This window comes from Myceligenerans pegani (genome assembly GCF_014892515.1).
Taxonomy (GTDB): Bacteria; Actinomycetota; Actinomycetes; order Actinomycetales; family Cellulomonadaceae; genus Myceligenerans; species Myceligenerans pegani.
Window position 1 is genome coordinate 1 of sequence record NZ_JADBGR010000104.1, and the last position, 47,775, is coordinate 47,775.

Annotated in this window: 44 protein-coding genes and 1 pseudogene; 33 read left to right on the top strand and 12 right to left on the bottom strand. The window is 72.2% G+C overall.

Annotation, left to right across the window (positions count from 1 at the left end; translation table 11 throughout):
• A partial coding sequence (locus tag IIE03_RS17950) for an Rne/Rng family ribonuclease (protein WP_408632857.1) occupies positions 1-2,887 on the top strand: 2,887 nt, incomplete at its 5' end.
• Positions 2,888-3,094: 207 nt separating this feature from the next.
• Here the strand turns inward: IIE03_RS17950 and IIE03_RS17955 are convergent.
• Positions 3,095-3,667 carry a protein-L-isoaspartate O-methyltransferase family protein gene (locus IIE03_RS17955; protein WP_192864139.1) on the bottom strand — a complete coding sequence of 191 codons (573 nt, stop codon included), beginning with the start codon at positions 3,665-3,667 and terminating at the stop codon, positions 3,095-3,097.
• A gap of 255 nt (positions 3,668-3,922) precedes the next feature.
• Between IIE03_RS17955 and rplU the strand changes: the two genes are divergently transcribed.
• The 12 genes from rplU (at position 3,923) to IIE03_RS18015 (ending at position 13,518) form a co-directional block, all read left to right on the top strand.
• On the top strand, positions 3,923-4,231 hold the full coding sequence (gene rplU / locus IIE03_RS17960) for a 50S ribosomal protein L21 (RefSeq protein WP_192864140.1): 309 nt from the start codon (positions 3,923-3,925) through the stop codon (positions 4,229-4,231).
• Positions 4,232-4,286: 55 nt separating this feature from the next.
• On the top strand, positions 4,287-4,547 hold the full coding sequence (gene rpmA / locus IIE03_RS17965) for a 50S ribosomal protein L27 (RefSeq protein WP_192864141.1): 261 nt from the start codon (positions 4,287-4,289) through the stop codon (positions 4,545-4,547).
• A 159-nt stretch (positions 4,548-4,706) separates the two neighbouring features.
• Positions 4,707-6,224 (top strand): GTPase ObgE, encoded by a 1,518-nt coding sequence (obgE, locus tag IIE03_RS17970; RefSeq protein ID WP_192864142.1) that lies wholly within the window; start codon positions 4,707-4,709, stop codon positions 6,222-6,224.
• 129 nt (positions 6,225-6,353) lie between these two features.
• Positions 6,354-7,541 carry a glutamate 5-kinase gene (gene proB, locus IIE03_RS17975; RefSeq protein ID WP_192864143.1) on the top strand — a complete coding sequence of 396 codons (1,188 nt, stop codon included), beginning with the start codon at positions 6,354-6,356 and terminating at the stop codon, positions 7,539-7,541.
• A 91-nt stretch (positions 7,542-7,632) separates the two neighbouring features.
• Positions 7,633-8,994, top strand: a complete 1,362-nt coding sequence (locus IIE03_RS17980; protein ID WP_192864144.1) for a glutamate-5-semialdehyde dehydrogenase — start codon at positions 7,633-7,635, stop codon at positions 8,992-8,994.
• Positions 8,995-9,096: 102 nt separating this feature from the next.
• Positions 9,097-9,288, top strand: coding sequence for a hypothetical protein (locus IIE03_RS17985; protein ID WP_192864145.1), 192 nt, complete (start codon positions 9,097-9,099; stop codon positions 9,286-9,288).
• A 22-nt stretch (positions 9,289-9,310) separates the two neighbouring features.
• Entirely contained in the window at positions 9,311-9,916 is a 606-nt protein-coding gene (gene nadD / locus IIE03_RS17990) for a nicotinate-nucleotide adenylyltransferase (protein ID WP_192864146.1), read from the top strand.
• Positions 9,909-11,183: a hypothetical protein gene (locus IIE03_RS17995; RefSeq protein WP_192864147.1), complete on the top strand. Its 1,275-nt coding sequence runs from the start codon at positions 9,909-9,911 to the stop codon at positions 11,181-11,183. Before nadD ends, IIE03_RS17995 begins: the two co-directional genes overlap by 8 nt.
• On the top strand, positions 11,180-11,620 hold the full coding sequence (rsfS, locus tag IIE03_RS18000; RefSeq protein ID WP_192864148.1) for a ribosome silencing factor: 441 nt from the start codon (positions 11,180-11,182) through the stop codon (positions 11,618-11,620). Before IIE03_RS17995 ends, rsfS begins: the two co-directional genes overlap by 4 nt.
• Positions 11,617-12,303, top strand: coding sequence for a histidine phosphatase family protein (locus IIE03_RS18005; RefSeq protein ID WP_192864149.1), 687 nt, complete (start codon positions 11,617-11,619; stop codon positions 12,301-12,303). The genes rsfS and IIE03_RS18005 overlap by 4 nt, the downstream gene beginning before the upstream one ends.
• A gap of 7 nt (positions 12,304-12,310) precedes the next feature.
• Positions 12,311-12,739: a hypothetical protein gene (locus tag IIE03_RS18010; RefSeq protein WP_192864150.1), complete on the top strand. Its 429-nt coding sequence runs from the start codon at positions 12,311-12,313 to the stop codon at positions 12,737-12,739.
• 32 nt (positions 12,740-12,771) lie between these two features.
• Positions 12,772-13,518 (top strand): alpha/beta fold hydrolase, encoded by a 747-nt coding sequence (locus IIE03_RS18015; protein WP_192864151.1) that lies wholly within the window; start codon positions 12,772-12,774, stop codon positions 13,516-13,518.
• Here IIE03_RS18015 and IIE03_RS18020 read toward each other — a convergent pair.
• Together IIE03_RS18020 and IIE03_RS18025 are read right to left on the bottom strand one after the other, a co-directional pair.
• Entirely contained in the window at positions 13,515-14,147 is a 633-nt protein-coding gene (locus IIE03_RS18020) for a transcriptional regulator (RefSeq protein ID WP_192864152.1), read from the bottom strand. The genes IIE03_RS18015 and IIE03_RS18020 overlap by 4 nt on opposite strands.
• Before the next feature lie 6 nt (positions 14,148-14,153).
• The gene (locus IIE03_RS18025; RefSeq protein ID WP_192864153.1) at positions 14,154-14,540 is read right to left on the bottom strand and encodes an SANT/Myb-like DNA-binding domain-containing protein; all 387 of its coding nucleotides are present in this window, start codon (positions 14,538-14,540) and stop codon (positions 14,154-14,156) included.
• Positions 14,541-14,657: 117 nt separating this feature from the next.
• On the opposite strand from IIE03_RS18025, the gene IIE03_RS18030 reads away from it, so the two are divergent.
• The 5 genes and pseudogenes from IIE03_RS18030 to IIE03_RS18050 all read left to right on the top strand — a co-directional run bounded on the left by IIE03_RS18030 (position 14,658) and on the right by IIE03_RS18050 (position 21,562).
• Positions 14,658-15,905, top strand: a complete 1,248-nt coding sequence (locus IIE03_RS18030) for a PEP/pyruvate-binding domain-containing protein (protein ID WP_192864154.1) — start codon at positions 14,658-14,660, stop codon at positions 15,903-15,905.
• Between the two features lie 11 nt (positions 15,906-15,916).
• Positions 15,917-16,519, top strand: a complete 603-nt coding sequence (locus IIE03_RS18035) for a histidine phosphatase family protein (RefSeq protein WP_192864155.1) — start codon at positions 15,917-15,919, stop codon at positions 16,517-16,519.
• Positions 16,520-16,585: 66 nt separating this feature from the next.
• A complete protein-coding gene (gene cmtR / locus IIE03_RS18040; protein ID WP_192864156.1) occupies positions 16,586-16,951 on the top strand; it encodes a Cd(II)/Pb(II)-sensing metalloregulatory transcriptional regulator CmtR in 366 nt (121 codons plus the stop codon).
• A gap of 212 nt (positions 16,952-17,163) precedes the next feature.
• Positions 17,164-19,155 carry a heavy metal translocating P-type ATPase gene (locus IIE03_RS18045; RefSeq protein WP_192864377.1) on the top strand — a complete coding sequence of 664 codons (1,992 nt, stop codon included), beginning with the start codon at positions 17,164-17,166 and terminating at the stop codon, positions 19,153-19,155.
• Between the two features lie 41 nt (positions 19,156-19,196).
• Positions 19,197-21,562 (top strand): annotated as a pseudogene (locus IIE03_RS18050) (arylsulfatase).
• On the opposite strand, the gene IIE03_RS18055 reads toward IIE03_RS18050, so the two are convergent.
• A complete protein-coding gene (locus IIE03_RS18055) occupies positions 21,519-22,199 on the bottom strand; it encodes a TetR/AcrR family transcriptional regulator (RefSeq protein ID WP_318843059.1) in 681 nt (226 codons plus the stop codon). The pseudogene IIE03_RS18050 and the gene IIE03_RS18055 overlap by 44 nt on opposite strands.
• Positions 22,200-22,425: 226 nt before the next feature.
• Here IIE03_RS18055 and IIE03_RS18060 point away from each other — a divergent pair, with 226 nt between their 5' ends.
• Genes IIE03_RS18060 through IIE03_RS18070 form a run of 3 tightly spaced genes read left to right on the top strand, consistent with a single transcriptional unit; the run spans position 22,426 to position 26,474 of the window.
• A complete protein-coding gene (locus IIE03_RS18060) occupies positions 22,426-24,240 on the top strand; it encodes an ABC transporter ATP-binding protein (protein WP_192864158.1) in 1,815 nt (604 codons plus the stop codon).
• Positions 24,237-25,916, top strand: coding sequence for an ABC transporter ATP-binding protein (locus tag IIE03_RS18065; RefSeq protein ID WP_192864159.1), 1,680 nt, complete (start codon positions 24,237-24,239; stop codon positions 25,914-25,916). Before IIE03_RS18060 ends, IIE03_RS18065 begins: the two co-directional genes overlap by 4 nt.
• A gap of 51 nt (positions 25,917-25,967) precedes the next feature.
• Positions 25,968-26,474 (top strand): RDD family protein, encoded by a 507-nt coding sequence (locus IIE03_RS18070; protein ID WP_192864160.1) that lies wholly within the window; start codon positions 25,968-25,970, stop codon positions 26,472-26,474.
• 78 nt (positions 26,475-26,552) lie between these two features.
• On the opposite strand, the gene IIE03_RS18075 is transcribed toward IIE03_RS18070, so the two are convergent.
• On the bottom strand, positions 26,553-27,089 hold the full coding sequence (locus IIE03_RS18075; RefSeq protein WP_192864161.1) for a helix-turn-helix domain-containing protein: 537 nt from the start codon (positions 27,087-27,089) through the stop codon (positions 26,553-26,555).
• Positions 27,090-27,168: 79 nt separating this feature from the next.
• Here IIE03_RS18075 and IIE03_RS18080 point away from each other — a divergent pair, with 79 nt between their 5' ends.
• Complete coding sequence (locus IIE03_RS18080; protein ID WP_192864162.1) at positions 27,169-28,341, top strand: benzoate/H(+) symporter BenE family transporter; 1,173 nt, start codon at positions 27,169-27,171, stop codon at positions 28,339-28,341.
• Here the strand turns inward: IIE03_RS18080 and IIE03_RS18085 are convergent.
• Entirely contained in the window at positions 28,323-28,733 is a 411-nt protein-coding gene (locus IIE03_RS18085) for a VOC family protein (protein WP_192864163.1), read from the bottom strand. The genes IIE03_RS18080 and IIE03_RS18085 overlap by 19 nt on opposite strands.
• Before the next feature lie 74 nt (positions 28,734-28,807).
• On the opposite strand from IIE03_RS18085, the gene IIE03_RS18090 reads away from it, so the two are divergent.
• Positions 28,808-29,383 carry a TetR family transcriptional regulator gene (locus IIE03_RS18090; RefSeq protein ID WP_192864164.1) on the top strand — a complete coding sequence of 192 codons (576 nt, stop codon included), beginning with the start codon at positions 28,808-28,810 and terminating at the stop codon, positions 29,381-29,383.
• A gap of 94 nt (positions 29,384-29,477) precedes the next feature.
• Here IIE03_RS18090 and IIE03_RS18095 read toward each other — a convergent pair whose 3' ends face one another.
• From IIE03_RS18095 to IIE03_RS18105, 3 genes are all read right to left on the bottom strand, one after another.
• Positions 29,478-30,044, bottom strand: coding sequence for a VOC family protein (locus IIE03_RS18095; protein ID WP_192864165.1), 567 nt, complete (start codon positions 30,042-30,044; stop codon positions 29,478-29,480).
• A gap of 79 nt (positions 30,045-30,123) precedes the next feature.
• Complete coding sequence (locus IIE03_RS18100; protein ID WP_192864166.1) at positions 30,124-30,795, bottom strand: helix-turn-helix domain-containing protein; 672 nt, start codon at positions 30,793-30,795, stop codon at positions 30,124-30,126.
• 62 nt (positions 30,796-30,857) lie between these two features.
• Positions 30,858-31,430 (bottom strand): TetR/AcrR family transcriptional regulator, encoded by a 573-nt coding sequence (locus tag IIE03_RS18105; protein WP_192864167.1) that lies wholly within the window; start codon positions 31,428-31,430, stop codon positions 30,858-30,860.
• 105 nt (positions 31,431-31,535) lie between these two features.
• Between IIE03_RS18105 and IIE03_RS18110 the strand changes: the two genes are divergently transcribed.
• Entirely contained in the window at positions 31,536-31,910 is a 375-nt protein-coding gene (locus IIE03_RS18110; protein WP_192864168.1) for a DUF4267 domain-containing protein, read from the top strand.
• 135 nt (positions 31,911-32,045) lie between these two features.
• Here IIE03_RS18110 and IIE03_RS18115 read toward each other — a convergent pair whose 3' ends face one another.
• Positions 32,046-32,609: a TetR/AcrR family transcriptional regulator gene (locus IIE03_RS18115; RefSeq protein ID WP_192864169.1), complete on the bottom strand. Its 564-nt coding sequence runs from the start codon at positions 32,607-32,609 to the stop codon at positions 32,046-32,048.
• Between the two features lie 62 nt (positions 32,610-32,671).
• On the opposite strand from IIE03_RS18115, the gene IIE03_RS18120 reads away from it, so the two are divergent.
• The 3 genes from IIE03_RS18120 (at position 32,672) to IIE03_RS18130 (ending at position 35,311) form a co-directional block, all read left to right on the top strand.
• A complete protein-coding gene (locus IIE03_RS18120) occupies positions 32,672-33,961 on the top strand; it encodes a flavin monoamine oxidase family protein (RefSeq protein WP_192864170.1) in 1,290 nt (429 codons plus the stop codon).
• 120 nt (positions 33,962-34,081) lie between these two features.
• Positions 34,082-34,714: a VOC family protein gene (locus IIE03_RS18125; protein ID WP_192864171.1), complete on the top strand. Its 633-nt coding sequence runs from the start codon at positions 34,082-34,084 to the stop codon at positions 34,712-34,714.
• 39 nt (positions 34,715-34,753) lie between these two features.
• Positions 34,754-35,311, top strand: coding sequence for an AAA family ATPase (locus IIE03_RS18130; protein WP_192864172.1), 558 nt, complete (start codon positions 34,754-34,756; stop codon positions 35,309-35,311).
• Between the two features lie 23 nt (positions 35,312-35,334).
• Here IIE03_RS18130 and IIE03_RS26025 read toward each other — a convergent pair whose 3' ends face one another.
• Complete coding sequence (locus IIE03_RS26025; protein WP_225997965.1) at positions 35,335-35,541, bottom strand: hypothetical protein; 207 nt, start codon at positions 35,539-35,541, stop codon at positions 35,335-35,337.
• Between the two features lie 24 nt (positions 35,542-35,565).
• Between IIE03_RS26025 and IIE03_RS26030 the strand changes: the two genes are divergently transcribed.
• Positions 35,566-35,781, top strand: a complete 216-nt coding sequence (locus tag IIE03_RS26030; RefSeq protein ID WP_225997995.1) for an arginase family protein — start codon at positions 35,566-35,568, stop codon at positions 35,779-35,781.
• Between the two features lie 95 nt (positions 35,782-35,876).
• On the opposite strand, the gene IIE03_RS18140 is transcribed toward IIE03_RS26030, so the two are convergent.
• The gene (locus tag IIE03_RS18140; protein ID WP_408632858.1) at positions 35,877-36,977 is read right to left on the bottom strand and encodes a LacI family DNA-binding transcriptional regulator; all 1,101 of its coding nucleotides are present in this window, start codon (positions 36,975-36,977) and stop codon (positions 35,877-35,879) included.
• 331 nt (positions 36,978-37,308) lie between these two features.
• Here IIE03_RS18140 and IIE03_RS18145 point away from each other — a divergent pair, with 331 nt between their 5' ends.
• From IIE03_RS18145 to IIE03_RS18165, 5 genes are all read left to right on the top strand, one after another.
• Entirely contained in the window at positions 37,309-39,546 is a 2,238-nt protein-coding gene (locus IIE03_RS18145; protein WP_192864174.1) for a rhamnogalacturonan lyase family protein, read from the top strand.
• Positions 39,547-39,694: 148 nt separating this feature from the next.
• The gene (locus tag IIE03_RS18150) at positions 39,695-42,271 is read left to right on the top strand and encodes a CBM35 domain-containing protein (protein WP_192864175.1); all 2,577 of its coding nucleotides are present in this window, start codon (positions 39,695-39,697) and stop codon (positions 42,269-42,271) included.
• A gap of 125 nt (positions 42,272-42,396) precedes the next feature.
• Positions 42,397-44,145 (top strand): right-handed parallel beta-helix repeat-containing protein, encoded by a 1,749-nt coding sequence (locus IIE03_RS18155; RefSeq protein ID WP_225997966.1) that lies wholly within the window; start codon positions 42,397-42,399, stop codon positions 44,143-44,145.
• Positions 44,146-44,216: 71 nt separating this feature from the next.
• Complete coding sequence (locus IIE03_RS18160) at positions 44,217-45,536, top strand: RICIN domain-containing protein (RefSeq protein ID WP_225997967.1); 1,320 nt, start codon at positions 44,217-44,219, stop codon at positions 45,534-45,536.
• Between the two features lie 138 nt (positions 45,537-45,674).
• Positions 45,675-47,567: a carbohydrate-binding protein gene (locus IIE03_RS18165; RefSeq protein WP_192864176.1), complete on the top strand. Its 1,893-nt coding sequence runs from the start codon at positions 45,675-45,677 to the stop codon at positions 47,565-47,567.
• The last annotated feature ends 208 nt before the right edge of the window (positions 47,568-47,775 follow it).

Sequence of the window (47,775 nt, forward strand, 5' to 3'; positions counted from 1 at the left end):
GCGCCGGACCCGGTCCCGCAGGGCCGCCGAGCCCGCCGCCGTGGAGACGGCCGCGGGCGAGGGCGAGCGGACGACGTCGGCGCCCCGGAGCGGGGCCACGCGACGGGCCGGGACCGCGGCGCTGTCGTCGGACACGGCGGTCGGTGAGGCGAGAGCGGCCGAGAAGGAGGCCGCCAAGAAGGACGAGCGGCCCAGGACCACGCCGCGCCTGGCCACCACTGCCCTGCTGTTCCAGGCGCCCGACCTGACGGCCGTGCAGCGTCCGCGCCGGGAGCCCGGCTTCACGATGCCGGGCGCGGCCGCGGCGGCCGCCGACACCGCTGACGAGACCGAGGCGGCGCCGGAGGCCGAGGCCGCCGGCGGCCGGGACGAGGGAGCGGCCGGGTCCGCCGACGTCCGCACGGGGGCGGGGCAGCGGGACACGTCGAGCCGCCGGTCGGGCCGTGCCGCGGGCGAGCCGGACGCCGCCGCCCGGACGGAGGACGCGGCGGCCGCCGCCCCGCGCTTCCAGGCCGCCGAGCTGAGCGACGACGACGCCGCGGCCGTGGACGAGGTCGCCGTCATCGAGGAGGAGCTGGCCGCCGAGGGCATCGAGCTGACCGAGCTCGGTCCGGAGGACCTCGACGAGGACGAGGAGTACGACGACTCCCGCCCGAACCGCCGTCGGCGGCGTCGGGGCGGTCGGGGCCGCCGCGGCGGGCGTTTGCGTGACGCGCGCCAGGACGACGATCAGGACGACGAGCAGGACGGGCAGAAGTCGGAGGAGCAGGGCGACGACGCTCCCGCCGACGAGCCCGAGGACACGGACGAGGGCGCGGGCGACGAGGGGGATTCGGGCAGCCGCCGCCGTCGTCGCCGGCGCCGGGGCAGCCGCGCCGAGCGGGCCGAGGCCGCCCGCAGCGGCCGCGGCTCCTCGGACGAGGTGACGGCCCTCAAGGGGTCGACCCGGCTGGAGGCCAAGCGGCAGCGCCGACGCGAGGGGCGCGACGCGGGACGCCGGCGCCAGATCGTCACCGAGGCGGAGTTCCTGGCACGCCGCGAGTCGGTGACGCGGTCCATGGTGGTGCGCGAGCTGGACGGGCGCACGCAGATCGCGGTGCTGGAGGACGGCGTGCTCGTGGAGCACTACGTCTCGCAGCAGTCGCAGGTGTCGATGGCGGGCAACGTCTACCTGGGCCGCGTGCAGAACGTGCTGCCGTCCATGGAGGCCGCGTTCGTCGACATCGGCAAGGGGCGCAACGCCGTGCTGTACGCGGGCGAGGTGAACTGGGACGCGGCCGGGATCGCGGACGGGCAGCCGCGCCGCATCGAGGAGGCGCTGAAGTCCGGCGACACCGTGCTGGTGCAGGTCACCAAGGACCCGATCGGGCACAAGGGAGCGCGTCTGACGTCGCAGGTCACGCTTGCCGGGCGATACCTGGTGTTCGTGCCCGGCGGCGGCATGACCGGGATCAGCCGGAAGCTGCCCGACACCGAGCGCAACCGCCTCAAGAAGATCCTGCGCGAGGTGGTGCCGGACGGCGCCGGCGTGATCGTGCGCACGGCCGCCGAGGGCGCGAGCGAGGAGGAGCTGCGGGCCGACGTCGAGCGGCTGCAGAGCCAGTGGGACGCCATCACGACGAAGGCGGACCGGTCGAAGAAGTCCGCCCCGGTGCTGCTCCAGGGTGAGCCCGACCTCGCGATCCGCGTGGTGCGCGACATCTTCAACGACGACTTCTCCTCCCTCGTGGTGGCGGGCGAGCGGGCGTGGGACGAGATCTCGGCCTACGTGGACGAGCTCGCCCCGGACCTGCGCGAGCGCGTGACCAAGTGGGCGCAGCCCGGGGACGTCTTCGCCGAGCACCGCATCGACGAGCAGCTCGCCAAGGGCATGGACCGCAAGGTGTGGCTGCCGTCCGGCGGCTCGCTGGTGATCGACCGCACCGAGGCCATGACCGTCGTGGACGTCAACACCGGCAAGTTCACCGGTGCGGGCGGCACGCTCGAGGAGACCGTCACGCGGAACAACCTCGAGGCGGCCGAGGAGATCGTGCGGCAGCTCCGCCTGCGCGACATCGGCGGCATCATCGTCATCGACTTCATCGACATGGTGCTCGAGTCGAACCGCGACCTCGTCCTGCGGCGCCTGGTCGAGTGCCTGGGCCGGGACCGGACCAAGCACCAGGTGGCCGAGGTGACCTCGCTGGGCCTGGTGCAGATGACCCGCAAGCGCGTGGGACAGGGCCTCGTCGAGGCCTTCAGCGAGACCTGCGAGCACTGCAACGGGCGTGGGTTCGTGGTGCACGACCACCCGATCGAGCGTGGGTCGTCCGGTGGCGAGCAGTCCGACGCCGGCTCCGGCGGTGCGCGCAAGCGCCGCAAGCGGGGCGGCAAGACGGGGTCCGAGGTCCCGTCCGTGGCGAAGGGCTCGACCTCGCCGGGCGCGGCGGTGCTGCCCGAGGAGAGCTCCGAGGAACGCGCGGACGTCAAGGCGCGGCTGGCGACGATCGCCGCCGCGGCGCAGCACGCCCACGAGGACGAGGACGCCAGGTCCGGCGCCGGTGCGGCGCCGGACGTGAGCCCGGCCGCTTCCGGCGCGGGCGCCGTGGCGGAGGCCGAGCCGGTCGCGGAGCCGGTGGCCGGCGCCGAGACGGCGCCGGGTGCGCTGCCGGGCGCCAGGCCCGAGCCGAAGTTCGAGCTCGACCTGCCCGCGCCGAAGACCGGCGCGGGGGAGCGGGCGGCGTCGCCGTCGTCCGCGTCGCTCGACGCGATCGTCCTGCCGGACCGCTCGGCCAGGCGCGACGACGCCGGCCCGGAGGCGCCCGGGAACGACTCGGCCGGTGACGAGGTGCCGGATGGCGGTGGTACGCCCGAACCGCCCAAAGGAGCCGGCGACGAGGTCGCCTGAGAACCAGCAGAGGAAGGGTTTCTGGTCCAGGCTCCTGGGCCGCTGACCTTCCAGCGAGGGCCGTCACCCCAACGGGGTGGCGGCCCTCCGTCGTACGGTCCGACGCTCCCGTTGACGCGATGGCCTCAGGGAAGTGACTCTGTCCATGGGATCCCGGGTGACGTGCGATTGTCGCGCGGTGTCGTCCGAGCTTCCCGGATTGTCGGTTCAGTTCTCGACCAGGGGGACGAAGCGGTAGCCGCCGTGTTCGCTCACGCGGACGTCGCCGTTCGCGTGGCGCTCCACGAGCAGCATCCGGCCCCGGACCGGGATCACCATGAGACCGCCCGGGGCGAGCTGGTCCACCAGTTCCCGGGGCAGCCGGTTCGCCGTCGCCGACACCAGGATCCGGTCCCAGCCGTCCGGCCGGGGCGCGCCCAGCATGCCCGGCCGCGCCGGCTCGACGCGCGCCCATCCCATCCCGGTCGCCGCCACGTTCTCCGCGCCCCACTCGGCCAGCCGGGCGTGCCGCTCGACGCCCAGCACCTCACCGTCCGGGCCGGTCAGGTGGGCGAGGAGGGCGGTGGTCCAGCCGGACCCGGCCCCGATGTCCAGCACCCGAGCGCGCCGGGGGACGCGCAGGAGGCGGAGCATGTCGGCGACGGTGCTGGGTTGCGAGGACGTCTGGCCCTGGCCGATGGGCAGCGGGTGGTCGGCACCCGCGAAGGGGCGCTGGCTGTGGGGGAGGAAGCCGGTGCGCGGCACGGCCTGCATCGCGCGCGCGACGGCGTCGTCGGCCATACCTCACAGCGTAGGCCGTGGCCCGGGCCGCCGCGGCGGTGCGGGAGGGGGCGGCGGGCCGCCGTCGACCATCTCACAGGGCGTGCGGTTTGAACGGCGTGGTCGTATCCCGTAATCTTGGACGTCGGTGCGCGCTCTGCGCACCTGTCCCGCGTGCCCATGGCGCACCGCACTCGACCGCCGCGGCGGTGAGAGTTCCAGCCAAGCCGGTGACCGACGTCGTGCGCGCACGCCAAGACGAGGAGAAGAGTTCAAGTGGTGTACGCGATCGTCAAGGCCGGTGGCCGGCAGGAGAAGGTGTCCGTCGGTTCCATCGTGGTCATGGACCGTGTCCCGGCGCAGCCGGGCGAGTCGGTGGAGCTGCCCGCTCTGCTGCTGGTCGACGGGGAGAAGGTGACCACCGACAAGGCCGCGCTGGCCAAGGTCAAGGTCACCGCCGAGGTCGTGCGGGACGAGAAGGGCCCCAAGATCACGATCCTCAAGTACAAGAACAAGACCGGTTACCGGAAGCGGCAGGGCCACCGCCAGCCGCTGACCCGCCTCAAGGTCACCGGCATCAAGTGAGCTTCCGCCGGGCGCGTCGCCCGGCGACCATTCTTCCCGAAAGAGGTCAGCAGAGATGGCACACAAGAAGGGCGCGAGCTCCTCGCGCAACGGTCGTGACTCGAACGCCCAGCGCCTCGGCGTGAAGCGCTTCGGTGGCCAGGTCGTGAACGCGGGCGAGATCATCGTGCGCCAGCGCGGCACGCACTTCCACCCGGGCAACAACGTCGGTCGCGGTGGCGACGACACGCTGTTCGCCCTGACCGCCGGCGCCGTGCAGTTCGGCACGCGCCGCGGCCGCAAGGTCATCGACATCGTCGAGACCGCCGGGGCCTGATCCCCGGCTCCTGCGAGAGGGGCGTGCCCGGCCGGGCACGCCCCTCTCGCCGTGTTCCCCTGTCCGGGCCGAGCCCCCGGAGGGGGCCGCGCGGGCATCCGGTGCCCGAACCGCCGGCTGTCTCGGCGCCAACCCGGTAAATCCTGAGAGGATCGATTCATGGCCAGCTTTGTCGATCGCGTCGTGCTCCATGCCGCGGGCGGGAACGGCGGGCACGGCGTCGCGTCGATCCGCCGCGAGAAGTTCAAGCCGCTCGCCGGCCCCGACGGCGGCAACGGGGGCGACGGCGGCTCCGTGAAGCTCGTCGTCGACCCGCAGGTGACCACGCTGCTCGACTACCACCACTCGCCGCACCGCCGCGGCCCGAACGGCACCCAGGGCATGGGCGACGACCGGGACGGGGCCAACGGTGCCGACCTGGTCCTCGGGGTCCCCGACGGCACGGTCGTCAAGGATCGCGCCGGCAACGTGCTCGCGGACCTGGTCGGGACGGGCGCGGAGTACGTCGTCGCACGCGGCGGCAAGGGCGGCCTGGGCAACCGGGCGCTGGCCTCGCCGAAGCGCAAGGCGCCCGGGTTCGCGCTGCTCGGCGAGCCGGGCGAGGAGGCCGAGGTCGTCCTCGAGCTGAAGACGATCGCCGACGTCGCGCTGGTGGGCTACCCGAGCGCGGGCAAGTCCTCGCTGATCGCCGCGATCTCGGCGGCGCGCCCCAAGATCGCGGACTACCCGTTCACGACGCTCGTGCCGAACCTCGGCGTGGTGCAGGCCGGGGAGTCCCGGTACACCGTGGCGGACGTGCCGGGCCTGATCCCCGGGGCGAGCGAGGGCAAGGGCCTGGGTCTCGAGTTCCTGCGGCACATCGAGCGCACGGCGGTGATCGTGCACGTGCTGGACTGCGCCACGCTGGAGCCGCAGCGCGACCCGGTCAGCGACCTCGACACGCTCGAGGCGGAGCTCGCGGCGTACGCGGGCGACCTGGGGATCGAGGGCGGGCGGGTGCCGCTCGCCGAGCGCCCGCGCATCGTGGTCCTGAACAAGATCGACGTGCCCGACGCGCGCGACCTGGCCGAGATGGTCCGGCCCGACCTGGAGGCCCGGGGCCTGCGGGTGTTCGAGATCTCGACCGCCTCCCACGAGGGCCTGCGCCCGCTGACGTTCGCGCTGGCGCGGATCGTCGAGGAGGCGCGCGCGGCGGCGCCGGAGCCCGAGCCGCAGCGCATCGTGCTGCGGCCCAAGCCGGTCGACGCCGCGGGTTTCACCGTGACCCGCAAGGGCGGCGAGCGCGACTACTGGTTCGAGGTGCGCGGCGCGAAGCCGGAACGCTGGGTCAAGCAGACCGACTTCAACAACGACGAGGCGGTCGGGTTCCTCGCGGACCGGCTGGAGCGGCTCGGCGTCGAGGACAGCCTGTTCAAGGCCGGCGCGGTGGCCGGTGACGAGGTACGGATCGGTGATCCGGACAACGCCGTCGTGTTCGACTGGGAGCCCACCCTGACCACCGGGCCCGAACTGCTCGGCGCGCGGGGCACGGATCTGCGCCTGGAGGACGTCACGCGCCCGACCCGCGCGCAGAAGCGGCGCGAGTTCACCGAGCGGATGGACGCCAAGGCGGAGGCCCGCCGCGAGCTCTGGACGGAGCGCGAGTCGGGCATCTGGACGGACCCCGACGACGACTGAGAGGTCAGTGCTTTCCGGAGCCGCCGGGCTCAGCCCTGCGGGCGCTCCTGCGTCGCGTCCTCGGTCTTCGCTACCCTTCCGGCGGCCCGGGACCGGTTGCGGTCGCCCGAACATATACCGTCTGGCGAAATGGGCGAGCGTCGGGGCGGAGCCGCCGGTGATGATGGGGGAGTGGCCCCCGTTTCCTCCCGTGCCGCGCTGCCTGCCGCGCGCCGTATCGTCGTCAAGATCGGCTCGTCCTCGCTGACCCGCCCGGACGGGCACCTCGACGAGGGCGCGCTCCGCTCGCTCGTCGACGTGCTGGCGGCCCGGGTGACCGATCCGGGGACGGGCAGCCAGATCGTCCTGGTGACCTCCGGCGCGGTCGCCGCGGGGATCGGCCCGCTCGGCCTGCCGGCTCGCCCGCGCGACCTCGCCACCATGCAGGCGGCCGCGTCGGTGGGGCAGGGGCAGCTCGTCGCCCGGTACACGGAGGCGTTCGCCCGCCACGGCCTGCGGGTCGGACAGGTGCTGCTCACCGCCGAGGACACGGTGCGCCGCTCCCGCTACGCGAACGCGCAGCGCTCGCTGGAGAAACTGCTCGCGCTCGGCGTCGTTCCCGTGATCAACGAGAACGACGCGGTGACCACGGCCGAACTGAAGTTCGGCGACAACGACCGGCTCGCGGCGCTGGCCGCGCACCTGGTGCGGGCCGACGCCCTCGTGCTGCTGACCGACGTCGACGGGCTCTACGACGGACCGCCCTCGCGGCCGGGCACGCGGCGTATCCCGCACGTCGCGCGGCTGTCGGACGTCGCCGGCGTCGAGGTGACGGCCCGGGGGAGCGCGGTCGGCACGGGCGGCATGGTCACCAAGCTGCAGTCGGTGCGCATCGCCACCGGCGACGGGATCCCCGTGGTCCTCACCCGCGCCGCCGACGCGGCCGGCGCGCTCGCCGGCGAGGACACCGGCACGTTCTTCGCCGCCACCGGCCGCCGGACGACGGCGCGCCGGCTGTGGATCGCGCACGCGGCCGGCATCGAGGGCCGGATCCACCTGGACGACGGCGCGGTACGGGCGGTCCGCGGCGGACGCGCGTCGCTGCTCCCGGCCGGGGTGACGAAGGCGGAGGGGACGTTCGACGCGGGCGACCCTGTCGAGCTCGTCGGGCCCGACGGCACCGTGGTCGCGCGCGGGCTCGTGGCGTTCGGCTCCGCGGACCTGCCCGCCCTGCTCGGCCGCACCACGCACGCGCTGCGGGAGGAGCTCGGCGAGGGCTACGACCGCGAGGTCGTGCACCGCGACGACCTGGTGCTGGAGGACAACGGCACGGTGTGAGCGCTCGCGGGCCCGGGGCGCCGGGTTCCATCGCCGCTCAGCCTGTGGATAACTCCCGGCGTGCGGCGGCGTCGGGCCGTAGGCTCGGGGCATGACGAGCCTTGCATCTGACACCGGGCCCACCTCCCGCGCGTCGGAGGAGCGCGCTCCCGGCGAGGCCGGGACCGCGCCGATCCCGCAGTCCCCGGACGACGCCGCTGCCGCGGTGCGCGAGATCGCGCGTCGTGCCAAGGTCGCGTCGCGGGCGCTGGCCACCGCGAACCGCGCCACGAAGGACGCCGTGCTCGGCGCGATCGCGGACGGCCTGGTCGCCGACGCCGACCGGATCGTGACGGCGAACGCCGAGGACATGGAGCGGGGCCGCGCGAACGGCATGTCGTCCGGCCTGCTCGACCGGCTGGTGCTGACCCCGGAGAAGATCGGGCGGATCGCCGACGCCGTCCGTGAGGTGGCGGGTCTGCCCGATCCCGTCGGAGAGGTCGTGCGTGGCCAGACCCTGCCGAACGGTCTGCGGCTGCGGCAGCTCCGCGTCCCGATGGGTGTGGTCGGGATGATCTACGAGGCCCGGCCGAACGTCACCGTCGACGCCGCGGTCCTCGCCCTGAAGTCCGGCAACGCGGCGGTGCTGCGCGGCGGCTCCGCGGCGGCGTCGTCGAACCGGGTGATCGTCGAGGTGCTGCGTGCCGCACTGGAGGACGCGGGCCTGCCCGCGGACCTCGTGCAGACCATCGACGCGCACGGCCGCCCCGGCGCCCGCGCGCTGATGCGTGCCCGCGGCCTGGTCGACGTCCTCATCCCCCGCGGCGGGGCCGACCTCATCGGGACCGTGGTCGCGGAGTCGACCGTTCCCGTGATCGAGACCGGCGTCGGGAACGTGCACGTGTACGTGGACGCCACCGCTGACGTCGAGATGGCCGTCGACATCACGATGAATGCCAAGACCCAGCGGGTCGGCGTGTGCAACGCTGCCGAGACGCTCCTGGTGCACGCCGACGCCGCCCCCGCGTTCCTGCCCGCCGCCCTGACCGCGCTGGCCGGCGCCGGGGTGGTGCTGCACGGTGACCCGCGCGCGATGGAGTACGCGCCGGAAGGCGCGACGGCGATCCCCGCGACCGACGACGACTGGGCCACCGAGTACCTCGCGCTGGAGCTCGGCGTGAAGGTGGTCGACTCCCTCGACGAGGCGATCGATCACATCCGCACCTGGTCCTCGGGACACACCGAGGCCATCGTGACCCGCGACCTCGCGGCCTCCGAGCGGTTCGTCGCCGAGGTGGACTCCGCCGCGGTCATGGTCAACGCCTCCACCCGGTTCACCGACGGCGGCGAGCTCGGCCTCGGGGCCGAGATCGGGATCTCCACCCAGAAGCTGCACGCCCGCGGCCCGATGGGCCTGAGCGAGCTGACCACGACCAAGTGGATCGTGCAGGGCGACGGCCACGTGAAGCCGTAGTCTCCGCAGGATCTCTCCGGACCCTCACCGTCCGGATACGGGACGCCGGGCCCGGCGTGAGAGACTAGGGCCCACCTGAGCACGAACCACAGGAGGACATCCGTGCTGCACACTGCGGTCCAGATTGCCGAATCCACCACCGGGCACGCCGCCGAGCTGCCCTTTCCGCCGCTCGCGTTCGGCCTGATCGCCTTCGGCACGCTCGTGGCCGGCCTGCTGTTCACCTTCGCCTTCCGCAACGTGAACAACCGGCACGCCGACGTCCCGGTCTCCCACGACGACACCGGTCACTGAGGCCGCGGTCGGATCGGCGCCAGTGACTGCTCAGCGGCCCCGTATCGGCGTGATGGGTGGGACGTTCGATCCCATCCACCACGGTCACCTCGTGGCGGCGAGCGAGGCCGCCGCGCGGCTCGGCCTGGACGAGGTCGTCTTCGTCCCCACCGGCAGACCCTGGCTCAAGCACCACCAGCAGGTCACGGAGCCGGAGCACCGGTACCTGATGACGGTGATCGCCACGGCGTCCAACCCGCAGTTCACGGTGAGCCGGGTCGACATCGACCGCCCCGGGACCACCTACACGGTGGACACCCTGCGTGACCTGCGGCTCGAGCGGCCCGACGTCGATCTCTACTTCATCACCGGCGCTGACGCGATCCAGCAGATCCTCACGTGGAAAGATGCCGAGAGGCTGTGGGACATGGCACACTTCGTGGCGGTCACACGCCCGGGGCATCGCTTGACCGTGGAAGGGCTGCCCACGGACGGGGTGACGACGTTGGAGGTTCCGGCGCTCGCGATCTCGTCGTCCGACTGCCGTCGGCGTGCGGGTGCCGGGCTGCCGGTGTGGTACCTGGTGCCGGACGGCGTGGTCCAGTACATCGCGAAGCACGGACTGTATCGAGGTCTTCAGGATGAGTGACAACAATGGTCGGCCTCTGACGCGGCGCGAGATCCGCGAGCGTGAGGCCGCGGCGCGGGCGGCCGCGGAAGGCGGTGGACAGGCCCCGGGCGGCCCGCCGCAGGGCGGCGCGGGGCCGCAGGCCGGTGGTTTCCCCTCCGCGCCGCCGCCGGTCGCACGGCCGCCGCAGGCGTCCGGGACCCGCGGTGTGGATGCGACGGGCCGGCTCACGCCCGTGCAGCAGCAAGGTGGCGTGCCCGGCGGCGACGCTCCGACGGCGTTCCCGCCGCCCCGCGGCGGCGCCCCCGCCAACGGCTCATCCTCTCCGTTCCCCGGCCGATCCGGTGCACCGGCGGATCCGGCCGGTGGCCCGACGGCGCCGCAGAGCCCGTTCGGCGGGCGTGGCGGCACGCCCGCGGGTCCGGCCGGCGGTCCGACCGGCCCGCCGAGCCCGTTCCCGAGCCGTACCGGCGCCCCGGCGGATCCGGCCGGTGGCCCGACGGGTCAGCAGAGCCCGTTCGGTGGCCGGGGTGGCGCCCCGGCGGGACCCGCCCCGGCCGGACCCGCCGGCGGCCCGACCGGTCCCCAGAGCCCGTTCGCGCCCCGGACGCCAGGATCCCCGCCGCCGGCACCGGACGACTTCTCCGACGAGACCGTGCGCCGGGTGCCGCAGGCCGGAGCGCCCTGGGGCCCCGCCGCACCGGCACCCGGCAGCGGCCCTGGCCAGGCGGCCCCGGGAGCCCCGGGTGGTCCTGGGGCCCCGGGGGCGCCGGGCGGTCAGACCACCCGGCCCGCGAGCCCTGCTTCACCGTTCGGCGACCGCGGTGCGAACCCGCCCCGGGCCGAGGCCACGCAGGTGGCGCCCGCGGGCCTGCCGTGGGGCCGGAACGCCCCGGCGCCCGGACCCGGGGGCGGGTCCGGCCCCGGGGAGGTGCCGGGCGCGTCGCCGTTCCCGCCCGCCCTGGGCGTCCAGGGCGCGCCACCTGGCGCACCGCCGGGTCCGGGCGGCCCCGGTGGCCCCGGCGCGCCCGATCAGGGCTTCGAGATGATGGTCGGCGGACGGCCGCAGGGCGCCCGCAACGATCCGCGCGCCGAGGAGGACTGGGACGAGACGGAGGAGGATCCCGGTCCGTCCTACACCTGGTTGCACTACGTCATCCTCGTGGTCGTGGCGTTCGTGCTGGGCCTGCTGATCTGGAAGCTCGTCCTGGAGGAGGACAGCTCCTACGGTGCGGACGAGGCCGCCGCGCCGGTCGTCGCGGTGCTTCCCGGGGCGGGGCTCGCATGACGGCGACCGAACGCGCGCGCGAGCTCGCCGTCGTCGCGGCGCGTGCGGCGAGCGACCGGAAGGCGCAGGAGATCATCGCGCTCGACGTGAGCGATCAGCTCGTGCTCACCGACATCTTCCTCATCGCGTCGGGGACGAACGAACGCCAGGTGTCGGCGATCGTCGACGCCGTCGAGGAGGCGATGCACAAGGCGGGCTCGAAGGCGATCCGCCGGGAGGGCATCTCGGAGGCGCGCTGGGCGCTGCTGGACTTCGGCGACGTCGTCGTGCACGTGCAGCACGCCGAGGACCGCGTGTACTACGCGCTCGAGCGGCTCTGGAAGGACTGCCCGGAGATCGAGCTGCCCGAGGACGCCCAGGGCGGCGGCGACACCGCCGAGTTCGGCGGGACCGACACCGACGCGGCCATCCACCTCGACCCGGAGCTGCGTCAGTGACGGCGGGCACCATCGTCCTCCTGCGTCACGGCCGGACCGCCTACAACCATTCCAAGCGCCTCCAGGGGCAGATCGACATCCCGTTGGACGACGTCGGCCGCTGGCAGGCCGAGCAGGGCGCGAACGCGCTCGCGTCGTCGCACACGGCGACGAAGGTGGTGGCGAGCGACCTGCAGCGCGCCCTCGACACGGCGACCGCCTACGCGAAGCTGGTGGGGGCCGACGTCGAGCCGGACGTGCGGCTGCGGGAGCGCTCGTTCGGCGAGTGGGAGGGCTTGAGCGGCGAGGAGATCGCGGCGCGCTGGCCCGCCGAGCACGCGGCATGGCGCGCCGGGGCCGATCCCGTGCGGGCGGGTGCGGAGTCCCGCGCGGCGGTCGCGGAGCGGATGTCCGCCGCGGTGCTGGAGCACGCGGCCGGGCTGGGCGCCGAGGACACGCTCGTGGTCGTCTCGCACGGTGCCGCGATCACGCTGACGCTCACCCTGCTGCTGGGCCAGGATCCCGTCGAGTGGCGGGGTATCAGCGGCCTGCACAACGTGCACTGGTCACACCTGCACGCGGCCGATCCGCAGGCGCATCCGGCGTGGCGGCTCGTCGCGCACAACGTCGGGGCGGGCTACCCGCTGGACCACTGGCTGGCGGGTCCGGACTGGAACCTGGAGCCGGGCGTCTCGGGGGAGTGATCCGGGTATGGGACAGTCGTGGGCGCAGCAACGCACCGAGGCGGCACGCCTGCAGGCCGAACGCCTGCGTGAGCGGCAGGACGCGGAGCACGTACGCGCCGAGGCGATGCTCGCCGCGTTCGTGGCGGCGGCCCGCGACGCGGGACTCGCGCCCGAGCCGCTCGTGGTGCGCGGGTACGGCGGCCGGGGGACCGCCCGCACGCCGCTGCGCGGCTGGTACCTGCGCACGGACCGCACGGCCGCGGTGTCCGACGACGGTGCCTTCTACGTCCTGACCGCGCCCCTGACCGTGCTCGACCGGCTCCGGGGCGTGCGCCCGGAGCCGAAGCGGCCGCCGCTCGTCCTCGGCGCCGGCGGCAAGGACGGCGACTCGATCGAGCTGGCGGTGGCACTGGACCGGCTCCTGCCGGGCCGGCCGTCCGGGCCGGCGGACTGACGCCGCTCGCCGCTCCACGCTAGGTTCTGCGCATGCACCTCACCCATGACACGACAGGATCGGGCCCCGACGTCCTGCTGCTCCATGCGGGCGTGGCCGACTCGCGGATGTGGGGCCCGCAGGTCGCGGCGCTCGCCGAGAACTTCCGCGTCACCACGTGCGACCTGCGCGGGTACGGGGACACGCCCCTCGACGGCGAGCCGTACAGCGACGCCGACGACGTCAAGCGGCTCCTCGACACCCTGAAGGCACCCGCCGCCGTCGTCGGCGCCTCGGCCGGAGGGCACGTGGCGCTCCAGATCGCCTCGGGCTGGCCGGATCTCGTCGACCGGCTCGTCCTGCTCAACCCCGCCTACCCCATCCCGGCGACGCGCTCGCTCGAGCGTTTCGCGCGCCGCGAGGACGTCCTCCTGTCGGCGGACGATCTCGAGGGCGCCACGGAACTGAACGTCTCCACCTGGGTGGGTCCCGAGGCGGACGCCGCCGCGCGCGATCTGGTGCGCACCATGCAGCGCCACGCCTTCGAGGTCCAGCTCGGCGCCGGCGACATCGTCAATCAGCTGCCTGGCCCGGACACCGATCTGACGCGCGTCACGGCCCGCACGCTCGTCGTCTCCGGCGGTCAGGACCTGGACCACTTCCGCGAGGTGGCCCACCACGTCGTCCGGAAGATCGACGGCGCCCGCCACGTCCAGCTCGGCTGGGCGGGACACCTGCCCAGCCTGGAGCGCCCGGACGAGATCACGGAACTGATCGGCTCCTTCCTGGCGGAGGACTAGGAACCACCGCGGTCGATGCCGAGGGTGGCCACGAGGTCCTCGTGGAGCTGGAACCAGACCCGGTGACAGGAGTCGATGCCGGTCCTGTCGACCCAGTCGTGATGGCCGGCCCGCGCCCGGCGGAGGGCGGCCTCGAAGCGGTCGTCGTACCCGCCGAACCTCGCGAGCGTGGCGGTGAGACGGCCGGCCAGCGGAACGAGCGCGGTGCTCAGGGCCGCGAGCTCGGCCAGGACGCGATCGTCCCAGGCGCCGTCGTCGTGGGTGTTGGGCGCCAGCCGGTCGCCGTCGGCCGGCTTGAGCTGCCAGTCGGTGACCGCGCGCAGGAGGCGCGCGTTGAGCGGCAGGAAGTCGCGGTGGACGGCGTCGACCACGTTCCCGGGGTCGGCGATCCCGCGCTCGTGGGTGAGCTGCCGTTCGTTCTCTGCCCGTCCCTCCTCGGTCAGGGACCAGCCGCCGTCGCCGGCGAACGCGAGGTGCCGGACCCAGCCGCGGCGCTCGGCGTCGCGCAGTACCTCGACGGACCTGTCGTGCCCGGCGCCGGCCCGGGCGGCGATCGCGAGGCTGTCCGCGTGGCCGAGCAGGCGCACCGCGTGCAGTACCCGCAGCGATGTCGGTGAGACCCAGGACATCGCCGGTCACCGGGCCCGGGCGGCGAGCCGCGCGAAGTGCTGCTGACACGCCTGCGGTGAGCGGAACCCCATCGCCTCGGCGATCTGCGCCCAGGTGAGCCCGGCGCTCCGGGCGGTGAACAGCAGGCCGGCCTCCAGGCCCTCGACCTCGGCCCGCGCGGCGGGGACCAGCGCGAGCGCGCCGAGCAGGTCCTCGGGAGCCAGGTCCGCGGATCGCCAGAGCGCGTACTGCGTGAGGTCGAACGCCGTAGGCGGCACGGATCCGGGCCGCCACGGACGGGGACCCAGGCTGTCGGCCCCGAGTGCGAGAAGGCGGTCCTGGGCGTCACGTTCACGCCGGGCCCGTGCGTGGTCCTCGTCGGCCGGACGGTCGACGTCGTGCTTGCGTTCCATGCACCTCATCCTGCAGAATCAACATTGTGTTGTCAACAAATCGTTGATGGAGTGGAGCGGAGCATCGATGGACCGGGCGGACGGAGGCCATGTGGACGGACGACGGACGGACGGGCGATGATCACGCCCCTCCGGGAAGCGGCCGCCGACACCTGCGGCGGCAAGGCGGCGGCGCTCGCCGCCCTGCTGCGAGCAGGACTGCCCGTGCCCGACGGCTTCGTCCTCCCCTTCGCCGCGCACCGGCGCGCCGTGCACACGGCGGGGCGTCGCCCGACGGGTGGAGCGCTGCGTTCGTCCGCGGCCGGGGCGCCGGGCCGCGGGACGCTCGGCAGGCTCCCCGAGGCGCGGCCTGCGGTGTCCGCCGAACTGCGGAGCGAGATCTCCGGTCACCTCGCCGCGATGGGAGACCCCTCCGTCGCGGTGCGCTCCTCGGCGGCGCACGAGGACACGCCGGGCGCGTCCGCCGCCGGCCAGTACGAGAGCGTCGTGGGCATCTGTGGGCTACCGGCGGTCTCGGAGGCAGTCCGGACCTGCTGGGCGTCGGCGCGCTCGGCGCGCGTCGCTGCCTACCGGCGCCGGATGGACGACGCCGGCTCGGCCGGAGCTCCGGGCGGGGGCGACGCCGGCTCATCGGGCACGCCGGACATGGCGGTGCTCGTCCAGCGCCTGATCGACGCCGAGGTCTCGGGCGTGATGTTCACCCCGTTCGCACCGGGCGACCCCACCCGCATCGAGGCCTCGTGGGGACTCGGGCTCAGCGTGGTCGGCGGAACGGTCAGCCCCGATGCCTACGAGGTCGCTGCGGACGGAAGCGTCCTGGTGGCCGCTCCGGCCCCACGGAAGGCGCTCGACGACGTCACCGCCGCGGCGCTCGCTGCCCTCGGGCGCCGCGTGGCGGAGGTCCTCCGGAGGCCGCAGGACATCGAGTGGGCCATCGCGGACGGGAAGGCGTGGATCCTCCAGGCCAGGCCGATCACCGCGCCCCTTCCCCCGCTGCCCGCCCGGCCGTCGTCGTCCGGCGCTGCGCCGTCGACCGCGCGCACGGTCCTGACCGGCGTGCCGGGCGCTCACGGGACAGCCGGCGGGACCGCACGAGTCCTGCGCAGCCCTGCCGAGCTCGGCCGGGTGCGGCGCGGGGACGTCGTCGTCTGCCGGTACACCGAACCGGCCTGGACCCCCGTGTTCGGCATCGCCGGGGCCGTCGTCACCGAGACCGGCGGCGCGCTCTCCCACGCGGCGATCGTCGCCCGCGAGCACGGCATCCCCGCCGTCCTCGGCGTCGCGCACGCCACCACCGCCATCCGCGACGGCGCCCGGATCGCCGTCGACGGCGGCGCGGGGATCGTCGCCATCACCTCGGACTGAAGGGTTCACCCATGTCGACCAGGTATCTCTACATCGCCCGGCACGGCGCCGCCGATCCGTTCGGCGAGCTCACCGACACCGGCCGGGAACAAGCCGGGCTCCTCGGCCGGCGCCTCGCGCACCTGCCGATCGGCGCCGTGTGGCACTCCCCGCTCCCGCGTGCGGCCGAGAGCGCGCGGGAGCTCGCCGCGCGGCTGCCGGCCGGCACGGCGGTCGCCGAGGCCGCCGAGCTCGTCGACCACGTCCCGTACGTACCGGCGCCCGGCGAGATACCGCCCGACTGGGTGCCGTTCTTCGACGGGTACGACGACGGTGAGGCCGCCGAGGGCAACCGCATCGCGCAGGGCCTGACCGCCCGGTTCGCTGCCGCGCCCGAGCAGACGGGCGACCTCCACGAGGTGCTCATCACCCACGCCTACCAGATCGCCTGGCTCCTGCGCGACGCGCTCGGGGCGCCGCCGGTCCGGTGGCTCGGCCTCAGCAGCGCGAACGCGGCGCTGACCGTCATCGAGTACCGCCCCGCCGTGCCGCCGAGCATCGCGATGTTCAACGACATGAGCCACCTCCCCGCGGAGCTCCGCTGGACAGGATTCCCCGACGTGGCCCGGCCCTGACGCACGGGCCGCGGGAGCCCCGCCGTCCGGTTCCCAACAGGTCACTGATCGCTGTATGGTCAGTACATGCTGACCATTGCCTCGCGGACGGACGTGATGAACCGGCTGGGCCGGGCGATGGCGGATCCGACCCGCTCCCGGATCCTGCTGTCGCTCCTGGAGTCCCCGGGATATCCCGCCCGGCTTGCCCGTGACCTGGAGCTGACGCGGACCAACGTGTCGAACCACCTGGCGTGCCTGCGCGGCTGCGGCATCGTCGTCGCCGAGCCGGAAGGGCGGCAGACCCGCTACGAGATCGCCGACCCGCACCTCACCGCGGCCCTGACCGCGCTGGTGGAGGTCACGCTCGCGGTCGACCAGGACATCCCGTGCATGGATCCGCACTGCACCGTGCCGGGCTGCTGCGAGCCGGGCGTGGAGGTGGCCTCGTGAGTCGCGAGTGCTGCGGCTCCGATGCGCGGATCGCGCCGAGGGTCGTGATCAAGTCGCCGCGCGTCACGGACTGTGCGTGCTGCGCGCCGCCCGGCGGGTTCGTGCCCGCCGCCGCGAGCGCATCCGACGGCGCGGGCCTGCCCTCGGCGAAGGCCGGGGACGCCTGCTGCGGGCCCGAACCCGCCGAGGCGGATCCCGGGGAGGAACCGGAGATACGTCCACCGTGGTGGCGCGACCCGGCGCTGCTGCCCTCGGTGATCTCCGGAGTGTTCCTCGTCGCCGGGCTCGCGCTCGAGTGGTCCGGCGCGGGCACCCCGGCCCTGATGGCTCAGTGGATCGCCCTGCTGGCCGGCGCGTGGACCTTCGTACCGGGTGCGATCCGCCGGCTCGCGCGGGGCCGGCTGGGCGTGGGGCTGCTCATGACGATCGCCGCGGTCGGCGCCGTCCTGCTGGGACATGTCGGCGAGGCAGCCGCCCTGGCGTTCCTGTTCTCCCTCGCGGAGACGCTGGAGGACCGCGCCATGGACCGGGCCAGGGAGGGCCTGCGCGCCCTGCTGTCCCTGATCCCCGAGACCGCCCGCGTCTCCCGCTTGAGCGGGGATGTCACCGTCCCGGTCACCGAGGTCCGCGAGCTCGACCTGCTCCGGGTCGGCGCGGGGGAGCGGGTCGCGACGGACGGCGTCGTCGTCGAGGGCCGGTCCGGCATCGACACCTCCGCCGTGACGGGCGAGGCGATCCCCGTCGAGGTCGGCCCCGGCGACGCCGTGCCCGCCGGCGTCGTGAACGGCGCCGGCAGCCTGCTGATCGAGGCCACCGCCGACGGGCGGGACAACTCCCTGACGCAGATCGTCGCGCTGGTCGAGCAGGCGCACGCCCGCAAGGGCGAACGCGCCCGGCTCGCCGACCGGATCGCGCGCCCCCTGGTCCCTGCCGTCCTCGTCGCCGCCGCCCTGGTCGCCCTGTTCGGGGTGATCGCCGGAGACCCCTGGACGTGGATCGAGCGCTCCCTCGTCGTGCTCGTCGCGGCGTCGCCGTGCGCGCTGGCGATCGCCGTGCCCGTCACCGTGATCAGCGCGATCGGCTCCGCCTCCCGGTTCGGCGTCGTCATCACGTCCGGCGCCGCGTTCGAGCGGTTCGGCACCATCCGCACGGTCGCGTTCGACAAGACCGGCACCCTCACCCGGGGCGAGCCGACCGTCGTCGACGTGCGCACCACCGGCGACGCCACCCGGGACGAGGTGCTGGCCCTGGCGGCCGCCGTCGAGTCCACCAGCACCCACCCGCTCGCCTCCGCGATCACGGCCGCCGCCCCAGGCGTCACCGCCGCTCCCGCCCCCGGCGCCGAACCTGCCACCGCCGCACCCGGCGGCACGCCGACCACCGCCGTACCCGGCCCCACGCCGGCGACCGACGTCGCGGAGAACGCCGGCCACGGCATCACCGGACGCGTCGGTGCCCGCACCGTACGAGTCGGCAGCCCTCGCTGGGTCGACCCCGGCCCGCTCCGGGACGACGCCGGTCGCATGGCCGCGGCGGGCATGACCGCCGTCGTCGTCGAGGTGGACGGCCGGGCCGCCGGGCTCATCGGCGTCCGCGACGAACTGCGGCCCGAGGCCGCCGAGACCGTCGGGATGCTGCGCGACCAGGGCGTCGACGTCGTCATGCTCACCGGCGACACCGCCGCGACGGCGCACGCCCTCGCCGCGGAGGCCGGGATCGCCGAGGTCCGGGCGGAACAGCGCCCCTCCGACAAGGCCCACGCGATCACCGAGCTGGCCGCCGTCCGACCGACGGCGATGGTCGGCGACGGCATCAACGACGCGCCGGCGCTCGCGACCGCGACCGTCGGGATCGCGATGGGCGCGACCGGCTCCGCCGCGGCGGTGGAGTCCGCCGACATCGCCTTCACCGGCCACGACCTCCGCCTCATCCCGGCCGCGCTGGCCCACTCCCGGCGCGGGCACCGCATCATGACGGTCAACATCGCCCTGGCGCTGGCGATCATCGTCGTGCTGTTCCCCCTTGCGCTGTCCGGCGTGCTCGGCCTGGCCGGGGTGGTGCTGGTCCACGAGGTCGCGGAGGTCGTCGTCATCCTCAACGGCATCCGCGCGGCACGACGCCGCGGCGGGCCCGCCGTCGGGGGCCGGGGCGACGCCCGGGAACTCACCCGTTCCGGGGGAGGCGCCCCGGCGGCACGCTCGTAGCGTGAGACGGGCCCCGCCCTTCCCGCGAAGTGGAGCCCGTCATGCGCCCCGACATGCACGCCCGCACGATGCTGCCCGTCCCGGACCGCCCGGCGCTCGGTCTCACGACGTACGACGCGAAGGACCCGGAGACGTCCTACCCGCCCATCGAGCCGCTGCTCCCGCCCCCGGGCGCGCCCAACGTGCTGGTCATCCTGCTCGACGACGTCGGGTTCGGCGCCCCGAGCGCGTTCGGCGGGCCGTGCTTCACCCCGACGGCCGAGCGCCTCGCCGGGGCGGGCCTGCGGTTCAACCGGTTCCACACCACCGCGCTGTGCGCCCCGACCCGCCAGGCGCTGCTGACGGGCCGCAACCACCACTCGGTCGGCATGGGCAGCATCACCGAGACGGCCACCTCGGCGCCGGGGAACAACTCGCTGCGCCCCAACACGAAGGCGCCCCTGGCCGAGACCCTCCGGCTGAACGGGTACTCCACCGCGCAGTTCGGCAAGTGCCACGAGGTCCCGGTGTGGCAGTCGTCGCCGATGGGTCCCTTCGACGCCTGGCCGACCGGCGGTGGCGGGTTCGAGACGTTCTACGGGTTCATCGGTGGCGAGAACAACCAGTGGGCCCCCGCCCTGTACAGCGGCACCACGCCGGTCGAGCCGCCGGCGACCGCGGAGGAGGGCTACCACCTCACCGAGGACCTCCTCGACCACGCGTGCGCCTGGGTGCGGCAGCAGAAGGCACTGATGCCGGACCGGCCGTTCTTCGTCTACCTCGCCCCGGGAGCGACGCACGCCCCGCACCACGTCGCCCCCGAGTGGATCGAGAAGTACCACGGGGCGTTCGACGACGGCTGGGACGTGCAGCGCGAACGGACCCTCGCGCGGCAGAAGGAGCTCGGCGTCGTGCCGCCCGACGCCGAGCTCACCGCACGCCACGACGAGATCCCCGCGTGGGGCGACATGCCCGAGGACCTCAAGCCCGTGCTCGCGCGGGAGATGGAGACGTACGCGGGCTTCCTCGAGCACACGGACACGCAGGTCGGCCGGCTGATCGACGCGCTCGAGGACCTCGGGGTTCTCGACGACACGCTCGTCTATTACATCATCGGCGACAACGGCGCCTCGGCCGAGGGCACGCTCCACGGCGCGTTCAACGAGATGGCGAACTTCAACGGCATGGCCGCCCTGGAGACGCCCGAGTTCCTGCGCGGCAAGATGGACGAGTTCGGGTCGCCCAGCTCCTACAACCACTACGCCGTGGGCTGGGCCTGGGCCATGGACACGCCCTACCAGTGGACCAAGCAGGTCGCGTCGCACTGGGGCGGGACCCGCAACGGCACGATCGTGCACTGGCCGAACGGCATCGCCGAGCGCGGCGGGCTCCGCCGGCAGTTCTCCCACGTGATCGACGTCGCGCCCACGATCCTCGAGGCCGCCGGGGTCCCGGAACCGACGACGGTCAACGGCGTGCTGCAGTCCCCCATCGAGGGCACGTCCATGCTGTACGCCTTCGGCGACGCGGAGACGCCCGAACGGCACGACCTGCAGTACTTCGAGATGTTCGGCAACCGCGGGATCTACCACCGCGGCTGGAGCGCGGTCACCAAGCACCGCACGCCGTGGGAGCTGACCGGCGGGGCCGTGCCCGCCTTCGACGACGACGTCTGGGAGCTCTACGACGGCGCGTCCGACTTCAGCCAGGCGCACGACCTCGCGGCCGAACGGCCGGACATGCTCGCCAGGCTCCAGCGCCTCTGGCTCATCGAGGCCACGAAGTACAACGTGCTGCCCATGGACGACCGCACCGGCGAACGGCTCTCACCCGCCCTCGCCGGTCGGCCCACGCTCATCCGCGGGGACTCCCAGCTCTTCTTCCCCGGGATGGGCCGCCTGTCCGAGAACAGCGTCGCCAGCATCAAGAACAGGTCGTTCGCCGTCACCGCCGAGGTCGACGTCCCGGCGGAAGGCGCCGGGGGCGTCGTGATCGCGCAGGGCGGGCGGTTCGGCGGCTGGGCGCTGCACACCACGGGTGGCCGGCTCACGTTCACCTACAACGTGCTCGGCATCCACCGGTACGACGTCGTCGCCGACGACCCGTGCCCTCCGGCAGGCACCAACTGCGGATCGAGTTCGCCTACGACGGCGGTGGGCTCGGCAAGGGCGGCGACGTCACCCTCTTCCACGACGGGACCCCGGCCGGGCGGGGCCGGGTCGAGGCGACCCAGCCGCTGATCTTCTCGGCCGACGAGACCACCGACATCGGCTACGAGTCCGGCACCTGCGTGTCCAGCGCCTACGACGTGCACACGAGCCGGTTCACCGGCCGCATCGAGTGGGTCCAGCTCGACGTCGGCAAGGACGACCACGACCACTTCGTCAGCCCGGAGGAGCGGCTGCGGATCGCGATGGGGCAGCAGTAGACGCGCCGGGCAGCCGCGCCTCGAGGCCGGCGATCGTGACGTCGACGACGAACCGGTAGTACTCCTCGACGCGTGCGGCGGCGGTGTCCGGGTCGCCGGTGAGCGGCCGGATCATGCTGTCGAGCAGCGCGTCGACGCCCGGGCTGCCGCTGGTGTTCGCCTGGAAGTCGTGCATCATCGCGCGGTGGTCGCGAGGGCTGTCCGCCTCGTGCCGGAGCCGCTCGTCGCCGACCGAGATGGTCAGCAGCGCGTTGTTCAGCAGGACGCTGTAGGCGAGCCCGACGCGGTCGCCGAAGCCCGCCTCCTCGAGCGCGGCGATGCCGGCGTCGATGACCGGCGTGATCCCGGGGAACGCCGGGCCGTGCATGAGCAGCCAGGACGCGGTCCCCGGGTAGCGGCGCAGGATCGGGTGGATCGACGTGAGCAGTTCCCGGAACCACGCCTGCCAGGACGTGCCGGTGGCCGGGGCCTCGACGTCGTCGAGAATGCGCTCGACCACCCCGCGGGCGACCGCGTCCTTGCCGCCGACGTGGTGGTAGATCACGGACGGGACGACGCCGAGCGCCGCGGCGAGGTCACGCACCGACCAGGCCAGCAGATGTGACTGCGCGGTGAGGGAGAGGGCGGCGTCGATCACACGGCCGGGGGTGAGCCCGGCGTGGAACGGGGTGGAGTCGCTACGGATCGTGATTCCTCCGGTTGCGGGTGGTCGCTCCCATTCTCGGGTACGCGCGCGTGCCGCGATGGACCGGCGCCGGCGCGAGAGCCGCAGTATCGGGGACGGCCTTGATTCGAACACCGTTCTAGCTACAATGAGAACTGTTCTCATCACGTCATCGCAAGGCATCTGGAACGGACGGGGCATGGCACAGGAGGCTTCGCGGCTGCGCGACCAGGACGACGACACGGCGCCGCACGCGCCGCACCCGCCGCACACGTCGTTCTTCGCCCCGGTACGGGGAAGCCTGGCGGCGATCATCGGTCTGAGCCTGCTCGGCGCGGTCACGAGCGTGGTGCCGTTCGTCGCCGTCGTCGAACTTGCCCGCGCCGTCCTGCCCGCGCTGTCTGGCGGCGCGGTGGACCCGGGCCGGGTGTGGGCGATCGTGGCCGTCGCCGCGGCCGCCCTCTTCGTGAGCTTCGGGGCGGCCTGGCTGTCGGGGATGGTGAGCCACGTCGCCGACGCCGGACTGCAGCACTCCCTCCGGCGGCGGATCGTGCGGCACCTGCAGCGTCTCCCGCTGGGCTGGTTCGACGCCCGCTCCTCGGGGACGGTGCGCAAGCTCGTGGAGAACGACGTCGTCGCGCTGCACCAGCTGGTCGCGCATGCCATCCACGACGTGCTCACCGCGATCGCGGTACCGGTGATCAGCCTCGTCTACCTCTTCGCCATGCAGTGGCAGCTCGCGCTGGCGGCGATGGTGCCGCTGCTGCTCGCCACCGTCGCCTACGTGCTGATGATGCGCGGCGGGGCGGAGAAGTACGCGCGGTACGACGAGGCGACCGCCCGGCTGTCCGGCGCCACCGTCGAGTTCGTGCACGGCATCGCCGTCGTCAAGCGCTTCGGCCAGCTCGGGCGCAGCCACCGTCGCTACGAGGAGCGGAAGGACCACTACGTCGGATTCGTCGACGAGTGGACCCGGGCCACCGCCGTCGGGTTCACGATCATCGAGCTCCTCGCCTCGCCGGTCGTGGTGCTGGTGTGGCTCCTCGCCGTCGGCGTCTCGCTCGTCGCGGGCGGGGCCGCCGCGCCGATCGACGTCCTGCCCGGCCTCCTGCTCGGCCTCGGCCTCACCGCGCCGCTGATGAAGCTCGGCGCGTCGGCCCAGTTCCTGCGCAACGCGACGAAGGCGCAGCAGTCGCTCGCCGCGTTCCTCGCCCTGGCGCCCATGCCCCGGCCGTCGACCCCGCAGGCCCCCGACGGCCACGGCGTGGCGTTCGCGGACGTCGGGTTCAGCTACGACGGCGAACACCGCGTGCTGCACGACATCGTCGCCGAGTGCCGGCCGGGCACGGTCACCGCGCTGGTGGGGCCGTCCGGATCGGGGAAGTCCACGCTCGCGAGGCTCGCGGCGCGCTTCTACGACGCGACCGAGGGGAGCGTCACGATCGGGGGTACGGACACCCGCGAGATCGCGGCCGGCGAGCTGTACCGCACGGTCGGGTTCGTGTTCCAGGACGTGCAGCTGTTGCGCGCGAGCCTGCGCGACAACCTCCGCCTCACCCGTCCGGACGCGACCGACGCCGAGATCGAGCAGGCCGCCCGCACGGCGCAGATCCACGACCGGATCATGCGCTTCGACCGCGGGTACGACGCGGTGGTCGGCGAGGACGCGAACCTCTCCGGGGGAGAGGAACAGCGCGTCACGATCGCCCGGGCCCTGCTCACCGACGCGCCCGTCCTCGTGCTCGACGAGGCGACCGCGTTCGCCGATCCCGACTCCGAGGCGGCGATCCAGCGGGCCCTCAGCGCGCTGGCCACGGACCGCACCGTGCTCGTCGTCGCGCACCGCCTGCACACCGTCGTCCGCGCGGACCAGATCGTCGTCCTCGACGGCGGCCGCGTCGTCGAACGCGGCACCCACGCCGACCTGGTCGCCGCCGGCGGACGCTTCGCGCGGATGTGGGCCGACTACCAGGAGAACCACGCCCGCGCCCTGCCGGAAGGAACCGCCCGATGATCCGACGCCTGCTCCACTACGCCGACCCGCGGGCGCGGCGACTGCTCCTCGCGGAGCTGGCCTGCATCGTCGTCGTCGCGATCCTGCAGGGCATCGCCTTCCTGCTGCTCGTCCCGGTGCTGCGCGCCCTGTTCGACGGCGACACGACGGCGGCCGGGAACCGGCTCGGCGTCCTCGCGGTCGTCGGCGGCGTCTACGCCGTGGCGTTCTGGTGCGCCGGCCAGATCGGGATGCGGGCCAGCACCGCGCTCCTCGACTCCCTGCTGACCCGGCTCGGCGACCGCCTCGTGGAGCTCCCGGTCGCCTGGTTCGGCGCCGACCGGTCCGGCATGATCGCCGGCATCGCCACCCAGGGCGCGATGTTCGTCTCCACCACACCGTACTCGTTCCTGCGCCACGTGCTGACCGGGTTCATCACCCCGGCCACGGTGCTGGCCGGCATGTACGTCCTCGACTGGCGCCTCGCGGTCGCGATGACCGTCATGGTCCCGGTGATGGCGGTCGGCTACCGGTGGGTGCGGCGGGCGATCGCCCGCGGTGACGCCGCGCACTCCGAGGCGGTGGCGCAGGCGTCCAACCGGGTGATCGAGTTCGCGCGCGCCCAGCCGGTGCTGCGCACCGCGGGTGACGACTCGATCGCCCACCGCCTCGTGGACGAGTCGCTGCGCAACCAGCACCGGGTCTACCGGGGCATGCTGGCCACGGGCGGCGCGGGCATCGCAGCCTTCGCCGCGATCGTGCAGCTCTCCCTCACGGTGCTCCTCGTCGTCGGCGCCTACCTCGCGATCGGCGGCTCCGTCGACCCGGCCACCCTGATCGCGCTCCTCGTGCTCGGCGCCCGGTTCAACGAGCCGATCGTCGCCGCCGGCGACCTCAGCGGCGGGATCTCGGTCGCCCGCACCACCCTCGACCAGCTCGACGCCCTGTCCGCCGTCCGGGGCCTGCCCGAACCCGCCACGCCGCGGAAGCCCGCCGACTGGAGCATCCGCTTCGACGACGTCACGTTCGGGTACGACGGCGCGCCCGTCCTCGAGCGCCTGTCGTTCACCGCCCCGGCCGGCCGGATGACGGCGATCGTCGGGCCGTCCGGATCGGGAAAGACGACGATCACCAAGCTCGTCGCGCGCTTCTACGACCCGGAGTCCGGCACCGTCTCGATCGGCGGCGTACCCGTGCCCGAACTCGGCACCGCCGTCGTCGAGGGCGCCGTCGCGCCCGTGTTCCAGGACGTCTACCTGTTCGACGACACGATCCTGAACAACGTCTGGATCGGCAACCCCGGCCTCGGCCGCGATGCCGTCGTCGCGGCCGCCACCCGTGCCCGGGTCGACGAGATCGCCGACCGGCTGCCCGGCGGGTGGGACGCCCGTGTCGGCGAGGGCGGCTCCAACCTCTCCGGCGGCGAGCGGCAGCGGGTCTCCATCGCCCGCGCCCTGCTCAAGGAGGCGCCGATCGTGCTCCTGGACGAGGCGACCGCGGCGCTCGACATCGGCAACGAGATCGCCGTCGGCGAGGTCGTCGAGCAGCTCCGCGCCGACCGGACGCTCGTCGTCGTCGCGCACCGGCTGCAGACGATCATGACGGCCGACCAGATCGTCATGCTCGACGGCGCCGGCGGCATCCGGGAGTCCGGCACGCGAGGGGCGGCGGCCGGCCTGGAGGTCAGGACGCCGTAGTGGGGGAGGAGTCCGTCGACGTCGGACGGCGTGGGGCGGTACGTTCGGCCGGTGAATCCCGACGCCTGGCGCCGCATCGCCGCATGGCTCGTCGACTGGTTGTGCTTCCTCGCGTGGCTCGGCCTGGTCGCGGCGGTCGGCATCCCGTTGTACCTCGCCGGAGTGACGGGCGACGGGTCCGTCGTGACCATGAACGTCGTGTCCGCGCTCGTCACGGCCGTCCCGCTGACGACCTTCCTCGCCGTCCTCGAGGCGGGCCCGCGGCAGGCGTCGATCGGCAAGCGGGTGGCCGGGCTCAGGGTGGTCGGCGCCAGGGACGGCCGGCGGCTCTCGTTCGGCGCGGCGCTCGTCCGCAACGCGCTCAAGGTCGCGGTGCCGTGGACGATCGGGCACGCGGCGGCGATCGGCCTCGTCGTGTCCCCGACGGTCGGCCCCGGCCTGGTGGCCCTGACCGCGGCGGCCTACGTGCTGCCGATCGCGTACGTCGTCACCCTGTTCGCGGGTGCGGGCCGCACGCCGTACGACCGGGCGGCGGGGGCCAGGGTGGTCCGGTCCTGACGGCGCGGGCTCGGCGTCGAGGCAGATGTCAGGGCGGCGGCAGGCGGGCGGTCGTACCCTCCCCGGGACCCGTGCGGGTCAGGTGCGCGGCGTGACGATGACGTTGACCGCCTCGAAGCCGCCGTCAGGGCTCCCCGTGTACGAGTGCGGCTGGTCCGCGGGGAACTCGACGAAGTCGCCCGTGACGAGTTCGGACCGTCGGTCGCCGTAGGTGACCACGCCGCTGCCGGTGAGCACGACGAGTCGCTCGACGGCGCCGGCGGCGTGGGCGGGGGAGCGGCGCACCGCGCCGGCCGCGAGCCGGATCAGGTAGACCTCGGTCACGCGCGAGTCCTCGCGCAGCACCCGGACCCGGGTGGTGAAGATCCCGTTCTCGTCGAGCCTCGTCCAGTCGTCGTCGCCCACCAGCTCCGCCATCGGTACGCCCAGCGGCCCCGCGACCGCGTACAGCGTGTCCAGGGTGGGGTTCCTCCGCCCGGTCTCCAGCTCCGACAGGGAACCCTTGCCGATCCCGGCGGTCGCGGCCAGCGCCGTCAGCGACATCCCGCGGGCGGTGCGCAGCGCACGGATGCGCCGCCCGACCTTCGCCGCCGCGCCCTCTCCGACGTTCCCCATCCACGCTTCCTTGCCTTGTTCTGTATACAGAACGTAGGGTGTTCCGTAATCAGAACAGCGTAGGCGAAGGGATGCTCGGGTGGGCGACAGATCGCGTCAGGGACCCGTCACCGCCGGGATCGTCACCGCCGTCGTCGGCCCCAGCAGCTCCGTCGTCGTCGTGCTCGCCGGCCTGACCGCCGTCGGCGCCTCGCCCGCACAGGCCGCCTCGGGCCTGCTGACCCTCCTCGTCACCCAGGCACTCGGCATGCTGTGGCTCAGCGTGCGGCACCGCACCCCGATCATCCTGGCCTGGTCGACACCCGGCGCCGCGCTCCTCGCCTCGATGCCCGCCGTCGCGGGCGGGTGGCCGGCGGCCGTCGCCGCGTTCGGGATCACCGGACTGCTCATCCTCCTCACCGTCGTCATCCCGCGGCTGGGGGATCTCGTCGCGGCCATCCCGGCATCCCTGGCCCAGGGGATGCTCGCCGGGGTGCTCGTGCCGCTCTGCCTGGCCCCGGTCACGGCGCTCGCGGGTGCGCCGCTCGCCGTCGCGCCGGTCGTGCTGATCTGGCTGGTCCTGCTCCCGGTCTCGCGACGCTGGGCCGTTCCCGCGGCGCTCGGCGTCGCGCTCGTCGTGGTGCTGGTCACCGGCGGCGGCGCGGTCTCGGCCGCGGACCTGGTGCCCGCGCTGTCGTGGACGACGCCGCGCGTGACGCTCGAGGCCGTCGTCGCCGTCTCCGTCCCGCTCTACGTCGTGACGATGGCGTCGCAGAACGTCCCCGGCGTCGCCGTCCTCACCGCCCACGGCTACCGCACACCCTGGCGCGAGAGCCTGATCGTCACGGGCCTGGGCACCACCCTCGGGGCGACGACCGGCGGGCACGCGATCAACCTGGCCGCCATCGCGGCGGCCCTCGCCGCGGGCCCGGAAGCGGGACGGGACCCGAATCGTCGCTGGATCGCGGGCGTCACCACGGCGGTCACCATGCTCGTGCTCGCCGCCGCCAGCGGAGCGCTCGCGACGCTGGTCCAGGCGGCGCCCGACGGTGTGATGCAGGCGGCGGCGGGCCTGGCGCTGCTCGGGACCCTGTCCGGCTCCCTGCTGGCGGCCCTCTCCGATCCGCGCGACCGCGAGGCCGCCGTCCTGACCGTGCTGATCGCCGCGTCCGGCGTCGCCTTCCTCGGGATCGGCGCCGCGTTCTGGGCCCTCGCTGCCGGACTGGTGATCAGGCACGTCATGCGCCTGGCGCGTCAAGGGGTCCCGGTGTAGGCGTCTGCGTACTCGGCGGTGGCCGGGATCGGCTGGATGATGTCGAGCAGTACGTCGTCGGGCGCCGCGACGATGAAGTGGCGTTGCCCGAAGTCCTCGTCCCGGAGGGGGAGGAGGGGCGTGAGGCCTGGCCTGTCGGCCAGGCGCGCGTGGACGGCGTCGACGTCGTCGACCTCGACGTTCACGATGACTCCCCGCGGCAGCGCGCGGTATCCCTCGGGGATCGTCGGGTGGTCGTGGGCGAGGACGGCGAGTTCGAACGCGCCGAGGCGCAGGCTCACGTACCAGTCGGACTCGTACGTGGTCTCGAACCCCAGGGCCTCGCGATAGAACGAGACCGCTGCGGTGACATCCTGCGACATGAGGACGGGGTAGACGGCGGTGGTGGCCATGGCGCACTCCTTACGTACACTGTGCATGTAACTCGATCCACGATACATACTCAGTGCACGTAAAGGAAGTGCGTATGCCTCGCGCCTCGGCCGCCGCTGCCGCCCGAACCGCCCAGCAGGTACTCGACGTCGCGTCCGGCCTGTTCGCCTCCCGCGGCTTCAGTGAGGTGTCGCTCGACGACGTCGCCCGTGCCGCCGGGGTCACGCGGGGCGCGGTCTATCACCACTACGGGAACAAGCCGGGCCTGTTCCGTGCCGTCGCGGCCCGGCTCCAGGCGCGGGTGGCGGACGCCGTCGTGGAAGCGGCCGAACGCGCCGGTGCGGACCCCCGGGCCCAGCTGAGTGCGGGGTCGCACGCGTTCCTCGACGCCGTCACGTCCGGTCCGGCGGTGCGCGTTCTGCTCGTGGACGCACCCGCCGTGCTGGGCTGGCAGGAGTGGCGCCGGCTCGACGCGGAGAACTCCGGCATGCATCTGCAGGACGTGCTCCGCGAGATCGGCGTCGGAGACGATCTGCTCGGCGCGATGTCCGCCCAGCTCTCCGGCGCGATGAACGAGGCCGCCCTGTGGATCGCGGAGCGCGACGACGCCGAGGCGCGGAGGTCGGCGCACTCGGCGCTGGAACGGCTCCTCGCCGCCGTCGCACCGTGAACACCGTCAGAAGGTGCCCCGCCGCGCGGAATCTCTGTCCAACGGTCCGGTAGAAGCCTGTCCGATGGTCCGGTGGAGCCAGGGCCGACGCCGCCTACCCGGAGGTCGAGTTCGCCCGGGAGCTTGTCTCGCTGCCGAGCGTCGGCATCGTCTCGACGAGGGTGCGGTGGATGTAGGCCAGGCCGGGGTCCGTCCACTCGGTGGCGGCGTCGTCGGTGCCGGGCTCGGTGGTGGCGTTGTCGGTGGCGTCGTCGTTCCAGTCGAGTTCCGGGGCCTCGCCGTGCTCGTACACCCACCACAGGTTGCCCCACGGGTCGATCAACCGGGAGAAGACGGTGCCGAAGAAGTCGGTCGGCCGTGTGACGACCCGAGCGCCGCGGGCCTCGGCACGCGACAGCACGTCGTCCAGGCCGGAGACGTAGATCTGCGTGAGCTGCGGCAGGTCCGGCCACCCGGGCTTGCGTTCACCGAACATCAGCGTGGTGCCGCCGATCTCGAGCTCGGCGTGCAGCAGCAGGCCGTCGACGTCGACCGTCCTCGCGTCGTCGTGCTCGGTGCCGCCGAACACGTCCCGCAGGAAGGTGATCAGGCCCTCGGCGTCGCGGGTGACGAAGAACGGATTGAGGGTCGAGAAGCCGGCCGGTGTCTCGGCGGTGGTCATGGTGTGCCTCCTGGTGACGGATCGGGCTGGTCGTCACCACCCTCGCCGTTCGGTGGGGGCACGGTCTTGAACGAAAGCGTCAACCGTCACGGACGGTGGCGGCGAGGATCCGCGCCGGCGTCTCTCCACGGATCCGTCGCAGTTCTCGCGTGAGATGGGCCTGGTCGGCGTACCCGACCGCGGCCGCGACCCGGGCCGGCCGCACCCCCTCGCACAGCAGCCGGTAGGCGTGGCGGGCGCGGTCCAGCCGCTCGATCTCCTTGCGCCGCAGGCCGGTCACCGACCGGAACCTCCGCTGCCAGCTCCGCCGGGAGAGCCCGTCGTCGTCACCGGCGAGCGCGCGGCGGATGTCGGCGTCCGCCACGAGGGCGCCGTCGGCCAGCAGCCGCGAGACGAAGTCCTCGAGCTGCTCCCAGTCCGGCACCCGGTACCGGCGTCCTGCGATGATCACGTGGTCGTCCTCGACGTCGAGGGTCTGGATCGCGCCGCGCAGCAGGGCCTTGTCGACGCCGGGGATCAGGACATGCACGGCGAGCTCGACACCCCAGTACGTCTCTCCGGTCCGGCTCCGGATCGGACGGCGTTCGACACGCGGACCCGCGATCTCGGCGGTGAGTGATCCATCGGCCCGGCGGACGAACGAGAGGCCCCAGTGCTCGCTCGCGTCGTCGGTGTAGTCGGCCGCCTCCTCGACGTAGGCCCGCCAGACGGCCCGGATGTCCGGGTGGGCCGAGCGTCGCAACTCCCACACGCTGCGAGAGTAGTCGGTCGCTCCTCCGTTCGGGATGTCACGCCTGGCGGTATGCGAACGGCCTACGCAGGCGCGTCAGCGAAGAGCGCGACGAGCAGGTCGAGGCGCTGCTCCTGCGCGGACTGCGGGATCCGGCCGCTGCGCAGCAGCACCGCCATGCCGTGGAGCGAACCCCAGATCAGCTCGGCGAGGGCCGCGTTCCTGTCGTTGACCGGGCCGAACGCGCCCACGATCTCGTGGAACGCGGCCCGCAGCGGGGCCGGGGAATCGGCGCGGGCCCACTTCACGTCGGTGGGCAGGGAGAACATGGCCTGATACGCGGCCGGGTGCGCCGCGGCGAACTCGAGGTACGCGGTGCAGACCGCGCGGACGGCCTCGTGCTCGGGGGCGGCGAGACGCGCCTCCCGGAGGAGTTCGGCCATCTCGCCGATGCCCTCGATGGCGACGGCGTCGCGGATGGCCTCCATGTTCGCGAAGTGGCTGTAAAGGACCGGCTGGCTGTACTCGACCTTGTCGGCGAGCCTGCGGGTGGTCACGGTTTCCCAGCCCTCGGCCTCGGCGAGTTCGCGGGCGGCGGTGATGATCAGCTGGTGTCGTTCGGCGCGTTGCCGTTCGCGGCGTTCGGCGGCGGTCACCACATGATTCTAGCACTGCTAGATTTCCGGGCACCGATGGTCTATCGTTGAACATGGATCTAGCAGTGCTAGATGCCACACGCGCCTTCCGAAGGGAACCACCCCATGCTCGCTGCCATCGCCACCGCCCTCGCCGCGCTCCTCGGACTCGCCGTCGTCGCCATGGGCATCACCGGCATGCTCAAGCCCCAGTTCTTCGCCACCTTCGGTATCCCCGGCACCGGCCCGGACCCGGTCCTCGACCACTGGCTCACGGTGAAAGGTGGACGCGACGTCGGCGCCGGACTGATGCTCCTGGTCGTGGCCGTGCTCGGTACCACCTCGCTCACCGGCTGGGTCGTGCTCGCCGCCACCGTGATGCCCGTCTTCGACGGCCTGATCGTCCTGCGCTCCAAGGGGCCCCGCGCGGCCGCCTACGGCGTCCACTTCGCCACGGCAGCGGTCATGGTCGTCATCGCCGGCTTCCTGTTCCTGGCCTGAGCGGGGCCAGGGCCGGTCCCGAACCGGCCTTCGTCATGCCGCGGCCCGGTGACGTGGGCCGTCATGGCGCGGTTGCGGACGCAGTTGCACCGGCCGGACAGTTCTTCCGGTGCCACGCCGACCCGACCGGGCGCGTCACAGCCCCAGTGCCCGCCAGAGGGCGTCGAGAAGCTGGGCCCTCCGCTCCGGCGGCCACGGGCGACCCGAGTCGAATCCGGTGACGATGAGGCCGTCGACGAACACGTCGATCAGATCCGCCGCCAGGTCCGGGTCCGTCGGCCGGACGCGCTCGACATGACCGCGCAGCTGCTGATCCCACCAGTCGTTGAACCGGTCGAGCTCGGCGCGCAGCACGGGATCACTCGCAGCGCCGAGAACCATCGCGAGCCAGAACCGGTGGGTGTGCTCATCGGGCCGCAGGAGGGCCTCTTCGACGAACGTCCGCAGCGCCTCCTGCGCGCCGAGGTCTCGGACGGCCTCCTCGGCGTCCCTGCGGCGCCGGTCGGTCTCGCGTCGCACCGTGCTGCGGAGCAGCACTTCGCGACCGCCCATGTAGTGGGTGACCGCTGAGGTCGAGGCGCCGATATGACGAGCGACGGCTCGGATCGTCACCGCGGCGAAACCCGACTCGACCGCGATCGCGATGACCGCGTCCTCGATCAGCGCGCGGCGATTCTCATGGTCTACGTGACGTGGCACGGTCGTCAGTCTACGATGTGCCACACGTGTTGTATAACAAGCGTTTCACATGGGAGGTAGTGGTGAGCAGAGGCGACGTCGATGTCGTAGTGGTCGGCGCGGGGTTCTCCGGGCTGGCTGCGGCCCGTGCCCTGCAGCGTTCCGGGCTGTCGGTACGTGTGCTCGAGGCCGCCGACCGGGTGGGTGGTCGTGCCCTGACGGTGTCCTCGGCGGCGGGCACGCCGGTCGACCTGGGCGGGCAATGGATCGGGCGGCACCACGTCCGGATGCGGGAACTGGCCCAGGAGTTCGGGATGACGCTGTTCCCCACCTACTCCGCGGGGAGGCCGGCGATGCGTGACGGGAACGGTGAGGAGATCCCACCCGTCTCGGCGGCCACCCTCGGGGCGGCGTGGGCACTGGCGCGGCTGATCGTGATGATGCGCACCGGCCTCGGCGTGAGCGACGAGCGTCCTGTGGCCGACTGGGTCGCTCGCATCCGCCCGCCGCGGGCACGACGGCTCGTGGAGATCGCCCTGTCGGAGGCAGCCTCGACCGATCTGGACCTGATCTCCCTGCGCGCCACGGCCGAGATGGTCAGAGCGGCCGGCGGACTCGCCGAGGTGCTCGGCTCCGCGCAGGAGTCGTTGGTGTCCTGCGGCGCGGGCGGGCTCGCCGCCCTGATCGCCGACGACGTCGGCCCGGCCGTGGCGCTGAACCAACCGGTCACCTCGATCGTTCGTGACGAGGAGGGCGTCACCGTGCGGACGCCGTGCGAGGCGATACGTGCCCGGCGAGTCATCGTCGCCGTAGCGCCGCCGGTCGCTCGGAAGATCACCCATCAGCCGGCTCTGCCCGATTCCCGCGCACTGGTGCAACGCGAGACGTTCATGGGCACCGTCTACAAGGCGGTGATCGTCTACGACGAACCGTTCTGGCGCGACGCCGGCCTCAGCGGCGAGGCGAGTTCACTCGACGGCCTCGTCCCCACCGTCGTGGACGTCTCACCGTCCAACGGCCCCGGTCACCTGTGCGCGCTGGTACCTGGCAGCGAAGCCCGCGCCCTGGACGCCCTCAGCGCCGATGCCCGGCGCGAGACCGTTCTCGACACGCTCTCCACGCACTTCGGCGAGCGCGCCCGTGCTCCGCTGAGTTTTCACGAGAAGTCCTGGCACCAGGACGAGTTCGTGCTCGGCGGCTACACCGCCCGGCCCCGGCTCGGCTCCCTGGACGCCGTCACCGCGGCAGGCCACGCCCCTGTCGGACGCGTGCACTGGGCAGGCACCGAAGCCGCGCCCCGCTACAACGGGTACCTCGAGGGTGCGGTGCGATCGGGCGAACGAGCGGCGGCGGAGGTGCTCGCGGCGCTGTGATCCTTCTGCGCGGACTCCAGCCCTGCGAAGGGTCGGTTCCGCCGGGAGAGCGCCGTACGGGCGACAGGTCGGTCAGGAATCGAGAAGCGCTCCGTTCCGCGCGTCCCTAGCGTTGAGGACATGGCAAACATCGACTCCGTCACCCTCGAGGTGACCGACCCCAGCACCGCACGTTCCTTCTACGACGCCGCCTTCGGCCTGAGCAACTCGGGCCTGGGCGAGAGGCTCCGCCTCCGTGCCGGCGAGACACCCACCACCGGGTTCCGCGGATACCACATTTCCCTCATCGCCTCTCAGCCCGCCAACGTCAACGCCCTGTTCGACGCCGCGGTCACCGCGGGCGCCACCACGCTCAAGCCCGTCGCGAAGTCCCTGTGGGGCCACGGCGGCGTGGTCCAGGCGCCCGACGGGAGCATCTGGAAGCTCGCGACCTCCGCCAAGAAGGACACCGCTCCCGCCTCCCAGGAGATCGACGAGATCGTGCTCCTGATCGGCGTCGCCGACGTGTCGGCCAGCAAGCGGTTCTACGTGGAGCACGGCCTGAAGGTGGGCAAGAGCTTCGGTTCCTACGTCGACTTCGACATGGGCTCCAGCCCGATCGGGTTCGGCCTGTACAAGTACCGCGCGCTGGCCAAGGACGCCGGCGTGCCGGCCGAGGGCACGGGTTCGCACCGGCTCACGATCAACGGCGACCTCGGGGAGGTCTCGGACCCGGACGGATTCGCCTGGGAGCCCGTCCGGGCCACCCGATAGAACCGGGTTGGCTCCCGCCGCGACTGTAGCGTTGGGCGCATGGGCGCTGATGTCGTGATCCTCACCGGACCTCCGGGCGCGGGTAAGTCAACGACCGCTCGCGCGCTCGCCTCGGCCCTTCCGCGGTCGGTGCACTTGCATACAGATGACTTCTGGCGCTCCATCGTCTCGGGTGCTATCCCGCCGTATCTTCCCGAGTCCGAGGAACAGAACCACACGGTCATGCGCGTCATCCGCGCGGCCGCCGACACCTATGCGACGGGCGGATTCGTCACCGTCATCGACGGCGTCATCGGCCCGTGGATGCTCGATCACTTCATTGGCGGCGACGGAGAAGACCCGCCGGCTCTGCACTACATCGTGCTGCGCCCGGTCTACGAGGAGACCCTCCGCCGAGCCCAGGCCCGGACGGCACCGGATGCCTTGGTGGACGAACAGCCGATCGCGTCACTGTGGAGCCAGTTCTCCGACCTGGGAGCACTTGAGCGGAACGTCATCGACACAACGGGGCAGCAACCGGACAAGACCGTGGAGGCCGTACAGCACGCCGTCGCGAGTGGCTCATTCGTGCTCGGCGCGGCACCAACACGGAGGTAGGCGGAGGAGCTCCCGTCATCCGGTCACGAGGGCACGGCCAGCAAAGTGATCACGAGGATCGAGCCGAGCGTCGCCAGCACGAACCGGGTGATGATCACCGATCGGATCCAGGACGGGTAGGCGGCCTCAGCGGCGTCGACGAACGATCGCACGTCAATATCCCGGATGCCTTTCTTCCGGAAGGCTGTTTCGACATACCGGGTGGGGAACACCTCGCCCGGCATGATCACGAGGCCGGCGATGAACAGGACCGGCTGGAGTTCGCACCCGGCACCGGCACCCCGGAGCCCGGTGGGTTCGCCCCTATCGACCTCCTCCGCGCGATCCGCCGGCTGACCCTGGAGACGAACGTCGTCGGCATGGACGTCATGGAACTCGCACCCGCCTACGACCACGCGGACGTCATGATCAACAACGCCCATCGATTGATCTGGGAAGCGCTCGCGGCCCTTTCCTTCAAGAAGAGGTGATCCTCGAGCCGCGCGGTGGTCATCCCGGCGTCGTCGGCGAGTTCGCGGAAGCGGCCAAGGAACGCGCCGCGGCCGATGAGGCTCGCAGCCAGGTGTCAGGACACCTCGCGGGGGCGGACCGAGCTGCGGATCACGAGGTGCGTCCCGATCATGACGTGGGGAGGTGTGCCGCCGCGTGCCTCGTGCTCGAGCGCGAGACGCACGGCGGTGCGCCCGATCTCCTCGTGCGACATGTGCACGGTGGTCAGGTCGAGGTCGAGCGAGGGCTGAAGATCGTCGAATCCCACGACCGACACGTCGTCGGGCACCTTGAGCCCGTTCTCCGTGAGCGCCCGGACGGCGCCGCCGGCGATGAGGTCGTTGAGGGCGAAGACCGCGGTGAAGTCACGCCTACCGGTGGCCAGTCGCTCCTTCATCATCCGGTAGCCCTCGTGCCACAACATCATGCCCTCCACCTCCAGCGCCGGGTCGTGCGGCACGCGGTGCGCGGCCAGCGCCCGGCGGTAGCCGGCCACCCGGCCCTCGGCCGTGGTGTAGCCGGGACGACTGCCGAGGCACAGGATCCGCTCGTGTCCCGCGGACAGCAGGTGGCTGGTCGCCGAGTGCGCCCCACCGACGTTGTCGTACTCCACGACGACCGCGGGCACGTCGGGGCCGAGCGGCGGGCGGCCGCACAGCACCAGCCGGGAACCGATTGCGGCCAGGGCGTGGGCGTACCGGCTCATGCGCTCGTGGTACCTCTCGTCGGCGACCACGTTGCCGACCAGGATGACCGCCTCGGTGTGCTGCTCCCGCATGAACCTCACCATGGCGAGCTCGCGCTCGGGGTCACCGCCGGTCGTACCGATCAGGCACAACCGGCCCTCCGCGGCGGTCTGCGCCTCGACCCCCTGGGCGACGTGCGCGTAGTGCGGTGAGACAACCGAGTTGAGCACGATGGCGATGCTCTTGGCGGAGGTGCCGGCAAGGGCGCGGGCGTGGGCGTTGGCCACGTAGTCCAGTTCCTCGACGGCGCGCATGACGCGCTTGCGGGTGGCAGGAGCGGCCGGGTAGTCGCCGCTCAGGATTCGGGACACGGTGGCGACCGACACACCGGCCCGAGCCGCCACCTCGCGGATCGTGGACCGCCGCTGGCCGCCCCCGGACTCGCTCGCCCTTCGCGCCATCGTCCACCGGCCTTCCCAGCACCGCCGCATCGGAGTTCCGTTTTCAGGAAGCGGTTACTGAATCATTTATACCCCTTGCGCACCGGTGTCATCCACCTGCAGGGGAACGGCTGCTCCACCGCTCCGACGACGTGCGCGGGTGGCACGCGCGCCGGGGCCCCATCCCGCCTGGTCACAGGCGGAGGGAAGAGAGTTAAAGCGCTTAAAGGGGTGCATTGCCACTCAGGGAGCCGCGTCGACCGAAGCGATACTAGCCGTAACCGAGTAAATGGGCGGTTGTGGAGGTATGGACAGCCCTGGGGTGGTTGGCTACGCTGCGTTCGTCATAGTAAGCGTTTCCACACCGTCGTGGAGGCTATACATGTCAGTGAAACAGTCCCTCAAGATTTCGACAGCCGGGGCCGTAGCCGTCCTGCTGCTGGGATCGATCACGACGTTCGCCGCCGACGCGAGCGCCGCGACGACCCGGTACGAGGCGGAGTCCGCGCCGGCCGTGTGCGACGGCACCATCGACTCGAACCACAGCGGCTTCTCCGGGAGCGGGTTCTGCAACGGGGCCAACGCCGTCGACTCCTCGGCCCAGTTCACGGTGACGCCGGAGGCCGCCGGCACGGCGACGCTCGGGATCCGGTTCGCCAACGGGACCACCAGTGCCCGGCCGGTGGACCTGGTGGTCAACGGGACGACAGCGCAATCGGTGTCGTTCGAGCCCACCGGAGCGTGGTCCTCGTGGTCCACCAAGTCCGTGACGGTCCCGCTGAACAGCGGCGGCAACACCGTCCGGTTGGAGCCGACCACCACGGCCGGGCTACCCAACATCGACTACCTCGACGTGACGGACGGCGGCGACCCGCCGCTGGGTGACGGCAGGAAGATGGAGAGTCTCGGGCGCGGGGTCGTGGCCGTGCGGTCGGGCAGCGACAGCGTCCTGGTCTCCTGGCGGCTGCTGGGCCTCGATCCAGAAGGCATCGGGTTCAACGTCTACCGCTCCACCGCAGGCGGCCAGGAAACCAAGCTCAACTCCTCGGTGCTGACCGGAGGAACCAACTACGTCGACTCGACGGCCAACCTGTCGCAGGCCAACACCTATCGGGTGCGGCCGGTGATCGACGGCGTGGAGCAGCCGGCGAGCGGTGCGTTCACGTTGTCCGCCAACCATGCCACCGAGCCGGTCGTCCGGGTTCCGCTGCGTTCCGGTGGCCCGGTGAAGTTCGTGTGGGTCGGCGACCTGGACGGCGACGGTGAGTACGACTACGTGCTGGACCGCCAGACCTCACCGCAGACGATCGAGGCCTACCGAAGCAACGGCGAGTTCCTCTGGTCGGTGAACATGGGGCCGAACAGCACCGACCAGAACAACATCGAAGGTGGATCGTCCACGATCGACGTCGGGCACAACGACGGCGTGACCGTCTACGACTTCGACAGCGACGGCCGCGCCGAGGTCGCCGTACGGATCGCGAACGGCGTCCGCTTCGGCGACGGCACGACATACGACGACCTGCCCAACAACACCCGGCAGGCGATCGCCATTCTCGACGGGATGACCGGGGCGGCGCGCGCCACTGCGCCTGTGCCCACCGACTACCTGTCCGACGGCCCGATGTACGCGCGCTTCGGCGTCGGCCACCTCGACGGCGAGAACCCCAGCCTGGTCGCGTACATGAAGAACCGGATCGGCAACGGCGGGTTCAACCTCATGTTCACCGCGTGGCGGTTCAGCGGCAGCACGCTGACGCAGGAATGGAAGTTCCTGCGCGGCAACCAGAACCTGCCGGACGGGCACAACACCCGGGTCATCGACGTGGACGGCGACGGCCGGGACGAGGTCGCCGAGATCGGGTTCGTGCTCAACGGGGACGGCACGCTCAAGTACTCGCTGGGGCCGCAGGGCGTCGTCCACGGCGACCGCTTCCACATCGCCGACATGGACCCGAACCGGCCGGGCCTGGAGGGCTACGCGGTCCAGCAGGACAACCCGAGCGGTCTGCGCGAGTACTACTACGCCGCCGCCACCGGCACCATGATCTGGCGGCACACGGCGTCCGGCACGGCCGACGTCGGCCGGGGCATGGCCGGCGACATCGACCCACGTCACCCCGGCATGGAGGTCTGGTCGTTCTCCGGCTTGTACAACGCACCGACCAACCGCCTCGCCGAGCCGAACACGTCGTTGCAGCCGTGGCCGCAGACGGGACTGTGGTGGGACGGCGACATCACGATGGAACTGCTCAACGACGGCAAGTTCGAGAAGTGGGATCCGAACGACCCCAGGCCGACCAACAGCCTGCCACGGCTGCTCAGCACCTGGAACTACGGTGCGGTCGACGCCAGCCAGAACGTCCAGCCCACCTTCCACGGCGACATCCTCGGCGACTGGCGCGAGGAAGTCGTGTACACCAACGCGAGCTACGACGAGCTGATCATCTTCACCACCGACCGGCCGTCGAGCACCCGGCTGTACACGCTCGCGCACAACCCGGCCTACCGCAACGACATGACCGTCAAGGGCTACATGCAGTCCCATCACGTCGACTACTTCCTCGGCGCCGGCATGGCCCGGCCGCCCCAGCCGGACATCACCTACTCCGGGAGGTGATGGGACGACGCGAGTTTCGTGCAGGAACGCCGGCGCGCAGGACGTCCTGCGCGCCGGCCCGTGATCACCGTCAACCCCGCATCGGGAGGAACCTATGAATCGGCTCAGCAAGGCTTCGAAACTCGGGGCCACCGTCACGTTGTTGTCCATGGCGTTGGTGGCACCGCTGTCCGCGAGCACCGCCGCGGCCCAGGCACCGGCGGCCCAGCAGGCACCGGCGGCCCAGCAGGCACCGGCGGCCCAGCAGGCACCGGCGGCCCAGGCACCCGCAGCAGGTCTCCAAGACCTACGTGCCGAAGCCGAACCGGTGGATCGAGGCCTCGACTACCTGGTCTCGGACTACCAGAACCGCGACGAGGCGGAGTACACGGCCGAATCCTGGGCGCCCTTCGCCAAGGCGTTGCGCGCCGCGGACGACGTCGCCGACGACGCGTCGGCCTCCACGTCGGAGGTCGCCACCGCGAAGACGGAACTCATGACCGCCGCTGCCGATCTGACGGCGGCCGACGAAGGCACGTTCGAGACCATCACGAACGACACCTTCTGGAACGACACCGACGGCAACCCCATCTACTCGCAGGGCGGTGGGGTCTTCAAGTTCGGGGACACGTACTACTGGTACGGCGTGCACTACACCGGCGCCGAGAGCTATCGGGCCAACCCGACACAGAAGTACGACAACCAGGTCTCCTTCGTCTCGATCCCCGTGTACTCGTCCCAGGACCTGGTGAACTGGAAGTTCGAGAACCGGGTGGCGACGCGCTCCACCGGCGTCGGCAGCGGCGCCAACCTGGGCGGTGCCGGCTGGGTCGGGCGGCTCGGCGTCACGTACAACGAGAACACCGGCAAGTACGTGCTCGCCGTGCAGATGTGGCACCCGGGCCGTGGCGGGCACGGCGTCCTGCTGCTGCAGGGCGACTCGCCGACCGACACCTTCGACTACGGCTACTTCCAGATCCAGGTCCAGAACTCGCCGACGACCGGCACCGGGGATCAGACGGTCTTCACCGACGACGACGGGCAGGACTACCTGATCTTCTCCAACCGCGAAGGACGGTCGCGCGGCTTCGTGTCCAAGTTCCGGGAGTCCGACTCGCTGCGGATCGAGCCAGGCGTCGAGATCCGCCGCGGCGACGGCCGCGAGGGCAACGCCATGTTCAAGCTCGACGGCAAGTACTACCACGCGGCGTCGGACCTGCACGGCTGGAACACGTCCGTCAACTACGTCAACGAGTCGACCAGCGGCAACATCCAGGGCAGCTACTCCAGCGAGTTCATCCTCGAGGGCACCGAGATGGACTACAGCCACGTGACCCAGACCGGGTTCTTCGTGACGGTGAACGGCACCAAGCAGAGCACGGTGATCTACGCCGGCGACCGCTGGGCCGACTTCGCCTGGAACGGTATCGGCTACAACCAGTGGGTACCGATCACCAAGACCGGCGCGCGGCCGGAGTTCCACTCGGTGAGCCAGTGGCAGTTCAACGTCACGACCGGCGAGTGGCGCGTCGGACCGCAGAACAACTACATCCTCAACCCCGACATCCAGGCCGACCGGATCATCGTGTCCAACGTCCGAGGATGGCGGAACATCGGCGGCTGGTCGACCAACGTCAACGGTGGCGCGAACGGGTCCCGCTTCGCGCTCGAGGTGGGTGACCGCGGCGGCGTGGAGCAGCGGATCGAGTCGGTTCCCGGCGGCGAGTACACCCTGTCCCTGCACGCCCGGGGCAACGCCGGGCAGGTCGTGGTCACCGGTGCCAACGGCGTCCAGAGCACCCTCAGCGTTCCGTCGTCGGGCGGCTGGACCCAGCGCCAGCTCACCGGCATCGAACTGCCCAGCGGGGGAGCCACCGTCACCGTGCGGGCGTCGGGTTCGGGCGGCTTCACCGTCGACCAGCTCTCACTCGTCAGGACCGACGACGGCCCGCCGCCCGAGCCGGGGCAGCGCTACGAGGCGGAGTCCGCGCCCGCGGTGTGCCAGGGCACGATCAGTTCGAACCACTCGGGGTACTCGGGTACCGGGTTCTGTGACGGTGACCAGGCCGTCGGGGCCTACGCACAGTTCACGGTGACCCCGCAGGACGCCGACACGGCGGCGGTGGGGATCCGGTTCGCCAACGGCAGCACCAGTGCGCGGCCGGCGAACGTGGTCGTCAACGGGACCACGGTGGACACGGTGTCGTTCGAGCCCACCGGCTCGTGGTCGACGTGGTCGACCAAGTCCGTGCCGGTCTCGCTGAACGAGGGCAGCAACACGATCCGGATCGAGCCGACCGCGGCCACAGGACTGCCCAACGTGGACTATCTGGACCTCATCGGCGCGCCCGAACCGGAACCGGAACGTCTCGAGGCCGAGGACGCCCCGGCCACCTGCGACGGCACCATCGACACGAACCACTCCGGCTACTCCGGCACGGGGTTCTGCAACGGCGACAACGCCGTGGGCGCGGCAGCGCAGTTCACGGTGAACCCGGCAGCCGCCGGCACGGCCACGGTGGAGGTCCGGTTCGCCAACGGCGCAGATTCGCGGGCCGCGAATGTGATCGTTAACGGTGCCACGGTGGACACGGTCTCGTTCGAGTCCACCGGCGCCTGGTCCGCGTGGGCCACCAAGGCCCTGACCGTGTCGCTGAACGAGGGCAGCAACACCATCCGGATCGAGCCGACCACGGCCGCAGGCCTCCCCAACATCGACTACCTCGACGTCGGTCCCGCCGCGTAACACCGTCGGCGGCGGTCAGGAGGGTGTCCGGTTCTTCGCCCTCCTGACCGCACCAGCTCGGCCGCAACGCCCTGACCATGCTCGGGCCGGCGTATCGCGGCGACCCTACTCACTGAGGAGTGGTGATGAAACTACTGGCGAAACTGGTCGTGACGGCCGTCCTGGCGGGTTCGGCCGGGCTGGTCGCGCCCCACGCCGACCCGGCGGCCGGGCAGGCCTCCGCGGCCGGACAGACCTATTACGTGGCACCGAACGGCAGTGACGGCGCGGCAGGCACGCAGGCAGCTCCCTGGGCCTCGATCGCCCATGCACAGTCCGTGGCTCGCGCCGGCGACACCGTCTACTTCCGGGGCGGCACCTACGCCTATACCCGTGCGAACAGGAGCTGCTCGAGTCAGACCGACCGGGTCGACGCCATCACCCTGAACAGGAGCGGCAGCGCGGGCAACCCGATCCGCTACTGGGCCTACCCGGGTGAGACGCCGGTCTTCGACTTCTCCGGCATGCGGGACGACTGCCGGATCAAGGGCTTCAGCGTCACCGGCAGCCACCTGCACCTCAAGGGGCTGGAGGTCACCGGTGTGCCGCAGAACAACTGGCGGAACGCCGAGTCCTGGGGGATCTGGATCTCAGGAGACAACAACACGTTCGAGCAGCTCGACCTCCACCACCACATGGGGACCGGCCTGTTCGTCAACGGTGGCAGCGGCAACCTCGTCGTCAACTCGGATTCGCACGACAACTACGACCCGCGCAGCACCGACGGGCCCGGCGAGAACGCCGACGGTTTCGGCTCGCACTACACGCCGGCCGGCCGCCCCGCGAACGTGTTCACGGGGTGCCGCGCGTGGTGGAACGGGGACGACGGGTTCGACCTCATCTCCACGTACTCGCCCGTGACCATCGAGCACTCGTGGTCCTGGCGCAACGGGTACGAGCCGGGGGCGACGACGCCCGCCGGCAACGGGGTCGGCTTCAAGGTGGGTGGCTTCGGTGGCGACTACGACACCGGCGCGGTGAAGCACACCGTCCGCTTCTCGGTCGCGTTCCTGAACAAGGCCGCGGGCTTCTATTCCAACCACCACCCGGTGGCCAACGACTACTTCAACAACACCGGCTACGGAAACCACCCCAACTTCAACATGAGGGGAGTCGACTCGAGCGGCAACGCCGTCGGACGCGGGAACCTGCGCAACAACGTCGCCTACACCGGAACGCCGACGTCGTACATGAACGGCACCAACTCCTCGCACAACACCTGGGACCTCGACATCCGCCTGTCGGACTCGCAGTTCCAGAGCGTGTCGACGTCGGGCTGGGACGCACCCCGTCAGGCCGACGGAGGCCTGCCCGTGCTGCCCCACCTCCGCCCCGCGGAGAACAGTGACCTGATCGACCGGGGCACCGACGTCGGCCTGCCGTACACCGGAACGGCGCCGGATCTCGGCGCCTTCGAGGCGGGCGACGGCGGCCCGCCGCCGGGGCAGCGGTACGAGGCGGAGACCGCGCCGGCGGTGTGTGACGGCACCATCGACTCGAACCACAGCGGCTTCTCCGGGAGCGGGTTCTGCAACGGGGCCAATGCTGTGGACTCCTCCGCGCAGTTCACGGTGACCGCGGAGACCGCCGGCACCGCGACGCTGGGGATCCGGTTCGCCAACGGGACCACCAGTGCCCGGCCGGTGGACCTGGTGGTCAACGGGACGACGGCGGGGACGGTGTCGTTCGAGCCCACCGGCGCGTGGTCGACGTGGTCGACCAAGACGGCGACCGTCCCGCTCGACGCCGGCAGCAACACCATCCGGCTGGAGCCGACCACCACGGCCGGGCTACCCAACATCGACTACCTCGACGTCGAAGCCGCCGCTGACTGACGTCCCCGCCGGCACGGCTCTCTCGCGGTCCACCGAACCCCAGGATGTTCCCTACACCCAAGGAGTCAACGATGACCATGCAACGACGGACCTTCCTCCGCATGAGCGCGGCCGGAGCGGCGGGCGTGGGCCTGACGTCCCTGCTCGGCGCGGCGCCGGCGCTCGGTGCGGCGCCCCTGGCCACGGCGTCGGCCGCCGCGACGTACGCGGTCGGCGTGCGCCGGTACGACTGGTGGCGCGGCAGCCGCCGCTGCACCACCTACGTCTACTACCCCGCCACCGGCACCCCGGGCGGCAACCCGGTGACGAACGCCCCGGTCGCCGACGGCGTCTTTCCCGTCTACAACTACACCCACGGCTGGGGCTCCAGCCCGCAGAACTCGCTGTTCTTCATCCGCCCGCTGGCCGCGGCGGGCTTCATCGTCCCGGCCCCGCACTTCGAGTACAGCGGCGCCGGCGAGGTCCGGAGCGGCGAGCCGTCGAGGGACGTCTCCGAGATCATCACGCAGACCCTCGCCCTCAACGCGAGCGGACCGCTGTCCGGGCACATCAACACCGACATCGGCGTGGGCGTCTCCGGCCACTCCCTGGGCGGCATGACCACCCACGGCCTGCTCACCGCCTGGCCCGACAGCCGCATCATCTCGGCCAACCCGCAGTCGTGCGAGGACATGGGCACCCCCGCCTCCTCGATCACGGCCAAGGTCGTGTTCGTCCACGGCGACCGCGACGACCTCACGCGGTACGACTCGGCGCGCCAGGCCTACAACGAGCTGACCTGGCCCAAGGGGTTCCTCACGTTCGTCGGCGGCAGCCACACCAGCTTCTGGGGCGACGTCCGCTTCCCGAACACCGTCGTCGACTGGGCGCTCTGGAGCATGAACGGCGACACCGCCGCCCGCGACCGCCTCCCGCAGGATGCGGCCGGGCCCAACACCAGGTGGGAGGCCGAACTGGGCGAGGGACCGTCCGAGCCGACCGGGGTCTTCCGCCTGGCTGCCCAGCACAGCGGCAAGCTGGCCGACATCGACGCCCGCTCGACCGCGGCCGGGGCCCGGCTGATCCAGTGGCGGTCCACCGGAGCGACCAACCAGCAGTTCGAGTTCGTCGCCGCCGGCGACGACCACTACCGGATCAAGGCCCGCCACTCCGGCCTGTTCCTGCAGGTGGCGAGCAACAGCAGCGGCGCCGACATCACCCAGCAGCCCGAGTCGGGCGCGACGACCCAGCAGTGGCGCATCGTCGACCACGGCGGCAGCATCAGCCTCATCAACCGGTCCTCGGGCCTCGCCATGGACGTCTGGGAGTACTCCTCCGCCGATGGCGCCCGCATCTCCCAGTGGGACTACACCGGCAACGCCAACCAGCGCTTCGCCCGCCAGAGCGTCTGACCGTGCGGTGGGGCGGGCCGATGACCCGGTACCGCCCCGCCCGACGCCGCCACCTACCTGGGCGGCCCGCGCGGCCGCCGGTCCCGGCGGCCGCGCCCTGTCTGCCGTGCGATTCGATCACTACCTCGGAGGTCCATCATGCGTTCACCCAGACGGCGTCCGGCGCTGCTCTCCGCCGGGCTTGCCGCGGCACTTTCCGCCGGGCTTGCCGCGGCGCCGGCCGGCGCCGGTCCCATCGTCGGTTCCACGGTGGCCTCCGCCGCGGTGGAGACCCGCTACGAGGCCGAGACCGCCCCGGCCACCTGCGACGGCACCATCGACACGAACCACTCCGGCTATTCCGGCACGGGGTTCTGCAACGGCGACAACGCGGTCGGTGCGGCAGTCCAGTTCACCCTTGACGAGGACGCCTCCGCCACCGGCACCGCCACCCTCCTGGTGCGATTCGCGAACGCCTCCTCGGCCGCCCGCGCGGCCGAGGTCGTCGTCAACGGCACCACGGTGCAGTCGGTCTCGTTCCAGCCCACCGGCGCGTGGAGCACCTGGGCCACCACGACACTCACCGTCTCGCTGGACCCGGGCAGCAACACGATCCGGCTCAACCCCACCAGCGCCGCCGGCCTGCCCAACGTGGACTATCTCGACGCCGAGGCAGTCACCACCCCGACCCGCTACGAAGCCGAGACCGCACCGGCCACCTGTGACGGCACCATCGACTCCGACCACGGCGGCTATTCCGGCACCGGGTTCTGCAACGGCGACCCGGAGGCCGGCGCCGCGGCACAGTTCACCGTGAACGCGTCGGAGACCGGCACGGCGACGCTGGCGATCCGCTACGCCAACGGCGCCACCGCCGCACGCCCCGCCGATCTGATCGTGAACGGCGACACCGTGCTGTCGACGTCGTTCCAGCCCACCGGCGGATGGAGCGGCTGGACCACGAAGACCTCCGTCGTGCAGCTGAACTCAGGTGACAACACCATCCGGCTCAGCCCCACCGGTGCCGACGGCCTACCCAACATCGACTACCTCGAATTCGAGCTCGGAGACATCCCGCAGCCGCCCGGCTGGCCGCAGGAGTGCGAGCGCAGGTCTCCGATCGTCTGCCACTTCGACGTCGCTCCCGGCAACTACGAGGTCACCGCATGGGTCGGCGACCGTGACACGGCGGGCAACACCTCGATGTCGGTGGAGGCGCGCCGCCGTGTCCTGCACGCGGTCGACACCGCGGCCGGCACGATCACCGAGCACACCTTCACCATCAACGTCCGGCAGCCGGAGGGCCAGCCGACGGGCCAGGGCGGTACAGGCAACCCCGGACTGGACATCACCTTCGCGGGTTCGGCGCCGAGGCTGTCCGGTCTGACGGTGCAGCCGGCGAACGACCCCATGGTGGTGTACCTGGCGGGTGACTCCACGACGTGTGACCAGCCGCTCGCCCCGTGGACCGGCTGGGGGCAGCTCCTGCCCACGCAGGTGTCGGAGGGTGCCGTCGTCGCCAACTACGGGGACTCGGGCGAGAGCTCGGGGAGCTTCCTGCGCAACTCGGCGTTGTTCCCGACGATGAGGCCGCTGATCCAGAGCGACGATTTGGTACTCATCCAGTTCGGGCACAACGACAAGTCCACGTCGGCGTCGGCGTTCCGCGGCAACCTCGCCTCGATGATCAACCAGGTGCGGGACAGAGGAGGCGACCCCGTCCTCGTCACGCCACCGGTACGGCGGCACTTCGACGGCGACCGGCTCACCCCCACCGCGCGACATGTCAACGGCGTGGGCGTCGACCTGCCGGCGGAGATGCGCAGGCTCGGCTCCGAGCTCGGCGTGCCGGTCATCGACCTGACCGCCAAGAGCCAGGCGCTCGTGGAGTCGCTGGGGCCGAACGAGTCCGCCCGGCTCTACCTGCGCCAGGCGGAGGACGGGTACCGGGACAACACCCACTTCTCGGAGTACGGCGCCGGAAGGATGGCCGACCTCGTCGTCGAGGGAGTCCGCGAGCACAACCTGTCCCTGGTCAGCTACCTACGCTGAGAACGTGCCTGGGGACTTCGTGCAAGGGTCCCCAGGCATCGCCCGCCGCCCTGGACCGGCGTATGGCGCAGAGCCGCCCCGGCCCGGCCAGCGGGGTGGAGCTCGGCACCCCAGGTAGGGGTCGGGGCAACCTCTGCCCACCCGTGCGGGGTTCCGGGGCGAACCTTCTGCCCACCGGGGTCGGGTCGGGGTCCGGGGCGAAGCCCCG

Coding starts and splice junctions, on each gene's coding strand:
- IIE03_RS18165 (WP_192864176.1), top strand. CDS start 45,675: ATGCGTTCACCCAGACGGCGTCCGGCGCTGCTCTCCGCCGGGCTTGCC.
- IIE03_RS18065 (WP_192864159.1), top strand. CDS start 24,237: ATGATCCGACGCCTGCTCCACTACGCCGACCCGCGGGCGCGGCGACTG.
- IIE03_RS18145 (WP_192864174.1), top strand. CDS start 37,309: ATGTCAGTGAAACAGTCCCTCAAGATTTCGACAGCCGGGGCCGTAGCC.
- IIE03_RS18025 (WP_192864153.1), bottom strand. CDS start 14,540: ATGGAACGCAAGCACGACGTCGACCGTCCGGCCGACGAGGACCACGCA.
- IIE03_RS18010 (WP_192864150.1), top strand. CDS start 12,311: ATGGGACAGTCGTGGGCGCAGCAACGCACCGAGGCGGCACGCCTGCAG.
- proB (WP_192864143.1), top strand. CDS start 6,354: ATGGGCGAGCGTCGGGGCGGAGCCGCCGGTGATGATGGGGGAGTGGCC.
- obgE (WP_192864142.1), top strand. CDS start 4,707: ATGGCCAGCTTTGTCGATCGCGTCGTGCTCCATGCCGCGGGCGGGAAC.
- IIE03_RS18095 (WP_192864165.1), bottom strand. CDS start 30,044: ATGACCACCGCCGAGACACCGGCCGGCTTCTCGACCCTCAATCCGTTC.
- IIE03_RS18090 (WP_192864164.1), top strand. CDS start 28,808: ATGCCTCGCGCCTCGGCCGCCGCTGCCGCCCGAACCGCCCAGCAGGTA.
- IIE03_RS18030 (WP_192864154.1), top strand. CDS start 14,658: ATGATCACGCCCCTCCGGGAAGCGGCCGCCGACACCTGCGGCGGCAAG.
- IIE03_RS18130 (WP_192864172.1), top strand. CDS start 34,754: ATGGGCGCTGATGTCGTGATCCTCACCGGACCTCCGGGCGCGGGTAAG.
- IIE03_RS17980 (WP_192864144.1), top strand. CDS start 7,633: ATGACGAGCCTTGCATCTGACACCGGGCCCACCTCCCGCGCGTCGGAG.
- IIE03_RS18075 (WP_192864161.1), bottom strand. CDS start 27,089: ATGGGGAACGTCGGAGAGGGCGCGGCGGCGAAGGTCGGGCGGCGCATC.
- IIE03_RS18035 (WP_192864155.1), top strand. CDS start 15,917: ATGTCGACCAGGTATCTCTACATCGCCCGGCACGGCGCCGCCGATCCG.
- IIE03_RS18110 (WP_192864168.1), top strand. CDS start 31,536: ATGCTCGCTGCCATCGCCACCGCCCTCGCCGCGCTCCTCGGACTCGCC.
- cmtR (WP_192864156.1), top strand. CDS start 16,586: ATGCTGACCATTGCCTCGCGGACGGACGTGATGAACCGGCTGGGCCGG.
- IIE03_RS18015 (WP_192864151.1), top strand. CDS start 12,772: ATGCACCTCACCCATGACACGACAGGATCGGGCCCCGACGTCCTGCTG.
- IIE03_RS17995 (WP_192864147.1), top strand. CDS start 9,909: ATGAGTGACAACAATGGTCGGCCTCTGACGCGGCGCGAGATCCGCGAG.
- IIE03_RS18140 (WP_408632858.1), bottom strand. CDS start 36,977: ATGCGGCGGTGCTGGGAAGGCCGGTGGACGATGGCGCGAAGGGCGAGC.
- IIE03_RS18085 (WP_192864163.1), bottom strand. CDS start 28,733: ATGGCCACCACCGCCGTCTACCCCGTCCTCATGTCGCAGGATGTCACC.
- IIE03_RS18160 (WP_225997967.1), top strand. CDS start 44,217: ATGACCATGCAACGACGGACCTTCCTCCGCATGAGCGCGGCCGGAGCG.
- IIE03_RS18150 (WP_192864175.1), top strand. CDS start 39,695: ATGGCGTTGGTGGCACCGCTGTCCGCGAGCACCGCCGCGGCCCAGGCA.
- IIE03_RS17955 (WP_192864139.1), bottom strand. CDS start 3,667: ATGGCCGACGACGCCGTCGCGCGCGCGATGCAGGCCGTGCCGCGCACC.
- IIE03_RS18020 (WP_192864152.1), bottom strand. CDS start 14,147: ATGTCCTGGGTCTCACCGACATCGCTGCGGGTACTGCACGCGGTGCGC.
- IIE03_RS18060 (WP_192864158.1), top strand. CDS start 22,426: ATGGCACAGGAGGCTTCGCGGCTGCGCGACCAGGACGACGACACGGCG.
- IIE03_RS18125 (WP_192864171.1), top strand. CDS start 34,082: ATGGCAAACATCGACTCCGTCACCCTCGAGGTGACCGACCCCAGCACC.
- IIE03_RS18155 (WP_225997966.1), top strand. CDS start 42,397: ATGAAACTACTGGCGAAACTGGTCGTGACGGCCGTCCTGGCGGGTTCG.
- rsfS (WP_192864148.1), top strand. CDS start 11,180: ATGACGGCGACCGAACGCGCGCGCGAGCTCGCCGTCGTCGCGGCGCGT.
- rpmA (WP_192864141.1), top strand. CDS start 4,287: ATGGCACACAAGAAGGGCGCGAGCTCCTCGCGCAACGGTCGTGACTCG.